Raw genomic sequence first — 56314 nt, forward strand, 5'->3', positions numbered from 1 at the left:
AGCTGGGCGCCGCGGCCGGTGCCGACCAGCAGCGCGGTCGGAGTGGCCAGGCCCAGGGCGCACGGGCAGGCGATGATCAGCACGGCGACAGCCGCCGTGAAGGCGGCGGTGGGGCTGTCGGTGGCCAGCAGCCAGCTGACCAGGGTGGCCAGGGCGATCAGGACGACCGCGGGGACGAAGACCGCGGAGATCCGGTCGGCGAGCCGCTGCGCGGCGGCCTTGCCGTTCTGCGCGTCCTCGACCAGCCTGGCCATCCGGGACAGCCGGGTGTCCGCGCCGACCCCGGTTGCCTCGACCACCAGGCGCCCGCCCGCGTTGACGGTGCCGCCGGTGACGCCGTCGCCGACCCCGACCTCGACCGGGACGGACTCCCCGGTCAGCATCGAGGCGTCCACCGCGGAGCCGCCCTCGACCACCACGCCGTCGGTCGCGATCTTCTCGCCCGGCCGGACCACGAAGCGCATGCCGACGGCCAGCCGGTCCACCGGCAGGCGCTCCTCGCGCGCCCCCCGCAGCACCGTGACGTCCTTGGCGCCGAGGTCGAGCAGGGCGCGCAGCGCGGCGCCTGCCCGGCGCTTGGAGCGGGCCTCCAGGTGGCGGCCGAGCAGGATCAGCACGGTGACGGCGGCGGCGGTCTCCAGGTAGAGCGTGGAGGAGGCGTCGGTGTCGGCGACGGAGAGCGAGAAGTCGTGGTGCATGCCGGGCATGCCGGCGTGGCCCCAGAACAGCGCCCAGAACGACCAGCCGAAGGCGGCCAGGGTGCCGAGCGAGACCAGGGTGTCCATGGTGGCGGCGCCGTGCTTGAGGTTGGTCCAGGCGGCGCGGTGGAACGGCAGGCCGCCGTACACCACGACCGGGCCGGTGAGCGCGAAGGCGAGCCACTGCCAGTTGGTGAACTGCAGGGCGGGGACCATCGACAGCATGACCACCGGCAGGCTGAGGACGGCGCTGGTCAGCAGCCGGTCGAGCTGGGGGTACCCCCGGCCGGAGGCTGGGGGAAGGTCGGCGGCGGGCTGCCCGGGTGCGGCGGCCGGGCCTTCCGGTCCGGGGGCGGCGGGTGCGGGGGGCGGGGGGAGCTCGGCGGTGTAGCCGGTGCGCTCGACCGTGGCGATCAGGTCCGCCACCGTGACCCCGGGGCCGTGGACGACCCGGGCCGTCTCGGTGGCGTAGTTGACGGTCGCTTCGACGCCGTCCATCCGGTTGAGCTTCTTCTCGATCCGGGCCGCGCAGGAGGCGCAGGTCATCCCGCCGATCGACAGCTCGACCCGGTCCCGGGCCTCGACGTCCGGGGCGGAGGTGCTCATTGCGGATCAGCTCCTTGCTGGGGGCGTGCGGCGGGGCCGCTGGTCCGGCCCCGTCGCACCTCGGCGGTTCAGGCGCTTCGGCCGACCAGCTCGTAGCCGGCCTCGTCGACGGCGGCGCGGACCTGCTCGTCGTCCAACGGCGCGGCCGAGGAGACCGTCACGGTCCCGGCCTTGGCGTCGGCGGCGACCTCGGTGACCCCGGTCAGGGCGGAGAGCTCCTCGCTGATCGCCTTCTCGCAGTGGCCGCAGCTCATGCCGGAGACGGTGTAGGTGATGGTGCTGGACATCGGGGCCTCCGAGGTCTGGGCGGCCCGGGCGGGTCGGCCCGGGCTCGGACTCTTGTGAACGACTCTGCCGACACCATACCCCTATGGGGTACCTGGGGATCGGTGGGGTGCAGCACGCCGGCGGGCGGGCCCCGACAGTCGAGCGTAGGCGCCCGGGAACGGTGCGACGCCGGAGGGGTGGGCGGATGAGTGCGCGTCGTGATCGTCCCTTATGTTCGATATGTGTTTCCGATCCGCCGCGCCCAGTCACCCTCGGCTCCCGAAGCAGCCGGACTGCCCCCGGCCCGGCAGCGCCGCGCCCTGCTGGCCGCCGACCTCCAGGACGTGCCGCTCTGGCGGCGCGCCGCCCCGGCGCTGCTCGCCATGCTGCTGGTCGCGCTCGCCGACTTCCTCTCCGGCAAGGACCGCTACCTGGCACCGCTGATGACCGTCGTGCCGACCGTCGCGGCGCTGACCCTCCGGCCCCGCGAACTGCTCGCGGTCTGCGCGCTCGGACTGGTCCTGGTGTTCGGGCTCAGTCACTACGACGAGGTCGACAACATCAACGACGCGCGCTTCCTCTACGGCGCGATGGTCAGCTACCTGGTGGTGACGCTGTTCTCGGCCTGGGTCGCCCGGCTCCGGATGCGGCGCGCCGCGGCCTTCGCGGCCGTCAGCTCCGTCGCCGAGGCCGCCCAGCGGGCACTGCTGCGGCTGCCGGGGCCGGTCGTCGGGCCGCTGCGGCTGGCCGTCCGCTACGTGTCGGCGGCCGACGCCTCACGGATCGGCGGGGACCTGTACTCCGTCCTGCAGACACCGCACGGGACGCGGGTCGCGGTCGGGGACGTCCGGGGCAAGGGGCTGGCCGCGGTGCAGACCGCGGCGGTGGTGCTGGGCGCGTTCCGGGAGGCCGCGTACGACGAGGCCGGGCTGCGGGGCGTCGCGGCGCGGATCGAGGCCAGCGTCGAACGGCACGTACCGGACGGGGAGTTCACCACGGCGCTGTTCGCGGAGTTCCGCACGCCCGGGGTGATGGAGCTGCTGCAGTACGGGCACGTGCCGCCGATCAGGGTCGACGGCCAGGGCCGGGCGCACGTCCTCGAATCGCCGGACCCGTGGGTGCCGCTCGGGCTCGGCCGGCTGGCGGCGGGGGAGCCGGCCACCTGGGGGCAGCCGTTCGGACCGGACGACGTGCTGGTGCTCTGCACGGACGGGGTGATCGAGGCGCGGCACCGGACGAGCGGGGAGTTCTACCCGCTGGCGGAGCGGGTCGGGGCGCTGGTCCACGGAGCCGCGCGCTCGGAGGGCGAGCTGGAGGCGGCGGTGGGGCGGGTCTACGGGGACCTGCTGGCGCACACGGGCGGGGACCTGCGGGACGACGCGCTGCTGTTGCTGATCGCGCGGACGGACGGCTGACCGGCCTCGGCGGGTGCGGTCGGTGTTCGGGGGGCGGTCGGTGCCCAGCGGGCCGTCGGTGCCCGGCGGGCGGTCGGTGCCCAGGGGGCGGCCCGGGGCCGGGCGGCTCGGCGGTGGGGCCCGCGCTTCCGGCTGACTTCCGGTGCTCCCCGCCACCATCCGCCGCCGTCCGCCGTCCGCCGTCCGCCGGCTCCCGCTGCCCCGCGCCCTGGCCGGAGCGCGGAAAGCGGCAGGGGGCCGGCGGGCCGTCGGCGCGGGTCAGCCGGCGGCGGCGTCGGCCGTGGTGTCGGCGAGGCTGCGGAAGATGAGCGCGGTGGAGGTGGCGCCGGGGTCCTGGTGGCCGATGCTGCGTTCGCCGAGGTAGGAGGCGCGGCCCTTGCGGGCCTGGAGGGGGACGGTGTCGCGGGCGCCCTGTTCGGCGGCGTCGGCGGCCGCGGCGGCGGCTCCGGGGAGGGTGGCTCCGGCGGCGGCCGCGGCCCGGAAGGCGGCGACGGCCGGGGTCCAGGCGTCCACGATGGTCTTGTCGCCGGGTTCGGCCCTGCCCAGGAGGCGGACGGCGTCCAGTCCGGCGGAGAGCGCCTCGGCGAGGGCGGCTGGGTCGGCGGGCCCGGGCAGGGCGGCGCCGATGGCGCGGAAAGCCTTGCCGTAGAGCGGGCCGGAGGCGCCGCCGACCTTGGAGATCAGCGTCGTGCCGGTCCTGGTGAGGACGGCACCGGGGTCGGCGGGCCGGAGGCCGTCGAGCGCGGTGAGGACGGCCGTGAAGCCGCGCTGGAGGTTGCTGCCGTGGTCGCCGTCGCCGATCGCGGAGTCCAGCTCGGTGAGCCGGGACTGCTCGTTCTCGACGGCTGCGGCGATCGCGCCGATCCAGGCCTCGGCCAGCCGGGTGTCGAACGCCGCGGTGTCGGCCGGCGTGAGGCCGGACGCTGCGGTGTCGGCCGGCGCGGGGCCGGACGGCGGGGTGTCGGGGTCCATCGCGAATCCTCCTCAGGCCCGCTTGAGGGCGGGGGTGTCGACCGGGGCGTCCCAGAGGTCCAGCAGTTCGGCGTCGGCCTTGGTGAGGGTGAGCGAGAAGCCCGCCATGTCGAGGCTGGTGACGTAGTTGCCGACCAGGCTGCGGGCCACCGTGATGCCGTGCTCGGCGAGCCGGGCGGCGACCTCGCCGTAGACCACGTACAGCTCCAGCAGCGGGGTGGCACCCAGGCCGTTGAGCAGGGCGATCACCTCGTCGCCCGCGGTCAGGTGGTGGTCGGTCAGGATGGTCTCGACCACCTCCGCGGCCAGCTCGCGGGCCGGGCGGAGCTTCTCGCGCCGGCGGCCGGGCTCGCCGTGGATGCCGACGCCGACCTCGATCTCGTCCTCGGGCAGGTCGAAGCCCGGCTTGCCGGCGGCCGGGACGGTGGCGGCGGTGAGCGCGATCGCGAAGGAGCGGGAGGCGGCGTTGACCCGCTCGCCGAGGGCGGCCACCTCGTCCAGCGGGGCGCCGCGCTCGGCCAGCGCGCCGGCGGTCTTCTCGACCAGGACGGTCGCACCGGTGCCCCGCCGCCCAGCCGTCCAGGTGGAGTCCTCGACCGCGACGTCGTCGTTGACCAGGACCGTGCGGACCTCCAGGCCCTCCTCGGCGGCGAGTTCGGCGGCGAGCTCGAAGTTCATCACGTCGCCGGTCGAGGTCTTCGCGCGACTACACCAACTGGTGGGGTCGGAGAGGGGGCCCTGACCAGGGGAGATACCGTGCAGAGCATGCGCGTTCTCATATACGCCCGGCTGTCCCGGGCGGCCGACAACTCCACCTCCATTGAGCGACAGCTTGAGGCATGCCGCCGTCTCGCCGAACAGCGAGGCTGGACCATCGTTGGTGAGTACGTGGATGAGGGCGTGAGCGGGGCGACGGACCCGGAGGAGCGGCCCGGCATGTCCGCCATGCTGGCCCGACTCGGCGAGGCTGACGCCATCCTGTCGTGGAAGCTCGATCGGCTGTCCCGGTCCTTCCTGGCGTTCGCTGACCTCATGCACCGCTGTGACGCTGCCAGCATCGGTCTCATCTCGGCCACTGAGCCGCTGGACACCACGTCTCCGATGGGCCGTGCCATGGTCCAACTCATCGCGGTATTCGCTGAGTTGGAACGCACGATGATTCGTGAGCGCATCCTGAGCAGCAAGGCACACCTCAAGACGACGGATCGACACATCTCCGGCCGCGCGCCGTACGGGCTGACGATCGTTCCCGCGCCGGACGGCAAGGGCAAGGTGCTGGAGCGTGACCCCGAAGCGGTGGAAGTCATCCGGGACATCCTTGCTCGGCTGATCTCCGGTACTCCGGGTACCCGCATAGCCGCCGAGTTGCAGCGCAAGGGCGTGACCACGCCGCGTGTCCGTACGTCGCTCAAGCCGGACCCCAAGCCGTCAGCGTGGTCGTTCCAGACCATCAAGCACATCGTTTCGCACCCCTCCCTGTTGGGTCACCGGCTGGATGACCGGGGGCACGTGATGCGGGACGAGAACGGCGCGGAGCGGGTGTTCTGGGAGCCGGTTTGTGATCGGGACGTGCTGAGTACGGCGCGGGCGGCCCTGCGGTCGCGCAGCTTCGAACGGACAGCACCAGCACGGCGGCACTGGCTGTTCGGTGTGGCCATATGCGGAGAGTGCGAACGGCCGCTCACGCAGAACGCCAGGGCGGGGAAGAAGAACGCCGAAGCCGGGTACGACACGCGCCCGGTGTTGCGCTGCATTGGGACAAAGGCCGATCCCTGCAAGGGAGTTCTTATAGCTGAACACAAGCTCTCCGAGTTCGCGGCGGATGAGTTCCTTCGCGTGGCCGGGAAGTGGCAAGCCAAGGAACCCGTCTTCGTCCCCGGCAACGACGTGTCCGAGGAACTGGCGGCCGTGGAGCGCTCCATCTCGAACCTTCGTGACGACCGTGACGCGGGTCTGTTCGATGACGACGAAGACGACTACCGGGAGCGTATGGCGGCGCTGGTCGCCCGGCGGAAGGCGCTGCGGGACCAGCCGGTGACCGAACCCCACTGGGAGGAGCGCCCGATGGGATGCACGGTCGCTGAGTACTGGGAACGCCTCACGCCAGAGGCCCGGGGAGGGTTGCTTCGTGACATGGACTTGCGCGTGGTCGTCAACTCGGCGAATCGTCGGCGGAACATAGCCACTGCGGACCGGGCTCGACTCGCCCACCTTGAAACGCTGGGCTGGCCTGACGGCGTGTAGGCACCCCTGTAGGCCCGCTCAGTCCCCGTCTGGCCCCCGTGGTCCGGCGGGGCTTCTTCATGCCCGCAGACGGGCCGCACAGGGCTTCTGGTTGAGCATTGCGCGGGCCGCACAGCACCCATGCACTCGACTTCCCGGCGAACAGCCCTCAGCGATGTAGGTATGTAGGTTCAACCCTGTTTCCAGCAATGCATATAGAAACCTATAGGGAAACCCGGAACAGCCCGGGAACCTGCATACCTACATCACTGGTGACCCTCGGTATCGGCTCGATTGCGAGGGGTGGCATGGTGCCGCGCTCCCGTGATGACGAATGACGATGCCGAAGCCCGTTTCGGTTTTACAGCAGGGTAATTTTTTATTTGGCCCTCTCTATTCACCTATAGTGCTTCTGGCCTGCTGCTTCTTGTCTCCAGTGAGTCACTAGGATAGTGCTGTCAGTCCTTGATGGTTCACTTCTGGCTCACCTCTGGAAAGACAGCGGGGTGGAATGACGTGAACATTTTCAAGGAGTCCAGTTGGGAAAGTACGTGGATGACGCGCTCGCGCTCCGGGTCTGGGAGGCTGCCGCCGCTGTGGCCTCGCTCCCGGGTGTGCCAGTGGTGCCGTTCGTGTGGGACGGGGGCCGGTGGGTGACTCAGGGCGGCGAGTACCGCGACCTGCCTCTGATCCGCCGAGGCATGGGTGAGTGGCTGCTTGCCGTGGCGGTCGAGATGGATGCGGCTAGTAGCTCTGCCGCCCGGCGGACGAAGCTGCGCGATCGGCTTTCCGGGCTTTATGAGGCGATGCCGGATGCCCGGACGGAAGAGGAAGAGACCCGCCTGACCACGGAGATAGGCGAGGTTCGCCGACTGCTGGACATCGAGGATGCTCGGGCGCGCATCACTGTTGATTACGCGACTGCCCAGCGCGCCCGCGACGTTGCGGAGGAGATACGGTCTGCCTCGGTTGGCCGTGCGAATCAACTCCTTTCGCAGGCTTCGCAGTTCGACGCTTTTCGCGCTGTGATGAAGGACCCGGCCGAGTGGGTCGCAGCGCTGGGTACTGCGCCCCGGAACGAGCATGTGCGCACTTCCGCCGTGTGGGAGGCGTTCAGCCTGGCTGAGCCTGCCCTTGCTCGGTCGCTGGGCATTAAGACGGGTAAGCGTCTGCTGTTCGCTGCGATGGACAGGCGGTTTGGTGCCCGCCGGAAGCTGTCCGGCTACGAGGGTTGGCGGGGTGTCGCGCTGACGGCCCCTGGGAGGCCACAGGCGGCCGTCTGAGCGTCTGTGAGCCCCTGAATGGCAGAGGACCACCTACCAGATCTTGTAGGTGGTCCTCTGTGGCTTGCTGCGCTCTACTCGGCATCCAGGTGCCGGTACAGGGTCGCCCTGCTGATCCCGAGCGCCTTGGCGATGCTGGTGACGCTCTCCCCCTTGGCGCGCCGTGCGCGGGCTATGGTCAGCTTGTCGTCGCTGATGACGGTAGGCCGTCCGCCGACGCGTCCCTGAGCCTTGGCGGCTTCCAGTCCGGCGCGGGTCCGGTCCTTGATCAACGAACGCTCGAACTCGGCCATGGCGCCGACGACTTGGAGCATGAGGCGCCCGTCCGGCGTGTTCGGGTCGATGCTCGCCAGTGCGCCGGTAAGGACCTTGAAGCCGATGCCGCGCGCCGACAGCGCGTCCACCATGGTCACGAGATCGATGAGCGACCGGGCGAAGCGGTCAAGCTTCCACACGCACAGGGTGTCGCCGGGGCGAAGGTAGTCCAGCACGGCGGCAAGCTCGGGTCGGTCGGTGTTCTTGCCGCTGGCCTTGTCGGTGAAGATCCGGGAGCAGCCGGCTTCGGTCAGGGCGTCGTGCTGGAGCTGTGCTTCCTGGTCATCGGTGGAGACCCGGGCGTAGCCGATCATGTGGCCGGTGCTCTTCGTCATGTCTCAATGGTCTCATAACCCGTCTCAAAACACCAAGCCCTGAGAGATGGTTCTGAGACGGGTTTTGAACACCGGATCGGCCCCGAATCGGCGCTGTCGGCAAGTGTCTCAATAACCATCGTTTGTTAGACGGCCAGCGGCGGTGACCGTCTGTCACGCGGCTCGACCCCAGGGGGGCACTCCCCGCCCGTTCCACTGGCGACCGGCAGGGAGGGAAAACTCTCGTATGGCTGATCGGGGCGTTTGCGCGGGGTCGGTGTGACGGTAGCCCGGTGGCGCCGTCGACAGCTCATGAGGCTGGGGTGTAGCCGCTGCGGAAGTTCGGCGCCGTGTCGCTCGGCGATCCCGGTCCCAGCTCGAAAGACGCACCCTGGGTGTGATGCCGTTTTCATGCCCCCAAGCGATCAACTAGCCACTCTCGCAGTGGAGTCCGCACCGGGAGGCTTGGAGAAAGGACTCCCAAAGACGCCGCTAGGCACGGTTAGCGCGTTCTTACCGGTTGTGCGGGAGGTGTGACTCCCCGTGCGGACGTATGGGGGTACCGGGGGGGTAGGTCAATCTCTAGGCGCATCGGCGTTGGGGACCCGGCCCCCAGTGCTGCGCACACGGCCGCAGGTTGGCGACCCCGTTTCGGTGGCTGGTGTGACTCCCAGCGCGGACGTATGGGGGTACCGGGGGGTGGGTCAATCTCTGGGTGCTGGGCACTCCCGGACCCGGCCCCCATGCTCGCGCACGCCGCCGCGAATTGGAGGGCGGGGGGTATGCCGCTACTGGGGCGTATGCCGAGGCGCAGCGGGAAGCCCCCCGTACTGTTCCTCTGCCCTGCTGAGGGGCGTGGGTGGCGCGGGGGGCTCCTGTGTTCCTGCGGGGGCGGATGCCCGGGGGCTCACACGTTCCCGAACTCGCCAGCCTTCACGCCCGCCACGAAGGCGGCGAACGCGTCGGCAGAGAAGGTCAGGGCCGGGCCGTAGGGGTCCTTGGAGTCACGGACGGGGACAGCGCCCAGACGCCCAATTTCACTCGGTGCCCACTCGACGCACTCCCCGCCGCTCTGGCTGTAAGACGACTTCACCCAACCGGCGTTGGTAAGGTCGATGCTCATTGAAGTCCCTTTCGGACAGTGCTGATCCTGGCGAGCGAAGCCACGGTCGATGGTGACTCCACCTGTAGCTGATCGTAGTCTCTCGCCCATGCCGCGCAGGTGGTTGAGTTCCGTTCCAGGTGCCCACGGGCGTGGGCCTCGCTGTAGCCGACCATGGACCGGTCTGGGAGCGTCAGCAGCACGACGGGGAAGATGAAGGGCACCATCTCGCCCAGGCTCAGCGGTGCGACTTGCACGGTGATGTTCGGGCGCTCAGCGAGCGTGCTCACGTGGTCCAGTTGCCGCGCCATCACGAGAGGGCCGCCGACGAGTCGCGTCACGCAGCTTTCGTCCATGACTGTGTGGATGATCGGCGGGTTCGGCCGCTCCAGTACCCGGTGCTGCCGGGCGACTAGGAAGGCAACACGCTCGTCCGCTTGGTCCTGGGTGATGCTGCCGCGTCGAACTGCTGCGGCTGCGAGGGCTGCCGCGTACTCGGGGGTCTGGAAGAGTCCTGGGATCACGCCAGTCTGGAAGGACTGGAGCTTCCGGCAGCGGGCTTCACAGTCGGCGAACTCCTCGAACCCTTCCAGTAGGGCGGCGCCGGTGATGCGTCGGAGCAGCTCAACGAATACCCCGCCGGTCTCGAACACTTCATCGGCTTTTAGTGCCAACTTGGAAGTTGGTGTCTCCTTCCCTCTTTCGATCAGAGAGATCCATGTGTCTGAGTAGCCCAGGAGTCCGCCTAGCTTCTCCTGTGTCCAGCCACGCGCCCGCCGTAACCTGCGGAGTTCTGCGCCGAAACGTGCCACCGGCGATGACGTGGAGTCGGGTTCTGGTGTCAACGTGGGCATCGGAGATTTTTACCTGCCGATCTACTACGGGTTGGAGCACTGGCCGTCAGTCCCAGCGCTGCCGATCCTAGTTACGAACCGAGCGCGGAGAGGAGCGGCGGTGGCGACGAGCAGAAAGCCCCCCAGGACGCTGTATCAGCCCAGGGTGGGGGAGGTTGTCCGGGACTTGGCCCACAAGGGCGCTGAGGGTGTCTACATGGGCACGGTGGCGGGCAGGGTCTACCTCCGGCCCCCGGGTGGCGGGGTGGAGTGGGAGACCTACCCCAGCGAGATCGAACCGCTTGGGAACGCGCCGGAGCGGGAGAGGGTGGCCGATGGCGCAGCCTGACACCCTCCCGAAGTGCCTTGTATGCGAGGCTTTCGACAAGATCGACCGCGCGTTCGCGGAGTCGCCCCAACTTCCGGATCAGTCGGTGTTGCGGGAGATCGAACTTCGCCGCCTGGACCACGAACTCACCTGCGCGCACAGCCCGAACGGGGGTGCGCCCGTTGAACGTCGCGATTGCGACCCCACGCGGTGAGAACCCGGACGACGGCAACGGATGCCCGTCCTGCGCGTGGATGATGTCGGCGGCGGAGCAGTACCCGGCCGATGTCTTCCCGACCATCGCGCGCAGCGTGGAGCTGAACCTCGCTCGCCATCTCGCGTCGGGTGAGTGTCTGGCGGAGCCGGACGACGACCAGGAGCCGGAGCCGGTCGTGTCCGCGCTGGAACCCGTCCCCGAGTCGCCGACCATGGCCCGTCTGAGGGAGCAGTCCCGCAAGGCCGACGCCCGCTCCCGCCACCCCTCCACCCGCCGACAGAACTGGAGCCAGTAATGCCGTCCGGCCCCGACCACAAACTGCCCACGCACAGCGGATGCGCCCCCGCGCTGGCCAAGCTCCAGCACGACGACTCGTTCGACGTGATCGCCTATGCCGAATGTCGCGACGGATCCGGCGTGTGCGCGTGGGACAGCGGCGACCCGGCGTTGTTGGACGAGTTGGCGGTCGACATCGCAGAGCACTGCCGTGAGACGGGCCACGCGAGGTTTCTGCGGACCGTGACGCATCACGTGACGGTGGAGTCCAGCGACCCGCCCACATAAGGAACAGCGCGACAGGCCCCGTCCGTGCGTACCCCCCGGCGCATGGGCGGGGCTTCATGCTGCTCTGGGCTGTTCGTTGGTGTAGTGGTCTGATTTACTCGGTGTAGTTCTTCACGACGAAGACGACGCCGGCGCCGTTCTCCACGGCCTTGGCGGCGGCCAGCATCTGGTCCGGGACGGGCGAGGTGAACACCTCGCCGGGGCAGGCGGCGTCGAGCATGCCGGGGCCGACGAAGCCGCCGTGCAGCGGCTCGTGGCCGGAGCCGCCGCCGGAGATCAGCACGACCTTGGGCCCGGCCGGGCGGGCGGCCCGGGAGATCACCCGGTTGGGGATGTCCACCGTCAGCTCCGGGTGGGCGGCGGCGACTCCGGCCAGCGCGTCCTCCAGGACGCCCTCCGGGGTGTTGATCAGCTTCTTCAACGCTCTTCGCTCCCTTGGTGACCTCGGTGACCTCGGTGGGGACGCTGCGGCCGCGGACGCCGGTGGGCCCGTCGTGCGGGGCGGGGCCCCGGACCGACGCTACGCCAGACGGGGGCGGCGGGCACGGGGTGCGACACGCGCGATTCCGGTCACTCTCCCGGAGCAGTGGGACCGCGCCGTAGGGTCGTCGGCATGAGCGGAAACGTGGGCATCGTCCTGGTCTCGCACAGCGCCCGGCTCGCGGAGGGGCTGCGCGAACTGCTCGGCGAACTCGCCCCGGACGGCGTGCGGGTGGTGGTGGCCGGCGGGACGGAGGACGGCGGGCTCGGCACCAGCTACGAGCTGATCGCCGGGGCGATCGCGCGGGCGGACGGCGGGGCGGGCGTGGTCGTGCTGCCGGACCTCGGCAGCTCGGTGCTCACCGCCGTCACCGTGCTGGATGACGAGCCGCGGCCGGGCGTGCGGCTGGCGGACGCGCCGTTCGTGGAGGGCGCGGTGGCCGCCGCCGTCACCGCCTCGACCGGGGCTGGGCTGGCCGAGGTGGTCGCGGCGGCCGAGGACGCGCGGGGATTCCGGAAGCTGTAGGACTCACTTGGCGTCGGCGTAGCAGTCCACCACCGCCGTGGTGAGCGGGAACCGGACCGGGGTGTCGCCGAACACCAGCCGGCGGGCCTCGTCGGCGGCCTCCGTGACGGCGGCGGCCACCTCGTCGGCGAGGTTCGCCGGGGTGTGCACGATCACCTCGTCGTGCTGGAAGAACACCAGGTGCGGGCGGTCCGCCGGGCCGGCCGACGGCAGTTCGGCCAGCCGCCGGCGCAGGGCTGCCAGCAGGGCGAGGGCCCAGTCGGCGGCGCTGGCCTGGATGACGAAGTTGCGGGTGAAGCGGCCGCGGGCGCGGGCCGTGCGGCCGCCGGCCTCGCCCGCCGCGTCGGCCTCGGTGAGGTCGAGGAAGTCGGCGGTGGCGGGCGGGCAGACCCGGCCGAGCCGGGAGGCGACCACGCCGCCGTCCTCGCCGGTGCGGGCGGCGGCCTCGACGTAGCCCATCGCGGCCGGGTAGCGGCGGCGCAGAGTGTTCAGCAGCGGGCCGATGTCGCCGCTGGTCTGCCCGTACATGGCGCCGAGGAGGCCGAGCTTCGCCTTCTCCCGGTCGCCGTGGAAGGCGGTCGCGGCGAGCGCCTCGTAGAGGTCCCCGCCGGCCGCGGTGCGGGCCAGCCCGGCGTCCCGGGAGAGCGCGGCGAGCACCCGGGGCTCCAGCTGGGCGGCGTCGGCGACCACCAGCAGCCAGCCCGGGTCGGCGACCACGGCCCGGCGCAGGATGCGCGGGATCTGCAGGGCGCCGCCGCCGCGGCTGGCCCAGCGGCCGGAGACCACGCCGCCGACGACGTACTCGGGCCGGAAGCGGCCGCCGCGGGCCCAGGCGTCCTGCCAGGCCCAGCCGTGCGCGACGTGGATCCGGGCGAGCTCCTTGTAGCGGATGAGCAGTTCGGCGGCCGGGTGGTCGACGCCCTTGAGCTCCCAGGAGCGGGTGGAGCCCAGCTGGATCCCGGCGTCGGCGAAGGCGCGCAGCACCTGGGTGTGCGAGTCCGGGTTGAACGGCTTCGCGCCGAGGGCCTGCTGGAGTTCGACGGAGAGGTCGGCGAGCAACCGGGGCTGGGTGCCGGGGACGGCGGGGCGGGGGCCGAGCAGTTCGGTGAGCAGCCGGTCGTGGACGTCGGCGCGCCAGGGCAGGCCGTCCTGCGCGATCTCGGCGGCCACCAGGGCGCCGGCCGACTCGGCGGCGACCAGCAGCCGGAACCGCTGCCGGGCGGCCGGGTCGGCGATCGCGGCGATCCGCCGCTGCTGTTCGGCGTGGACGGCGACCACGGCCTCCAGCGGGTCGGCGCCGGGGGGCAGTTGCAGCCGGTCGGGGGCGAACAGGGTGTCCTGGCCGTTGTCGGCGTCGGCCGGGCCGGGCTCGGGCAGGTCCGCCGGGACGGGCAGGCCCCGCAGCCGGGCCCAGGCGGCGCCGAGCGAGCGCGGGGCGCCGAACCGGCCCTCGTGCGCGAGCAGCAGCGCCTCGACCAGCCGCAGGTCGTGGCAGCGGGCGAGCCGGTCGGGCAGGCGCGCCAGCAGCGGGGCGTACGCGGAGTCGGTGGTGGCCCAGACCCAGCGCGGCGCGGGCGGAGCGCCGCTCCCGGCGGCCTCGCGGGCGGCGACCGCGGCGGCGAGGTCGGGGACGGTTTCGGGCGGGCCGAGCGGGGCGCCCGCGTCGTCCAGCGGCTGGAGTCGGCCGCCGGGGCCGTGCGGGTCGGGCGCGAGGGCCGTCCTGGGTGCCACGGGGGCTGCTCCTCTCCGGCGCGCGGCGGGGCGTGCGGGTACGGGCACGGATGTGCGGGCTTACGGGTGTCCTGCGCTGACGTTAACGCGTGGGTACGACAACGGGTGAGGGCCGCATAGGCAGGGTGGGTGACACCGCGTATGGTCGGCGAAATGACCGAGAACCCGTTTTTCCGGCCCAGCACGCTGGACTACGAGCTGCCCCCCTTCGCGGAGATCCGGGAGGAGCACTACCTGCCCGCCTACGAGCGCGGGACGGCCGAGCAGCTGGCCGAGATCGCGGCGATCACCGCCGACCGGAACCCGCCGACCTTCGAGAACACCCTGGTGGCCCTGGAGCGTTCCGGGGACCTGCTGCACCGGGTGGACGCGGTGTTCCGCAACCAGTCGTCCTCCGACACCACCGACCTGCTGGACGAGGTGGACGCCAAGGTCAGCCCGCTGCTCGCGGCCCACCACGACGCGATCCACCTGGACCGCGCGCTGTTCGCCCGGATCGAGGCGTTGTACGGGACCCGCGACGAGCTCGGCCTGGACCCGGAGTCGCTGCGGCTGCTGGAGCGCCGGTACACGAGCTTCGTGCGCTCCGGCGCCCGGCTGGGCGAGGCCGAGCAGGACCGGCTGCGCGGGCTGAACGCCGAACTCGCCGCCCTGGGAACGACGTTCCAGCAGAACGTGAACGCCGCGACCCGCGCCGCCGCGCTCGTCCTGGACTCCGCCGAGGAACTGGCCGGCCTGTCCGAGGGAGCGATCGCCGGTGCGGCGGAGAACGCCCGGGTGCTCGGTCACGAGGGCAAGTACGTGCTGAGCCTGCAGAACACCTCCACCCAGCCCGAGCTGGCGCAGCTCACCGACCGCTCGGTGCGCGAGCGGCTGCTCGCCGCCTCGCTCGGCCGCGGGAGCGGGGACAACGGGCCGATCGCGATCAGGATGGCCGGGCTGCGGGCCGAGCGGGCGGCGCTGCTGGGGCACGCCAGCCACGCCGCGTACGTGGTGGCGGACGAGACGGCCGGCACGGTCGGGGCGGTCTCCGCCCTGCTGGCCCGCCTGGTCGGGCCGGCCGTGGCCAACGCCCGCCGGGAGGCGGCCGAGCTGGCCGGTGCGGCCGCCGTGGACGGGATCGAGGAGATCGCCGCGCACGACTGGGCGTACTACTCGGAGAAGGTCCGGCAGCGCTCCTTCCAGGTGGACGCGGCGGCGCTGCGCCCGTACTTCGAGCTGGAGCGGGTGCTGCGCGACGGCGTCTTCTTCGCGGCGAACCTGGCGTACGGACTGAGCTTCACCGAGCGGCCGGACCTGACGGCCCACCACCCGGACGCGCGGGTCTTCGAGGTGTTCGAGGAGGACGGCACCCGACTGGGCCTGTTCATCGGTGACTTCCACGCCCGGGCGTCCAAGCGCGGCGGCGCCTGGATGGACTCGCTGGTCGTCCAGTCCGGGCTGACCGGGCAGCGGCCGGTGGTGCTGAACAACCTCAACATCCCGCGCCCGGCGCCCGGCGAGCCGGTGCTGATGTCCTGGGACGAGGTGCGCACGCTGTTCCACGAGTTCGGGCACGCGCTGCACGGCCTGTTCTCGGACGTGCGGTACCCGCTGTTCTCCGGCACCGCGGTGCCGCGGGACTTCGTGGAGTTCCCGTCACAGGTCAACGAGATGTGGATGGTCCGGCCGGAGGTGCTGGCCAACTACGCCCGCCACCACGAGACCGGGGAGCCGCTGGCGACCGAGCTGGTCGAGCGGATGACGGCGGCCGAGGGCTTCGGGCAGGGCTTCCGGACGGTGGAGTACCTGGCAGCCACGCTGCTGGACTGGGCCTGGCACACCGTGCCGCAGGGCGAGGAGATCGCGGACGCCGAGGAGTTCGAGGCACGGGCGCTCGCGGCGGCCGGCGTCGCGGTGGACGCGGTGCCGCCGCGCTACCGCACGACGTACTTCCAGCACGTGTTCGCCAGCGGCTACAGCGCGGCGTACTACGCCTACATCTGGTCGGAGGTGCTGGACGCCGACACCGTGCAGTGGTTCGAGGGCAACGGGCGGTCGGTGCGGGAGAGCGGCGAGCTGTTCCGGCGCGAGCTGCTGGCCCGCGGATTCGCCCGGGACCCGCTGGAGTCCTTCCGCGCGGTGGTCGGCCGGGCGCCGGAGACCGGGCCGCTGCTGGCCCGCCGCGGGCTGCTGTAGCCGCCGGTCACCACCCGGGGCCGCCGCGGCGGGGTGTCAGCGCGCCGTGAGGGTGACCTCCACGGGGGTGCCCGGGCGGGTGTGCGGGAGCCGGATCCGTACGGTTCCCGCACGCCCGGCCGCGGGCTGCTCGACCTCGACGCGGGCACCGGCGGGGGAGACCGCGACGCCCGCGCCGTGCGGGAACGCGTCCGGCGGCAGGACGAGTTCGCTGTCCTGCCCGGTGCCGTCGGAGCTCCAGCGGACGGTGCCGCCGTCGGTGCGGACGCCGCTGCCGGCCACGGCGGCCGGGAACGGGCCGAAGGCGGGCTCGTCGCCGGGGGCGGGCCGCCCGGCCGGGTCGAGCGCGCAGTAGCCGCCGGTGCCCCGGCACCAGTACCACATCGTCCAGCCCTCGGCGAAGCCGTCCATCGCGGCGACCTGCCGGCGGACCAGCTCGCGGTTGCCCGGCGTGCGGGAGTTCGGCGGTCCCCACTCGCCGACCAGGACCGGCAGGCGGTGGGCGGCGGGGTAGGCGGTGATCGCGGCGGAGTACTGCTCGACGAAGCCGTCGGACGGGTCCCAGTCGGCGCCGTTCTCGACCGCGGTGTCGTAGAAGTGCGGGGCGTAGCCGAGCCGGGGCGCGCCGGGGCGCGGGTCGGTGAATCCGGGCAGCTGCGTCGGCACGCCCTGGCCGACCAGGACCGTCGGCTCCACGAACAGCCAGGCGCGGTCGTCGGCCCGGCGCACGGCGGAGATCAGCCGGCGGTACATGTCGGCGAGTCGGCCCCGCTCCAGGGCGGCGGAGGCGGCGGCCAGCACGGCCGGGTCGCTCGGGTCGCCGTCCACCGGGCCGAACGGCTCGTTGAACAGGTCGTAGCCCAACAGCGAGCGGTGGCCGCGCAGTTCGCGGGCCAGCCGGGTGTAGAAGTCGGCCTGCCAGGCGCGCAGGTCGGGGTCGTCGTAGAGGTGGCGGAAGGCGGCCTGGACGGCGGGCTGGAAGTAGCCGGCGAACCAGTCGTCCGGGTCGGGGGTGAAGGGCAGGCCGTCGTCCCGGGTGGCCCAGACCGGGATGCCGTTGGTGCCGCCGCCGAACTTCGGCCCGTAGACGTCCTGGTGGAAGTCGACCAGGACGAGCAGGCCGAGGCGGTCGGCCCGGTCGAGGAGTTGCCGCAGGCGGTTCAGCTCGGCAGCTTCGAGGCGGCCGCGCCGGGGTTCCAACCTGGTCCAGGAGACCGGCAGTCGGACGAGCGTGTAGCCCCGGGCGGCGACGGCGTCGAGGTCGGCAGGGGTGGCCTCGGCGTACTTGTCGAGGTTGAAGCCGCGCAGCCCGAGCCGGCGGCCCCGGGCGTCGGTGAGGGCGGTGCGGCCGTCCGGGGCGGTGGCCGTGCCGGTGGGGAAGCGGTCCCGGTGGCCGCCGGGGGCCTGGGCCGGGGCGCCCTGGGCCGGGGCGGCGGTGAGGACGGCGGTGGCGGCGAGCAGCAGGGCAACGGCGGTGCGGCGCAGGCGCATCGGGACCTCGCACGGCGGGGGGACGGGGGCCCGATGATGCCCGGCCTGTCGTGTGCCGCACAAGGGTCGTGCGCACAAGGGTCGTGCGCGGAAGTGGAGTTCGGCCGGTGGGCGGTCAGTCCGCGGCGGGCTCGACCGGCGCGGCCGGGAGGACGGCGGTCGGCAGGTCCGCGGCGGCGGCCAGGCGCCCCCAGAGCAGGTCGGCCAGGGCCTGCACCATCCGGGTCCGCGAGCAGGGCCTGGTCTCCAGCCACCAGTCCCCGGCGGCCAGCACCATGCCGGTGATGCCGCGGCCCCAGGCCTCGGCGAGCAGGTCGCGGTCGGCGCCGAGGTCGACCTGGTTCTGCACGGCCCGGGTGATCTCCTCGGCGATCTGCCGCAGGGCGGGGGCGAGCGCGTTGCCGGCGCCGCTCGGGTCGCCCGGCTCGGGGTGGGTGAGCAGCCGGTAGACCTGCGGGCGGGCCTCGATCCCGGCGAGGTAGGTGTCCAGCACGTGCTCGACCCGGTCGCGGCGCTCCAGCGGTTCGGCGAGGGCGGCCCGGACGGCGGCGAGCAGGCCGCCGGTGTGGCGCTCGGTGAGTGCTCCGATCAGGCCGTTCCGGTCGCCGAAGTGCCGGTAGAGGATCGGCTTGGTGATGCCGGCCTCGGCGGCGATGGCGTTCATGCTGGCGCCCGGTCCCTCGCGCTGGATGACCCGGTCGGCGGCGTTGAGCAGTTGCTCGCGGCGGGGCTCTCGGGACATGCGCTGCTCCTCGGAGTCGGGGGACTGACCCGGCGTCGGTACCCGGCACGGGCGTTGACACCGGTTACCAATCAGTAGCAGACTCCGACGATGTTACCCGAGGTAACACCCCGGTCGGCCGCACACGTCTTCGGAGGCAAGCACCCATGAGCAGCACGTTCTCGCTGGACCCGGGCGCGGACCAGCTCGCCGTACGCGACTGGCTGCACGGCTTCGCCGCCGACGTGATGCGCCCGGCCGCGGCCGAGTGGGACGAGCGCGAGGAGACCCCCTGGCCGATCATCCAGGAGGCCGCCAAACTGGGCATCTACTCGCTCGACTTCTACGCCCAGCAGTACTTCGACCCCTCCGGCGTCGGCATCCCGATCGCCATGGAGGAGCTGTTCTGGGGCGACGCCGGCATCGGGCTGTCCATCGTCGGCACCACGCTGGCCGCCGTCGCGGTGCTCGCCAACGGCACCGACGAACAGATCGGCACCTGGACCCCGCAGATGTTCGGCACCCCCGACGACCTCAAGGTGGCCGCGTTCTGCTCCTCCGAGCCGGACGCCGGCTCCGACGTCTCCGCGCTGCGCACCCGGGCCGTGTACGACCAGGCCAAGGACGAGTGGGTGCTCAATGGCACCAAGACCTGGGCCACCAACGGCGGGATCGCCGCCGTCCACGTCGTGGTCGCCACCGTCGACCCGGAGCTCGGCGCCAAGGGACAGGCCTCCTTCGTCGTCCCGCCCGGCACGCCCGGACTGACCCAGGGCCAGAAGTTCAAGAAGCACGGCATCCGGGCCTCGCACACCGCCGAGGTGGTGCTGGACGGCGTCCGGGTGCCCGGCAGCTGCCTGCTCGGCGGCAAGGAGAAGCTGGACGAGCGGCTGGCCCGGGCCCGCGAGGGCGTCAAGCGCCCGGGCGGCAAGGGCAACGCGGCGATGGCCACCTTCGAGGCCTCCCGCCCCGCCGTCGGCGCGCAGGCGATCGGCATCGCCCGGGCCGCGTACGAGGTGGCGCTGGACTACGCGAAGACGCGCGAGCAGTTCGGCCGTCCGATCATCGACAACCAGGGCGTGGCCTTCCAGCTCGCCGACATGAAGACCCGGATCGACGCGGCCCGGCTGCTGGTGTGGCGGGCGTCCTGGATGGCGGTCACCAACCAGCCGTTCACCGCGGCCGAGGGCTCGATGTCCAAGCTGTACGCGGGCGAGACGGCCAAGTACGTCACCGCGCAGGCGATGCAGATCCTCGGCGGCAACGGCTTCACCCGGGAGTACCCGGTGGAGCGGATGCACCGGGACAGCGCGATCTACTCGATCTTCGAGGGGACCAGCGAGATCCAGCGGCTGGTGATCGCCCGGGCGATCTCGGGGGTGCCGATCCGCTGAGCGGCGCACCGGTCGTTCCGTTGGGCGGCGCACCGGCCGTTCCGCGCCGAACCCTTGGGGGCCCGGGGCGGAACGGCCTTCGGCCGGACAGGACCTGGGAGTCCGATGAGGATTTTGGAAACGCGCCAGGCTTGCACCAGTTCGACCCGATTGACATTTACTGGCAATCCGGAGTGAATCGGGCATCCGGAGCACGATCTTCAGGACACTCCTAGCGGGCGGCCCAGAAGGCGAGCCCGGCGGTGAGCGCGCCCACCACCGCGCCGACGACCGTCTGGGCGACGGTGTGGTCCCGCAGCACCACCCGGGACCACCCGACGAGCGGGACCAGCGGGGAGAGCAGCAGCCAGAGCGGGCCGAGCGCGACGGCCAGGCAGACCACCGCGCCGGCGGTCACCGCGGTGTGCACCGAGACCTTCCACCAGGCGGTGATCACCAGGATCGGGATCAGTGAGGCGAACATCGCCAGCACCAGGGCGGTCAGGTCGGCCGGGGCGTCCAGCCGGATCATCACCGCGAAGCTGAGCAGCACCGAACCCATGATGAGCGGAAGGACGGTCAGCCGGCGTTGCCGGTGGCCGACGTGACGGTCCTCCACCGTGCCCTTGCGGACGCCGCGCCGGATGAACACGGTGGGGATGACGGCCGCGAACAGGGCCGCGAAGGCCGCCCAGCCGATGCCCGGCCAGCCGTAGCGCAGGCCGCCCAGCAGCGGGAGCAGGGCGATGATCACGTTCTTCGGCTCGACGCCGTCGGTGATGCGGCGGGCCCAGATCGTCCGGGGGCCGGGGGTGGTCGGGGCCTCGGTCGTCATCGGGGTGTCGCTCCGGAATCGGGAGAAGTGGTCGGGTGGTGTGGCCGGGCGGAGGGCCGGGCGGAGCGGTCGGGTGGCGGTTCGACGCCGGCCGGACGATCGTACGGGTGCCGCCCCGTCTCCGGGCCGGCGGTCCCGGGTCCCCGGCCGGCAGGACGGCCGCTGCCGGGAACGGGCTGCTCAGAAGAGCGCCGGGCGGCCCTCCAGGAAGGCGGCGAGGCCCTCGTGGACGTCCGGGGCTTCGCGGGAACGGCGCTCCCAGGGGGCCAGTGCCTCGGCTGCCCGCTCGGGCGGGACGGCCAGGGCGGCCTTCACGGCGCCGATGGTCTGCGGCGAACGCTGGGTCAGCACGCGGGCGAAGTCCAGCGCGGCGGCGTCCAGTTCGGCGTCCGGCAGGACGCGCTCCGCGAGGCCCAGCGGCAGGGCGTCCCGGCCCGCCACCAACTCGCCGGAGAACAGCAGGTACTTGGCGCGGGCGGGGCCGACCAGCCGGGCCAGCCGCAGGGTCGGCACTGCCGGGTAGACCACCCCGAGCTTGGCCGGGGTGATGCCCAGCCGGGCGTCCTCGGCGACGAACCGCAGGTCGCAGGCGACGGCCAGCTGGCAGCCGCCGCCCACGCAGGCGCCGTGCACCACCGCGATCGTCGGGTGCGGGAACGCCGCCAGCGCCTCCTCGGCGGCGACGTTGACCGCGTGGTAGGCGTCCGCGCGCTTCGGGTCGCCGTACACCTCGGCGAGTTCGCCGATGTCCGCGCCCGCGCTGAAGGTGTTGCCGGCGCCGGTCAGCAGCAGGGCGCGCACGTCCGTGCGGGCCGCGAGCTGCTCCAGCGCCTCGGGCAGCGCCGCCCAGATCGCCAGCGTCACCGCGTTGCGGCGGTGCGGGCGGGCGAACTCCAGCACCGCGACGCCGTCCTCGCCGACGTACGCGTGGAGGCCCTCCGCCTGGGCGGGCAGGGCGGAGCGGTCCCGTGTGAGCAGCGGCTGGTCCATGCGCACCTCCGGTCGGTCGTGGTGCGCCCACTCTCTCAGGCGGTGCCGGCGCCGTAGTCCCCGAGGCCCCGTTCGACCATGGCGAAGGCGCGGTGGGCCGCGTCGAGCGCGGCGGGCAGGGCGTCCTCGGCGCGCTCGCCGGTCAGCATCCGGCGCTGGTTGTCGGCGGTCAGGGTCAGCTGGGCCGCCAGCAGTTGGGCGGCGGCGACCTTGGCGGTGAACTCGTCGTGGTCCGGGTCCTGCGCGAGCAGTTCGGCGGCCAGCAGGGTCTGGGACTTCCGGTCGAAGCCAGCGGTGGCGCGCACGAGCAGGGTCGGGGTCTGGTGGATCACCCGGACCACGTCGAGGACGACCCGGTCGTCGGACAGGCCGGTCGAGGGGTCGAACACCGCCAGCGCGGCGAGGTAGTGCGCGCGCAGCGCCTGCACTGCGGAGCTGCCCGGGGCGCGTTCGCGCACCACCCGGGCCGGCTCGTCGATGTGCTGCTCCATCGGGCCCATGACCAGGTCTTCCTTGGTGGGGAAGTAGTTGAAGACGGTCATCTTGGACACGTCGGCGGCGGCTGCGATCTCGGCCACTGACACCTGGTCGAAGCCCCGTTCGGCGAACAGCGTGACGGCGGTGCGCCAGAGCCGGATGCCGGTCTGGATCTTCTTGCGCTCACGCAGGGGGAGCGCGTCGAGGTCGAAGCCGTGATCGAGGCCGCGTTCGAAGCCGGAGGGGGATGCCATGGGGTGACTGTACCAGGATCAAGGATTGACCAAGATTATCAATATGCCTGGATGAAATGTGTCCAGGGCTTAAGAATTGACCCGGTCCAAAAATGGTGTCAGGGTGGTGCCGTTCCGCCGGGCCGACCCGGTCCGGACCGAACTCCACCGACCCTGGGGGGACCTGACGATGGCACCGACCACCCTGATGACACCGGCCCGGCGCGGGCTGGGCATGCTGATCTGCCTGGTCACGATCGTGCTGGCGGTGCTCGACATGAACATCGTGTCGGCGGCCAGCGTGCCGATCGTCCGCGAGCTCGACCCCGTCCACGGCGTCGACCGATTGCCCTGGCTGGTCAGCGCCTTCGCCCTGGCCGCCACCGCACTGCTGCCGCTGTACGGCAAGCTCTGCGACCTGTACGGAGCCAAGCGCGTACTGCTCGGTTCGGTCGGCGCCTTCCTGCTCGGCTCGGCGCTCTGCGGGGCCGCCCAGAGCATGGAGCAGCTGATCGCCTTCCGGGCCGTCCAGGGCATCGGCGGCGGCGGACTGATGAGCGTCACCATGGTGGTGATGGCCCACCTCAGGGACCCGGAGCAGGAGGGCGGCGGCAAGAGCGGGGCGGCGGGCGGCATCGTCGCCGGCCTCGGCATGGCCGTCGGCCCGCTGATCGGGGCGCTGTTCACCGATCACCTCAGCTGGCGCTGGATCTTCTACGTCAACCTGCCGCTCGGCCTGCTGGTCCTGGTCGGCGCCGCCCTGGTGCTCAAGCTGCCGGCGTCGGCCGGCCGGGGCAGCCTGGACTTCCTCGGCGCGGCCCTCGCCGCGGCCTTCACCACCGGGCTGCTGCTGATCACCGAGTGGGGCGGCAAGGACCACGCCTGGACCTCCCCGGTGATCCTCGGGCTCGGCGCCGCGACCCTGGCCGCCGTCGTGCTCTTCCTGTGGCGTCAGGCCACCGCCGCGGAACCGGTGCTGCCGCTGTCGCTGTTCCGGATCCGTGCGGTGCGGCTGGGCTTCGCGATCCAGGGCCTGGTCGGGGTGGCCATGACCGGCTCGATCGTCTACGTGATGATCTACCTGCAGATCGCCCGCGGCGTCGAGCCGACCGCGGCGAGCCTCTACCTGATCCCGATGGCGGCCGGGATGACCGCGGTCGGCCTGCTGGTCGGCAGGCTGACCGCCCGCGGCCACGTGCCGCGGACCTTCCTGGTGGCCGGGGCCGGCCTCGCGGCGCTCGCCCTGGCACTGCTCGGCCTCACCGGGCCGACCACCCCGCTGTGGGTGGTGCTGGCCGAACTCGCCCTGCTGGGCTGCGGGCTGGGCCAGCTGATCGGCCAGCTGGTCATGCTGGTGCAGGGGGCCGCACCCGCCCACCAGCTCGGCGTCGCGACCACCGGGGTGCGCTTCTTCCAGACCCTCGGCAGCGCGCTCGGCGCGACGCTGTTCGGCACCGTGCTGACCCGGGTCTACCAGGCGGGCGAGCCCGGACGGACGCTCGGCGCGCTCCGCACGCTCACCGGCGCCGCCCGTGAGCACGCTCTGGTCGGTTTCACGGACGCGGTGGACGTGGTGTTCCTTTCAGCCGGCGGGCTGCTGGCGGTGGCCATGCTGCTGGCGCTGCGGCTGCGGTCGGCCGGGAGCGCGGGCGGCGCGTCGGAGACCGAGCGCTCCGAAGGGGAGCGGCCGGTGCTCGCGGCCTGAAGGGCCTGAAGGGCCTGAACGGCCGGGGAGCGGGGCGGCGGCGGCCCGAGCGGTCGTCAGGGCTCGGAGCGACGAGGGGCCCGGTGGACTGCGGGGAAGTCCACCGGGCCGTCGCCGTGTGCCAGGTCCAGGCCCGGGCGGTGCCGGGGGCTCAGGCCCGGGCGGACCACTCGTGGGCCAGGATCGCCCAGATCTCCTTGTCGAGGCGGACGCCGTTGTGCAGGTACCACTCGCGCAGCACGCCGTCCCGCTTCATACCGACCCGCTCGGCGACGGCGCGGCTGCGGGCGTTGACCGAGGTGCACCACCACTCGGCGCGGTGCAGGCCGCGGGTGACGAAGGCGTAGTCGAGCAGCTTCCGGACGGCGGCGGTGATGAGCCCGCCGCCCTCGCCGGCCGGCTCGGTCCAGGCGCCGATCTCGCAGACGCCGGACGTGGTGTCGAAGCCGACGAACATCACGCCGCCGACCAGGGTGCCGTCCCGCCAGATGCCGAAGATCCGCTTCTGGTCGGCGGCCTGGCCGTCGGCGTAGCGCTGCAGGGTGGCGCGGGCCGATTCCGGGTCGGTGGAGAAGGTGGCCCACGGGATCCACGGGTCGGTGTGGGCGCGGGCCCGGTCGATGTGGGCCAGGAACTCCGGGGCCTGCCACGGCTCCAGCGGGCGCAGTTCGGCGGTGTCGGTGAGCGGTACGGCAAACACGGGCGGGCCTTTCACGGGTGGTGCGCGGCTGGTCGGAATCATTCATAACAAACGTTTGGTATGTACGATAGCCCCCATGACACCGGCCCGTGGAGACCATGACGCCCGCCGCTCGGACGTGTCCGAGGGGGTGTGGCGGGTGCTTTCCGCCCGGGGCTTCGAGGGACTGACCCTGCGCGCGGTGGCCGCCGAGCTGGGTGCCTCCACCGGACTGTTGACGCACTACTTCCCGAACAAGCGGGCACTGCTGCGGCACGCCCTGGAGGAGCTGGACCGGCGCTCGGGCGAACGGCCCCGGCGCACCGCGCCCGCCGACGGCAGCCCGCCGCCGCCCGCCGGACTGCCCCGGCTGCGGGCGGCGCTGCTGGACGTGCTGCCGCTGGACGAGGACGCCGCGGCGGGCAACCGGATCTGGGTCGGCTCCTGGGACCACGCCCTGGCCGATCCGGAACTGACGGACGCCCACGGGGGCCGCTACGCCCGCTCGCGGGTGGCGCTCACGGAGCTCGTCGCGGACGCCCAGCGGCTCGGGGAGCTCCCGGCGGGGGCCGATCCGGCCGAAGTCGCCGCCGGGGCGCAGGCCTTCGTGCTCGGGCTGGTGGTGCAGGCGCTGTTCGCCCCGGAGGAGTTCCCGCCGTCGCGGCAGATCGCCCTGCTGGACGCCCATCTGGCGGGGCTGGCGGGCTGACCGGTCGTCGGCGGGCCGGCGGAATGCTCCCGGGTGGGGGATTCGCCCGGGATTTCCGCCGTTCGCGGAGCCTGGCGGGATTGTCCGGGCCGGGCGATTGCCATCGGGGCGATTCCAGGAGCGGCGCGGCAATGGCGGCCGGGGGTTTCCGCAGCGGGCATGACACGGATTGTCACGGGTTATGCGCGGTGGGTGCCGGACATTACCGGGCGGACCCGGCCGGCTACGCATGGTCGCGAATGGCGTGGCGGCCTGCGGGAATTGCAGGGTGGTGCCCCCAGCAGGATTCGAACCTGCGACCTACCGCTTAGAAGGCGGGTGCTCTATCCGCTGAGCTATGGGGGCGGGACGGGCGACACCCTCGGTGGGCGTGACCGTGGCCGGGACCGGGCGGCTAGCGCCTGGGCGCGCGCTGTCCGCCCCGTGCCCGAGGGGTGGGGGTGGGGGTCGGTGGGCCCTCGCCCTGTCGGGGACAGGATAAGGGTGTCCAGTTCCTCGGCCGGGTGTGACGACACCGTCGCTGGTGTGTCGGTTTGGTGGAGCGGTCCGATAATCGCAGGTGAACGCCGTGAGTGCAGCGGTCTGGGAGTCTTCGGCGCCGGACGTTGTGCACTCGTTACGGGGCTGCCTCCTCACCCGTTATGGATTCGACACGGAGAATGTGCCGCCGGCGGCGAGGGTGGGGGGCGGTAATCGCGGCCGCACCGGTCGGATGACGTGCGCGGACGGTCGTCGGCGGGCGTTCCGGCGCGCGTCGGCCCCCGGCGTCGATCAGCGGGTTTGTTGTCATGGCCGCGAAGAGACGGGGGCGAAGCGCCCCCCGGAGGCTGAAATTCACCCCTGCGAGTGACAACTGTTCCACAGGGCCGAGTTATCCACAGGATTTAGGAAGTCACTGGCCCGAATTTCTCCCGAGGTGCACGCTCCGGATGCACCGGTCGATTCCGTACGGTGCATCGGCGAGAACGGAGAGTGCGCTGTGAACGAGATGCATGTGACGGTGCTCGGCAATGTCGCGACGGAGGTGAGCTATGCGGAAACCTCCGGCGGGGTGCCGACGGCCACCTTCCGGATCGGCTGCACCGAGCGGCGGTACGACCGGCAGCGCCAGTGCTGGGTGGACGGTGGGACGCAGTGGGTGACGGTGACGGCCCGGCGGGCGCTGGCGGTGAACCTGATCGGCTCGCTGGCCAAGGGTGATCCGGTGCTGGTGAGTGGTCGGCTGAGAGTGCGGGAGTGGGTGGACGGGGAGGCGAGGCGCAGCCGGGCGGAGATCGACGCCCGATCGGTCGGACACGACCTCACCCGTGGTACCTCGGCGTTCCGTTGGGCGGCCGGGGTGCGCGGGGAGCCGGCGGTAGGTGCGAGGTCGGCCGGGGCGGACGCCGGGGCGGAGCCCGGAGCCGAGGTGGTGCCGGAGTGGATCGTGAGCGCACTGGAGGCGCGCAGGGCGGCCGCGGCGGCGCCGGCGGTGACGGTGGGGGTCGCTCCGGGGTCCGGCCCGCGGGCGTTGCCGCCGGGCCTGCGGTCGGTGACGGGTGGGCAGGAGGAGGTGTCCGAGGGGGATCGGGAAGGTGTCGGGCCGGATGCGCCGAACTGACGGGTCGGTGACCTTCCCTGTCGACAAATATGTTGATCGAGAAGGTCGTTGTGCCCGCACGGGCAATCCCGGCGGATAACGGAAAGTGGCCGGAGATTTTCTGGTCGACCGTCAGCTTGTGTGGAATCTGGGGGGATTGATAACGATCCAGATACGGAATCGTCCTGATTTCGCATGGGGGTTTCGGGACCTCTGGGGGTCAATAGGATTCGTCTGGTTCATACCCGCAGCAGTGCCACAGGGGGCACGCGCGGCACGGCAAGTCGGCGGGCTGCCCTTCGGAGCGGCCCGGCCCGGAGGGATCCCAGATGTTCAAGAGGCAGGGGCGGAGTCTGTCCCGGATAACCACTGTCATGCTCACGACCAGCGTGGCGTTGGGCGGAGGCCTGTTCGTCGCCGGTGCGGCAGTCGCGGCGGACACCCCGGGTTCGGGCGTGACCGCAGTGGTGCAGCCCACGATGCTCGGCGAGAAGATCGACGTCGACGGTGAGGGCACGGTCGACGGCGGCCTGTTCACCCTCAAGACCGCCGACGGCGAGCTGCAGACCTACTGCATCGACTTCGGCTTCCCGGTCGACATCCGGAAGAAGATTCAGTACCAGGAGTCCGACTGGGCCTCCAGCTCCCTCGGCGACAAGAACAAGGTCGAGGCCGCCGCCAAGATCCGTTGGATCCTGGAGAACTCGTACCCGCAGGTCAAGGACCTCACGGCGCTCGCCAAGGCCGCCGGTGCGGGCAGCCTGACCCCCGAGGACGCCGCCGCGGGCACCCAGGCCGCGATCTGGAAGTACTCGGACAACAAGAACGCCACCCCGCGCAGCCCCGAAGCCAAGAAGCTCCGGGACTACCTGACCGGCGCCGCCAACAAGGGCATCGCCGCCGAGCCCAAGCCCTCGCTGAGCCTCAGCCCGGACTCGGTCTCCGGCAAGTCCGGCGCCAAGCTCGGCCCGTTCACCCTCAACTCCAGCGCCTCCGAGGTGAAGCTGGCCGTCAGCGGCGACGCCGCCGACAAGGTCAAGCTGCTGGACAAGGACAACAAGCCGGTCGGCGGCTCGGTCGCCGGTCCGATCGCCAAGGACACCCAGCTGTTCCTGGACGTGCCGGCCGGCACCCCGGACGGCTCGGTCACGGTGAACGCCAGCGCCTCCACCGTGGTCCCCAGCGGCCGTGTCTTCCTCAGCAAGGGCTACACCCGTGAGGACCACAGCCAGACCATGATCCTGGCCGGCTCCACCAAGCTGAACGTCGCGGACGCGGCCAAAGCCACCTGGAAGCAGGGCAAGGGCGCGCTGATCGACAGCACCGCCAAGGTCGAGTGCGCCAACAACGGCGTGCGCGTCTCCGTCACCAACGGTGGCGACGAGGCCGGTACCGTCACGGTCGGCAAGCAGCAGGTGACCGTCCAGCCGGGCAAGACCGAGAGCGTGCTCGTCAAGGTCGCCGAGAAGACCGGTTACAAGATCACCGTCTCCGGCCCGAACGGCTACACCCGCGACTTCGAGGGCGTCCTGGACTGCCAGACCGGCACGGGCACCCCGACCGGCACGCCGACCGGCACCCCGTCGGGCACCCCGGCTCCGACCGGCACCCCCTCGGGCACCCCGAGCACCGGCGCCGGCCACCCGTCCCCGGCTCCGACCAGCACCGCCCCGGGCACCGGTGGCCTGGCCCAGACCGGTGCCAATGACTCGACCCCGATCCTCGCCGCCGTCGCCGGTGGCCTGGTCGTGGCCGGTGGCGCCGCAGTCTTCGTCCTGCGTCGCCGCGGCCGCCACGGTCGCACCACCGCCTGACCCGGCTCTGCGGGCCCCGGGGGCGCTGACCCTCTGAAGCCCTGACGCAGAGCCCGGCCCGGCCCCCCGCAATCGCTGCGGGGGGCCGGGCCTCTGCGTTTCACGGGGCCGGGTTTCCGCGTTCCGCGGGCTCCGACCTCCGTGATCGCCCGGGACCGGGCCCGGGCGTTCGAGGGGGAGGCGGCCGGCGCGGGCCCCGGCACGCGCCGGCGGGGCCGGGGATACCCCGGAGGGGCACCACGGCGGTTCGGGACCCGCGGCCGGGTGCGGCACAATGGAACGCTGAAACCCGAATTACTCCCGACGACGCCGGAGCGATCTCACGTGGCGGAATACATCTACACGATGCGCAAGGTGCGCAAGGCTCACGGAGACAAGGTCATCCTTGACGACGTGACGCTCAGCTTCCTCCCCGGAGCGAAGATCGGCGTCGTGGGCCCCAACGGCGCCGGTAAGTCCACCGTGCTGAAGATGATGGCCGGCCTGGAGCAGCCCTCCAACGGCGACGCCTTCCTCTCGCCCGGCTTCACCGTCGGCATGCTGCTCCAGGAGCCGCCGCTCGACGAGTCCAAGACCGTTCTGGAGAACGTCGAGGACGGCGTCAAGGAGATCAAGGGGAAGCTCAACCGCTTCAACGAGATCGCCGAGCTGATGGCGACCGACTACTCGGACGCGCTGCTGGACGAGATGGGCAAGCTCCAGGAGGACCTGGACCACGCCGAGGCCTGGGACCTGGACGCCCAGCTGGAGCAGGCCATGGACGCCCTGGGCTGCCCGCCCGGCGACTGGCCGGTCACCAAGCTCTCCGGTGGCGAGAAGCGCCGCGTCGCGCTCTGCAAGCTGCTGCTGGAGGCCCCCGACCTGCTGCTGCTCGACGAGCCCACCAACCACCTGGACGCCGAGTCGGTGAACTGGCTGGAGCAGCACCTGGAGAAGTACAAGGGCACCGTCGTCGCCGTCACCCACGACCGGTACTTCCTGGACAACGTCGCCGAGTGGATCCTCGAGCTCGACCGCGGCCGCGCCTACCCGTACGAGGGCAACTACTCGACCTACCTGGAGACCAAGCAGTCGCGTCTCAAGGTCGAGGGGCAGAAGGACGCGAAGCGCGCCAAGCGCCTCAAGGAAGAGCTGGAGTGGGTCCGCTCCAACGCCAAGGGCCGCCAGGCGAAGTCCAAGGCGCGTCTGGCCCGCTACGAGGAGATGGCGGCCGAGGCCGACAAGATGCGGAAGCTGGACTTCGAGGAGATCCAGATCCCGCCGGGCCCGCGTCTGGGCAGCGTCGTCATCGAGGTCGAGAACCTCAACAAGGCCTTCGGCGAGAAGGTCCTGATCGACGACCTCAGCTTCACCCTGCCGCGCAACGGCATCGTCGGCATCATCGGCCCGAACGGCGCCGGCAAGACCACCCTGTTCAAGATGCTCCAGGACATGGAGACCCCGGACAGCGGCACGGTCAAGGTCGGCGAGACGGTCAAGATCAGCTACGTCGACCAGTCCCGCTCCAACATCGACCCGAAGAAGACCCTCTGGGAGGTCGTCTCCGACGGTCTGGACTGGATCAACGTCGGCCAGGTCGAGATGCCGTCCCGCGCCTACGTGTCGGCCTTCGGCTTCAAGGGCCCGGACCAGCAGAAGCCGGCCGGTGTGCTCTCCGGCGGTGAGCGCAACCGCCTGAACCTGGCGCTCACCCTCAAGCAGGGCGGCAACCTGCTGCTCCTCGACGAGCCCACCAACGACCTCGACGTCGAGACGCTCTCCTCGCTGGAGAACGCCCTGCTGGAGTTCCCCGGCTGCGCCGTGGTCATCTCCCACGACCGTTGGTTCCTGGACCGGGTGGCCACCCACATCCTCGCCTACGAGGGCGAGAGCAAGTGGTTCTGGTTCGAGGGCAACTTCGAGTCCTACGAGAAGAACAAGATCGAGCGGCTCGGCGCCGACGCCGCCCGTCCGCACCGGGCCACGTACAAGAAGCTGACCCGAGGCTGACACCCAGCTGTCACGACGGCCCGGCAGACTGCCCTCCGGGGCGGCCTGCCGGGCCGCGGCCCATCGCCACCGTCCGTCGTCCGCGAGGAGACGGCGGCGGCGGGCGACCGGAACCGAGGAGAACACCCGTGGCTCGCCACATCTACGCCTGCCCGCTGCGCTGGTCCGACATGGACGCCTTCGGGCACGTCAACAACGTGGTCTTCCTGCGTTACCTGGAGGAGGCCCGGATCGACTTCATGTTCACCCAGGCCGCCGCGGCCGGCGCCGGGGAGTTCGCGGGCGGTTCGGTGGTGGCGCGCCACGAGATCGACTACAAGCGCCCGCTGGTGCACCGGCCGGAGCCGGTCACCGTCGAGACCTGGGTGACGAAGATCGGTGGCGCCGCGCTGACCGTCTCGTACGAGGTCAAGGACGTCGCGGAGGACGGCACCGAGACCGTGTACGTCCGGGCGTCCACCGTGGTCGTGCCCTACGACCTGGCCGAGGGCCGGCCGCGCCGGATCTCGCCCGTGGAGCGGGAGTTCCTCGGCCGTTTCATGGAGGAGCCCGCCGAGGCGAGGACCGCCGCGGTGCCCGCCGCGGCGAAGGCCGCCGCCGTGCCCGCCGCCGTCTGACCGCCGCTGCCACCGTCGCCGACCGACCGCCACGTGATGATTCGAGCTGAGCTGCGTTGACCGTCACCGCCCGCCTCGCCCTGACCGACGCCGGGGAGGCCGCCGACCTCTCCGCCTTCCTGCTGCGCCTGCTGCGCTTCGACAAGGCGGCCGCGGTGCGCCTGCAGGCGGTGGGGCCGGGCGGCGGGGACGGTGTGCTGGCGGTCTTCGGGCGGCTGCCGCTGGGCGGTTCGGGCGCGCTGGCGATCCGGACCGCGCGGCTGGGCGGCCTCGACGAGGCGGTGGACCTGACCGTCTCGGCGGGCCGACTGCTGGACGGCGTGGACGACGAGGAGGGCACCGTCGCGCTGCCCGCGCCGGTGACCGGCCCGGCCTGGGCCGGACTGCTGCCGCCGCGCACCGGCTGGCGCCCGGCCGGGGCCCCGCCGGCGGCCGAGGTGTACCCGGAACTCATGGCCGGGGTGCGGGAGTTCCGCGAGCGCAGCGAGGCCGTGCCGGCGCACCACCGGACCCGTGCGGTGCTGGACGCGCTGGCCGACGAGATCTGGTCCCGGCCGGTGTCCGTGCTGCCGGAGCTGCCGCTGCGGGCGGTGCACGCCGCGCACGTGATGGGCTTCCTGAAGCCCGGTGCCCCGCTCTCCGTGCACCGGGCGGGGGGCTGGCTGCGGCTGAGCGCCCCGGCGGGCTCGGTGGCGGTGCGCACCGTGGCCGCGCCGGGCGCGGGGCTGGGGCTCAGCCCGGTCGGGTAGCACGTCCGGTCCGGCAGCACGCCCGATCGGCCGACGCGGCCGGGGCCGGCAGGATCCGCGGACGGCAGGATCCAGGGCGGGCAGGATCCGCGGACGGCAGGATCCGGGGCCGGTGCGGCCCGGGAGGGCCGCCGCTCCGCTCAGCCCTCGGTGTTGATCATCGAGGAGGCGGCGTACGTCAGGTAGTCCAGCAACTGCCGCTCGTGGTCGGCCTCCAGCTCCAGGCCCGCGACGGCCGCCCGCATGTGCTTCAGCCAGGCGTCGTGGGCCGCGCGGTCGACCTTGAACGGCGCGTGCCGCATCCGCAGCCGGGGGTGGCCCCGCCGGTCACTGTAGGTGCGCGGGCCGCCCCAGTACTGCATCAGGAACAGCGCCATGCGCTCCTCGGCCGGGCCGAGGTCGTCCTCGGGGTACATCGGCCGCAGCAGTTCGTCCTCGGCGATGCCCTCGTAGAACAGGTGGGCCAGACGTCGGAAGGTCGGCTCACCGCCGACCTGGTCGAAGAAGGTCTCCTCGCTCAACGTGCCCCGCCGGATCTCTCTCACCCGACCATGGTCGCAGACGCCGACGGGGTCGTACACCAGGACCAAGGGCGCGGGTCCGGAGGCGTACGACCCCGTCGGGATCGACCGTCGGTGCGGGACCGTCAGACGTCCTCCCACTTGAACAGCTTCCAGGCGACCCCGGTCAGCGCCGCCGCGAAGAGCAGCAGGCCGCCCATGGTCGGCAGGGCGTCCATGACGCCGCCGCCGCGGGTCAGCACCGACTGGGCGGACTCGACCAGGTAGTGCAGCGGCATGACCTTGGAGACGGTCTGCAGCCAGCCCGGGGCGCCGTCCAGCGGGAAGAACGAGCCGGACAGGAAGGACATCGGCAGCACGATGACCTGGGAGATGCCGTTGGCGGCCTCCTCGGTCTTGGCGACCGAGCCGGCCAGCAGGCCGATCGACATGAAGGCGAGCGTCGCGCAGGCCACCAGCGGGATGATCAGCCACCAGTCGCCGGAGAGCTTGAGCCCGAAGAAGCTCGTGGCGACGACCAGGAAGACGGCGCTCTGCAGGAGCGCGGTCAGCAACGAGACCACGATCCGGGAGCTGACCACCGTTCCCGCGTTGATCGGGGCCAGTCGCAGCCGGCGCAGCACCTTGGTCTTGCGCCAGTTGACCAGCGTCAGCGCGGCGCCGAACACCGCGCCGGTGGCGACGGCCCAGCCGAGCAGGCCGGGGGTGAGGAACTGGATCGGCTTGAGCGACTTGTCCTCGACCTGCTGGGCGTCCAGCACGTAGGCCGGCGGCTGGCCGGTGGCCGCCTGGTTGGCGCTCTGGACCACCGAGTTGAGGATGCCCTGGAGCGCGCCGGCGCGGACCGTGTCGGCGGCGCTGTAGCGCAGCTCGACCTTGCCGTCCGGGCCCTGCGTGATCATCGCGTCGAAGTCGCCCTTGCGGACCTTCTCCAGCGTGGCCGCCTCGTCATCGGTCCTGGTGATGGTGAGGACCTCGTTCAGCCCGGACCGGGCGTCGCCCTGCATCGAGTCGAACAGCTTCACCGCGCCGATCTGCGCCACCTTGGCGTGCGGGCTGCCGGCGCCCTTGGTCACGGTGCCGAAGAAGACCAGGAACACCAGCGGGAAGAGCAGGATGAAGAAGGTCGCGGTGCGGTCGCGCTTCATGCCGAGCAGCATCGCGCGGGACAGGCTCCAGAACGCGCTGACCCGCTCCCGCTCGCCGGTGGCGCCGGCCGGACCGCCCCGCTGGGCGGGGACCTTCGGCTCGGTGGGGGTGGTGGCGGTCATGCGCGGAACTCCCGTCCGGTCAGCTGGAGGAAGACGTCCTCCAGGGTGGCGCCGCGCACTTCGAGGCCGCGCAGCGCGTTCTGCTCGGCCAGGACGCTGAGCACCGGGCCCGGAAGGCGGGTGGAGACGGAGAGCGAGACGGTGTCGTCCTCCAGGGTGGCGATGTCGGCGCCGCCCGCGGTCAGCAGCTCGCGGGCCCGGTCGACCGGCAGCTGGCCGGAGGCCACGCTGATCCGGACGGTGTCGTCGATCTCGCGGATCAGCGCCGCCGGGGCGCCGGTGTGCAGGATCTTCCCGTGGTCCATGATCGAGACCCGGTCGCAGAGCACCTCGGCCTCGTCCAGGTAGTGCGTGGTGAGCACGACCGTGCGGCCCTCGGCGTTGATGTCGCGCAGGAGGTCCCAGAGGTTGCGCCGGGCCTGCGGGTCCAGACCGGTGGTGGGCTCGTCCAGGAAGACGAGCTCAGGGTCGTGGGCGAGCGCGCAGGCGATCGACAGGCGCTGGGCCTGGCCGCCGGACATCTGGTCGGTCAGGGCCTCGGACTTGTCGGCGAGACCGACCCGCTCCAGCATCGCGTCGGCCCGCTTGGGGCCGACCCCGTAGAACGACGCGAAGGTGCGGATGGTCTCCCGGGCCGTCAGTTTCCGGAAGAAGGCGGAGGCTTGGAACTGCACGCCGATTCGCGGCAGCAGCTTCGGATTGCGCGGCCAGGGAGCCATCCCCAGCAGCTCGACCCGGCCCTCGTCCGGTTTCCGGACGCCTTCCAGGATCTCCATGGTGGTGGTCTTCCCGGCGCCGTTGGGGCCCAGGATCCCGTAGAACTCGCCGGCCTCGACGGTGAGGGACACCCCGTCGACGGCCTGCACATCCCCGTACCGCTGACGGATGCCGTCGGCGGATATAGCTGCAGTCATGTGCCCTGAGAATAGGGGTTCCGGGGCGTCCTGTGCACGCCGTGGACCGGGATTTGGGGATCCTTTGAGGAACCGGGAAGAAAGGCCGGGCCGGGCGAAATGTTGAATTCCGCCCGGCCCGGCCGGAGTTGTCGCTGACGCACGCTCAGGGATGTGTCAGGCGCGGTGCACCGTGATGGTCGTCCAGGCGCCGATGTGGATCCGGTCGCCGTCGTTCAGCGGCACCGCGGTGTGCGGGGCGACCGGCTCCGCGCCGCCGTTCATGGTGGTGCCGTTGGTCGAGTCCTGGTCCACCAGCACCCAGCTGCCGTCCGCCTGCTCGGCGAGCAGCGCGTGCTGGTGCGAGGCGCCCGGGTCCTCCGGGGGAACGGACAGGTCGATCTCCGGCACGGTGCCCCGGTGCTGGCTGCGCCGGCCGATCCGCAGCTGGCCGCGGCCGGTCAGCGGGATGCGGCGCTCGGGGCAGTACGGCGGGAAGAACAGGCCGGCCGCCTCGGGGCCGCTGCGGGCCATCATGTCGGTGAAGTAGTCCCGGTCGGCCGCGACCACGGCGATCCAGGTGGTCCGTACCGGCTCGGCCGGGGCGGCCTCGTGCTGGGGGTGCTGCGGCTGCGGCGGGGCGAGGTGGAAGGACGTGCCGAAGTCGCCGCCGCGGTTGTTCGGGCCGGGGCCGGCCGGCTGGGCGTACACCGGGCCGGAGTCCTCGCGGACCGGGGCCTCGGGGAACGCGGCCTCCGGCGCGGTCCCCTGCTGCCCGCCGACGGGCGGGTGGCCGTAGGTGTGCGGCTGCACCGGGGCCTGCGACTGCTGCGGGACGGGCGGGGCGACGGCCTGCCGGCCGGGGGCCTGCTCGTGCGACGCCTGCTCGTGCGGTGCCTGGCCGTACGGGGACTGCGGCTGCTGCGGGGCGCCGCCGTACGCCGCCGGGATGTTCAGCGGGGGCGGCTGGGCCGGGCCGGGCGCGGGCGCGCCGGCGGCCGGGGCCTGGCGGTGCGAGGGCGTGGAGAGCTCGTAGTCGTAGCCGCACTCCTCGCAGAACCGGCCGGTCTGCGGGCTGCGGCAGATCGGGCAGACGGTCAGGCCCTCGGTGAGGCCCTGCGCCGCCGCGTGGCCGGCGGGCGGGTAGGCCCCGGGCGGCGGGTAGGCGCCGGGGGGAGGGTAGGCGCCCGGCGGGGGCGTCGGGCCCGCGGGCGGGAAGGGAGCGGGCGGCGGCGGGGGCACGGCCCCGGGCGGCGCGGTCGGGGGAACCGGCGGCGGGCCGTACGACGCACCGCCGTGCTCCGGGTGCCCGGCGGGTGCGCCGGGCGCGCCCGGGTAGCCCCCGTGGGCGCCCGGTGCCGGGGCCGGCGGGGTCATCGGGAAGCCGCAGAAGTCGCACCAGTCCTCGGCCTGCGACTCGTGGCCCCTCGGGCAGATCGGCATCAGGTCCCCCTCGTTTCGGGCCGGCTCGGTGCGGCGCCGCGCCGGGGTGCCGGCCCGGTCACGTCTTCAGCGGTCACTTCTTCACACGTACCGTCTTGGTGGACCGGGTCTCGAGGGTCATCGAGTCGGCCTCGCTCACGTTCTTACGGAACCGAACCGTACCCTCCTTCGGGTCCACCACGTCCACCACCTTCTGCAGCAGCTTGAACGTGCCTTCGTTCCCGGTCGCGTGCGCGATCCGGACGGCGGCGCCCAGCTTGGCAGTGGCGCGGTCGACGTCGCCGGCGCGGTGGGCCTCCAGGCCCTCCTGGATGGAGGAGGCGAGCTCGGCCTGCCCGGTGTAGTGGGCGACCTGCGGGCTGATCCGGGTGGAGGAGGCCAGGTCGTCGGTCCAGACCGCCTTGACCAGGCCCTGGCTGAGCACCTCGGGGGTGCCGCTGCCGACCTGCGGGGGCAGCACCAGGCTGATCCGGGCGGCGAGCATCTCGCTGCCGATCACGGCGGCCGGGACCTGCACGCAGACGTGGTAGTCGCGGCTCTCGTCGCCCCAGGAGCCGGTGGGGTAGTCGCCGGCCCGGGGCCCGGCCTCGGTTCGGCGGGCGGTCAGGTCCTCGACGGCGGGGGCGACCTGCTTGACGAACTTCACGGTGGCGTTGGCCGGGGTCCAGATCCGCAGCGCGACGTCGGCGACCTGCTTGCCCATCGCGCCGGCCATCATCGAGCGGAAGTCCTCGGCGAGGCCGGAGGGCTCGGCGACGATGTCGACGGTGCCGAGCAGTGCCGAGGAGATCGTGCGCAGTTCGTCGATCCGCCAGTCGGTGCCCACGCCTCGGCAGTCGGCGGTGAAGTGGCCGGTGACCCGTTCGATGGTGCGGGCCAGGTCCTCCGCCGACTCGTGCTCGTTGTTGCCGTCGGTGAGCAGGATGGTGTGCCGGATGGCGATGTCGCGGCGGGTCAGGAAGAGCTTGTCGGCCTTGGCCAGCCAGGTGCCCATCGCGGTGCCGCCGGCCGCGGTGAGGCGGCGCAGCGACTCCTTGGCCTGCTCGCGGGTGGCGGCGGAGGCGGTGGCGAGGGTGCCGTCGCCGGGGTAGATGTCGCGGGCCTCGTGGGTGCCGGCGACCACGGCGAAGGCGGTGCCGTCGCGCAGCGCGTCGATGGCGGCGGCGGTGGCCTCCCGGGCGCCGTTGATCTTGCTCTTGGGGTAGTCCATCGACCCCGAGCAGTCCACCAGGACCACCACGGCGGTGGCCGCCTCGGCCCCGGCCGGCCCGGCGTCGGCGATCCCGAGCGGGCGGCCGCCGGAGGTGCCTCCGCCGGTCGAGGTGACGGTGACGATGGCGTTGACCTCGCGGGCGCCGTCGGCCAGGTACTCGTTCTGGAAGATCTCCACGTCGAACCTGGGCAGGTTCGGCTTCGCCAGTGTTGCCATGGGGCGGTCGGCTCCCGTCGGGTGAGGGGGTGGATGCGATCAGGACGCGGGGCGGTCCGCCGGCCGGGCCGGCGGACCGTGGCGCCGTGCCGGCGGTCGGACGGCGGGTCAGGCCGTCGGCGGGTGCGGCGGCAGCGGCGGGACGGGCGGCGCGGCGGGCGGTGCCGGCGGGACCGCCGGCGGTGCGGGCGGTACCGGCGGTGCCGGGGGCAGCGGGGCGGCGGGGGAGCCGATCACCGGGATGTCCGGCAGGGTCGGGTCGTGGTCCTCGTCGTCCTCCGGGACCGGGCGCGCGGCCGGCCCCGGGCGCTCCAGCACCGGCAGGTCCAGCGCCGTGGGGGTCGGGTCGGCCTCCTCGACGGGCACGGCGGGCGGGTCGATCGGCAGCACCGCGACGGTGATGTTGTCGTGGCCGCCGGCGGCGACCGCGAACTTCACCAGGGTCTGGGCCGTCGCCAGCGGTTCGGCGCGGGCGTCCGGGCGCACGTAGTAGGCCAGGTCGGTGGCCGCCTCGGCGTAGTTCCACAGCCCGTCGGTGCAGATCAGCACCACGCCGGGGACGTGCGGGGTGAAGTCGAGGGTGTGCGGCACGACCTCCTCGGCGTCGGCGCCGAGCCAGCCGGTGATCGCGTGCGCGCGCGGGTCGGCGTAGGCCTCGGCCTCGCTCATCAGCCCGGCCTCGACCATCCGGGCCGCCCAGGAGTCGTCCTGGGTGAGCCGGAAGGGCTCGGCGGCGGCGCGGTCGTCCGGGATCCAGTACGCGCGGGTGTCGCCGACCCAGCCGATGGTGACCCGGCTGCCCACCGCTATCGCGCTGACGAAGGTGCAGGCGGGCGCGTTGAGGTCGGGCCGGGTGGGGCCGGCGCCGTCGGTCGCCAGGTCGGCGACGGCCTTGGCGGCGTCGGCGACGGCCGAACGCATCGCCTCGTTCGGGTCCCGGCCGGCCTCCAGCGAGGTCAGCAGCGACTCGGAGGCGGCGTCGACGGCGGTCGCCGAGGCCTCGTCCGGGCGGTCGGAGGAGGAGACGCCGTCGCACACCACGGCGACCACGACCGGTTCGCCGCCGGGCAGCGAGCTCGCGGCGACGGTGAAGCTGTCCTCGTTGCGGTGGTGGCGCACGCCGCGGTCGCTGACCCCGGCGACGCCCGCGAGCGCCTTCTCCATGTGGTCGCGCGGGCGCGGCTGGGCGCCGCCGCAGCCCTCGCAGTAGCCGTCCGCGGTGACCTGCGGCTGCCCGCAGTGCACGCAGACCGGTCCGCGTTGCTGCGGTACGGCCTCACCCCGGGCGGCGGCCCAGCCCGCGGGCATCGCGCCCGGGGCGGCCCGGCCGTCCCGACCGGCCCCGCAGGAGCCGCAGTAGGCGTCCTCACGGTCCATCGGCTCGGAACAGCTCGGGCACTCGGTCTGCTGCGGCATCGGCTACACCCACGTCCTGGGACGGGCACGGTTGGCCCGCTCCACCATCTCGATCCTGATCTCCGCCCGGTCGGCCAACCGGGCGAGTACCCGGTAGGACTGTTCCAGGGCGAAGCGCAGTTCCCGCTCCTGTGCGGGACGTCCCAGTACCACCAGGTCGGCAGCCGGCCCGGCCCCGGCCGACCCGGCGCCGATCCAGCCGAGGGCCGCGCCGAGCACCTCGACCGAGAGCTCCTCGCGGCGGCGGTCGTCCAGCCGCAGCGCGGTCAGCTGCGCGGAGCTCGCGCCGAGGTCACCGGCCAGTTCGTCGGTGGCGGGGCGCTCGCGCAGCCGGGCCCGGACGGCGGCGATCCGGGCGGCGGTGTACTGGCTGGAGGTGGCCGGGACGGACTCCAGGACGCGGACCGCACCGGAGCGGTCGTCCTCGGCGAGCCGGACCCGCGCCAGCCCGAAGGCGGCGCTCAGGTAGGCCTGGTCGGTGGCCCACACCAGCCGGTAGAACTCGGCCGCGTCGCCGCTGTCGCCGAGCAGTTCGGCGCAGATGGCGAGGGCCAGCTTGGGCGCGGCCTCACCGGGGAAGGCGTCGTAGACCGCGTCGAAGGCCTCGGCGCCGGCCCGCAGGGCCGTGTCCCGTCCGTCCGCCTCGGGGTGCTCGGGGTCCGCCGCCCGGGGCGGGCCGGCCGGTTCGTCGCCGGCGCGGTCCGGGCAGGCCCCGACCAGGGCGGTCAGGCCGCGGTACCAGACCACCCGCCAGTCGTCCGGGTGGTCCCGCTCCAGCTCGTCGAGGCGGGTCGCGGCGTCGCGGTGGCGGCCGAGTTCGAGCAGGGCGCGCAGTTCGCGCAGCCGGCTCTCCACCGAGACGACGGGCGCGCCCGCCAGGGCGACGAGCGCCTCCTCGGGGTCGGGGGAGAGCAGGGTGGCGAGGAAGCCGGCGTTGGGGTCGCCCGGATCCACCCGGGGGATGGGCAGGGCGAGGGCGGCGCCGGCCGGGTCCAGGCCGGCCACCCGGAGCTGCCCGGCCTGTTCGGTGGGCAGCACCAACTCGGTGTCCACGACGCGAAGTTCGGGGCCGAAGAGGGTGGAGGGTGCCGGGTAGGGGCGGTCGTTCTGGAGGGCCAGGATCTCCCGCAGCACGCCGGTCAGCTGGTCGGCCATCTCCTCGGCGGAGGAGAAGCGGCGGGCCGGGTCCGGGTCGGTGGCGCGCACCAGCAGGCGGTAGTAGGACTCGTACCGGGCGAAGACCTCGACGTCCTCCGGCCCGGGCAGTGAGTCGCGGTGGGTGCCGCTGTAGCCCTGGAAGTCGAAGGTGAGCACCGCGAGGGTGCGGGCCACGGTGTACAGGTCGGAGGCGGGGGAGGGGCCGTCGGTGGCGATCTCCGGGGCCTGGTAGCCGATGGTGCCGTAGATCGGGCCGTCGTCGTCGTGGCGGCGGACGGCGCCCATGTCGATGATCTTGAGCGTGTCACCGCTCTGGATCGCGTTGTCGATCTTGAAGTCGCAGTACACCAGGCCCCGGCCGTGCAGGTAGCCCAGGGCGGGCAGCGCCTCCAGGGCGTACGCGATCGCCTGCTCGACCGGCAGCGGCTCGCGCCGGCCGTCCGGGGTGCGGCGGTCGTTGGCGATGTCCTTGAGCGACTTGCCGCCGACGTACTCCATGACGATGTAGCCGTCGGTGGCACCGGTGCGCAGGTCCGGGTGCTCGGCGAAGTTGATGATCCGGACGATGTTCGGGTGGTCCACCTCGGCCAGGAAACGCCGCTCGGCGACGGCCGCGGCCAGCGCGTCCTCGTCCCCGGTGTCCAGCAGGCCCTTGAGGACCACCCACTTGTCGTCGAGCCGCCGGTCCACCGCCAGGTAGATCCAGCCGAGCCCGCCGTGCGCCAGACAGCCCACCACCTCGTACTGCCCGCCGACCAGGTCCCCCCGGCGCAGCTTGGGCGTGAACGAGTACGGCGTGCCGCACTTGGTGCAGAAGCCGTCCGGGCGGCCCGGGCGGCCGTTCTTCTCCCGGCCCACCGGGGCCTCGCACTTGGAGCAGAACCGCTTGCGCTCGGGCACCTCGGGGTCGGCCAGCACCGCTCCGGCCGGATCGGCCGTCTCGACGGTCGGCACGGTGACCAGGCCGGCGCCCAGCCGGTTGCGGGTGCCCGCGCTGCTGCTGCCCCGGGTGGAACGCACCGAGACCGAGCGGCTGCTGCCGGTGCGGGTCGAGCGGTGCGAGCGGGAACGGCCGGACATCGAGCGGGCCGAGCCGCTGCGGGTCGAGCGGACCGAGCCGCTGCGCCCGGAGGCCGCGGAGGAGACCCGGGCGGACGGGATGTAGGGCTGGGTGACGCCGGTGTCGGGGCCGGGCGGGGTGAGGCCGCACTCGTCGCAGTAGCCGTCCGTGTCGACGGTGCCGGAGCAGTCGCGCGGGCAGGCCGACCCGGGGCCGACGGCACCGGCCCCCGCCGGCGCTCCCGTCGCCGGCCCGGCGGCTGCTCCTGCTGCCGTTCCCGCCGCGGACGCCCCGGCCGTCGCGGTGGTCCCGCCCGCCGGGGCCAGCCCGCACTCGTCGCAGTAGCCGTCGGCGTCGATCCGGCCGCTGCCGGAACAGTCAGGCCGTACGCACGTCTCGCCCATCAATCTCAGCCCCCCTGAACCTGTCCGTCGACCGGCGACTGGCCGGCCGTCTCCTGAGCCTGCGCGGCCTCGGTCTGGGCCGGCCGCAGGGACTGCTGGAACCGGGCCACCGCGGCGGCCGCCGCCCGCAGGTCGCACGGCGCGCTCCACAGCAGCCAGCGCGCCTTCTCGTACCGTTCGATCACTTCCGGGTCCTCGGAGACCCCCAGCCGGGCCGCCATCGCCTTGTAGGCGTCCAGCCGGCCGCGCAGCTCGGCGCGGACGGCCAGCGGCTGGGTCACCTCGGTGAGGGACTGCCGGGCCCGGCCCAGCTCCTTGGCGGCGGCGTCCTCCAGCGCGTCCAGCAGCGGCGCCAGCCGGCCCCACTGCCCGGCCTGGCGCAGGTCCAGCGCCGCGACGATCCGCTCGCGCAGCGCCGAGGCCGGGCCGGGCACCGCCGGGACGTCGCTGGCCGCTATCTTCGCCAGCACCTCGCCGCGCGCCCGGCGGGCCTCGGCCAGGGTGGCGTCGGCCCGCTGGAGCAGTTCGCCGACGCCCTGCAGCCGCTCCTCGGCCTCGTCGCGCAGCCGCAGCAGGTCCTCCAGCTCCAGCCGGACGCCGTCCAGCGCCCGCCCGGCCCGGTCGAACCGCTCGGTGTCGACCACCCCGGCGGGGCCGGCGAAGGCCGAACCCTCCGGGACCGTGCCGCGCTGGGCGGGCACCCGGGCCGGGCGCCACAGCGCCAGCGGGTCCCCGTGCACCTCGGTGCGCAGTTCGGTGAGGTCCTTCTCGATCGCCACCAGGTCGTCGGCCAGCGGGTGGCCCCCGGCCCGCACGCCGAGCGACCCGGCCAGCGTCCGCACCCGGTGGAGCTCGGCCAGCAGCAGGTCGATCCGGGCCGGCAACGCGGACCAGACCGCGTCGGCGGCGCTGACCACCTCCAGCACGGTCGCGTACCAGGAGTTCATCCGGGTCATCAGCGCGTCCAGGCTGATCCGCTCGACCAGCTTGGCGGGCGCGCCGAGCAGTTGCGGACCGTCCGGCACCGCACCGCCCGGAACGGTCACCGCGTCACCGGTCAACAGCTCGCTCAGCTCGGCGAGTTCGGGCCCGCCTGGCTTGGCCTTGCGGGCCCGCACGGCGCGCGCCGAGGCCAACGCCTCGGAGTAGCGGTCGAACAGCGCCCAGAGCAGCGGCAGACCCTTCCCGGCGACCGACCAGCGCTCCAGGGTGCGCCCGCACAGCTCGGCGCCGTCCAGCAGCCGCAGGCCCGGGTGGTCCTGCAGGGCGAGCAGCGCCGACTCGACCGCGTCCCGCTCCGCGCCGAGGCGCGCCAGCGCGCGGTCCACCTCCTCCCGGCTCAGTACCGGGCCAGCCGATGCCGCCACCGCGGTGTCCTTCCTTCCTCGCGTGCGATCCCGACGCGTACGACGGGCGATCCCACGACAACCCCCCTGTCCACCACGGGTCTCCCCGCGGTGATCGTCCCGAACCCTAGCCGGTGACCGTTCGGGCGGAACGGGCGCGGGGCGTCAAGACGGTGTCAACGCCCCGGGCCCGTGCCGCCCGAACGGTGCCCCGGCGCGGTCGTTCGGGTGGTCGTCCGTGCGCCCCCGGTCGGCCTCCGGGCCCGCCTCCCGGTCCGCCTCCTGTTCCCCTTCCCGGGCCGTGTCACCGTGCGTTCCCCGGCGGCGTTCCCGGGCGCGTCCCCCGGTTCGGACCCGGCTCTTTCCCGCGTTCCGTCCTCAGCGCGTGCCGGGCCAGTAGTGGTCGGCGTCGTTGAGCATGTACGGCTTGAGCCAGTGCTCGTACGAACGGGCCCAGTCGCCGCGCGCGTAGTAGTCGGCCAGCACCTGGTTGACCCGGGCGGTCAGGTCCGGGCTCTCCTTCAGCATGGCGACGCCGATCACCTCCGGCTGCGCCTCGCCGTCCACGATCCGCACCGTCTGGTCCTGGGCGGCCTGACCGGCCGCCAGGCCGTTGTCGGTCATGACGGCGTCCGCCTTGCCGAGCTGCAGCAGCACCAGGCAGTCCAGCTGGTTCCCGACGGTGACGACCTGTCCGGCGGTCTTCATGCCGTTGACCACGGTCTGGGCCGTGGAGCCGTCGGCGACGCAGACCGTCCGGCCCTTGACCGCGTCGTCGATGGTCTTCGCCGGGGAGGCCTTGGGCACCAGGACGCGCTGGGTGATGTTGAAGTACGGCTTGGAGAAGGCGACGTCCTCCATCCGCTTGCAGTTGATCGTCATGGTGCGGACGACCAGGTCGACCCGGCCCTTCTTGATCGCGTCGATCCGGTCGGCCGTCGCCACCGGCTTGAGCACCACCTTGTCCGGGTCGCCGATGATCGCCGCGCCGATCGCCCGGGCCAGGTCGACGTCGAAGCCCTCGATCTGGCCGGTGTTCGGGTTGCGGGCGCCCCAGCGGTAGCTGTTCTGGTCGACGCCGATCACCAGGCTGCGCTTGGCCTTGATGGCCTTCACGGCCGGCCCGTCCTCGGTGCTCGGCGGCACGCTCTTGGTGACGTCGCAGGTGTCGGCGGGGCCCTCCTCCTGCTGCGCCGCCCGGGGCGCGGCGCCGGCGGCGGTCGTGGTCGTCGGCGCGGCGCCGACCGGGCCGCCCCCGGCGAGCACCGCGGCGCCGGCCGCCAGCAGTGCCAGGGCGGCGAAGGGCCTGGTCCGTACGGTTCTCGTGCGCATCTGTCCGTTTCCCCCTTGCCCGTTACCGGTACTCGGCCAGTCGTCGGCCCAGGCCCCGCAGCGCGGCGGCCGCGGCCACCAGCCCGAGCAGCGCGGCCGCGGCGGCGGCGGTGCGCAGGTCCCCGCCGGTGCCCTTCGCGGACTGCTCGAACCGGCCCTGCTCGATGTCGGCGGCCCGGGCGAGCGCCCGGTCGGTGGCGTTGAAGGCCGCGTCGGCGGTGTGTGCGTCGGCCGCGGCCGCCACGGTCGCATCCAGGGCGCCCTGGTAGTTCGCGTCGTCGACCTCCAGCTTCCGGGCCTCGTTGTGCCGGTCGTGCCACTCGTCGAACTGCTGCACCGCGTCCCGGACGTCCTGCTGGGCGGCCGCGGGCGCGAGCCGGACGGCCTCCGGGAGCGAACCGGTGCGCCGTTCCAGCGGATCGCCCTTGACCGCGGCCCCGTCCAGGTGTTCGGTGGCCTTCGTCCACTGGTCGGCGTACTTGGTGGTGGAGCCGCGGGCGACCAGGTGCAGGTTCTCCGAGAGCCGGGCGGTCAGCACGTCGACCCGGGCGTAGTTGAGCGACCGCAGCGGGGTCGCGCCCTCGCTGTCGCTGCGCTTCAGTGCCGCGTCGGTGGTCAGCCCGGCGACGGTGAGCCACAGTGCCCCGGCCAGCACGGCGGCGGTGGCGCCCAGCAGGCCGACGTTGAACACCCGGTTGGTGCGGCGGAACAGCGTCAGCTGCACCCAGCCCAGTGCCGCCAGGGTGATCAGCGCCAGGCCGTACGCCCCCCACGGCACCGACTTGGCCGCCGCGTAGTCGTTCGCCAGCTCGTCGTTCTCGGTGGCGGCCAGCTCCGCGGCCGCCGGCAGCAGGACGGTCTGCATCTGCTCGGAGGCGTACCGCAGATAGGCGCCGCCGAGCGGGATACCCTGCCGGTTGTCGGCTCGGGCCGTCTCCACCAGGCCCGCGTACACCGGGAGTTGCTGGTTCAGCCGGGCGAGCGAGTCCTGTGCGGGAGAGGTCGCGGTGGTCCTGGCGGCGGCCTGGGCGACCAGCTCGGCGGCCGTGGCGAGGTCGTGCTCGTAGCGGTCCCGGACGTCCTTGGGCTCGGCACCGGCCAGCAGGAAACCGGTCGCGGCCGTGGTGGCGGCGTCGGCCAGGTTGCGGTGGATCTCGGCGGCGTCCCGACTGAGCGGCTGACTGTACGAGACCACCCGGTCGGCGGCCTGCGCCCTGGTCTCCAACTGCCAGGCGGTGAGCCCGCCGAACGCCACCGTCGCCACCGCGAGCACCACCCCGGCCAGCCGCAGCCGGCCGGGCGCCGTCCGGGTGGCCTGCGCGAGCCGGGCGCGGACGCCGGTGGGGGCGAGCGCCCCGGAGCGCCGGGCCGGCACCACGCCCGGGACGGCCGCCGGGGGCGGGCCGGGCTTCACGAGCACCGGCGCGCCGCCCCCCGCGGCCGGTGGTCCCGACGGCCGGTCCGGCCGTGCCGGGTTCGCGGCGCCCGGAGCGCCGTTGCCTACTGGTGTCGCCACCCGCCTCATCCTCCCCTGGGGCCGGACCCGTTCCCCGGGGCCCGGCCGATGGCAGCAGTATGGCCGCGACTCCCCCCGGCCACACCTGACTTGCGCCGATCTTGAGCATGTCGTGCACGGTTCCCGCACGCCCCCGCACGGGTCGCACGCGCGTCCCGGGCCGCCCGCTCGCCCGTCCGCCGCTCCGCCGCCGCCCGGGTCGCGGTCCGGTCGCGGTCCGGTGGTCGTCCGTGGCGCCGTCCGTGCCGTGATCCACGGCGTCGCCCGTGCGGAGAGGTGGCGAACCGTCCGACGCTGGCCGCACCCTACGCGGTTCCCCCGACAGACGGAGCGCGGGGCTCCGTTCGTGGGCGCGCGCTCCCGGGTGCGGCACCCCCGCGCTCCGTACGATGGACACATGCGCCTGCTTGGAACGATCTCGCCCGACCGCCCACTGCTCGTCGTCGCCGTCCGTGAGGAGGCCGCCCACCTGGACGACCGACTGCCCGTGCTGCTCACCGGGATCGGGAAGGTCAACGCCGCCGCCGCCCTGGCCGCCGTCCTCGCGCACGGGCAGAAGCCCGCCGAGGTGATCAACCTGGGCACGGCCGGCGCGCTGCGCCCCGGCTGGGAGGGCACCCACCACGTGGTCCAGGTGATCCAGCACGACCTCGACACGGCCGCCCTGCAGGCGCTCACCGGACGCCAGTACGGCGCTCCGCTGGTCATCGGCAAGGGCGACGGGCCGGTCCTGGCCACCGGCGACCTGTTCATCTCCGACCCGGCCGCCCGCGACCGGCTCGCCGAGCACGCCGACCTGGTCGACATGGAGGGCTACGCCGTCGCCACCGTCGCCCACCGGGCCGGGGTGCCGGTGCGACTGGTCAAGCACGTCAGCGACGAGGCGGGGGAGGGCGCCGTACACAGCTGGCGGGAGTCGGTCGACGACTGCGCCCGGCACCTCGCGGACTGGGTCGCGGCGCAGGGCTGGTGACGGGGGCAGCGGCCCGGGGTGGTGACGGGGCAGTGGCCCGGGGTGGTGACGCCGGCCGGTGGCCCGGGGTGGTGACGCCGGCCGGTGGCGGCGATCGGTGACGGACGTTCAAACCCCGTGTTCCGCAGCGCGGGTGATGGCTGGGGTGGCGCGGTGACAGAGAACACCGAGAACGCCGGGAGCGCCGCGGCCACCGTGCCGAGCAAGCTCACCGACACCCGCCCGCCGAGCACCAACGCGGACGAGCCCACCACCCTGCTGGCCTTCCTCGACTACCTGCGCGGGGCGGTGATCGCCAAGGTCGAGGGGCTCTCCGACGAAGACGCCCGGCGCCCCGGCGTCGCCTCCGGCACCAGCCTGTTGTGGCTGGTGCGGCACCTGACCGTGGTCGAGCACAACTGGTTCGCGTGGGCCTACCAGGGCGAGGGCGAGAAGCCGCGCGAGTCGGACGACGTCCCGCTGGACGGCGCGACCGTCGCCGGCGAGGTCGCCGCCTACCGCGACGCGATCGCCCGGTCCAACGCGGTGGCGGCGGCCGCCCCGGACCTCGACCGGCCGGGCGTGCGCTCCCTGCGGCCGGACGCCGCCGAGGGGCCGTCGCTGCGGTGGGTCCTGGTCCACATGATCGAGGAGACCGGGCGGCACGCCGGGCACGCGGACATCATCCGCGAACAGCTGGACGGCGCGGTCGGGCGCTGACCGCGGCCGGGTGGGGGTGGGCGGTCGCCCGCCCACCCCCATCCCCGTCCGTTCCGGCCCGCTCCGGGCACCTACCGGTCCCGGAAGTCCGAGAGGTCCAGCGCGGCCAGCCGCTCGGGGTCGGTGAGCACGTCGATCGCGACGATCGCGCCGTCCACGACCGTGAACGCCATGACCGACAGCGCCCGCCCGTTGTCGCCGATCACCACGGCCCCCGCGGTGCCGTTGACCAGCGCCGGGCGGGCGAACGGCGACAGCGTGCCCCACAGGACGGCCTGGCCGGCCACCGTGGCGGCGCCCGAGAGCACCACCGTGTGCCGGGCCGGCACCGCCCCGCCGTCCGAGCGCAGCACCACGTCCGGGTCGAGCACCGCGACCAGCGCGTCCAGGTCGCCGTCGCGGGCGGCAGCGAAGAAGGCGTCCACGGCCAGCCGCTGCCGCCCGAGGTCCGGGTCCGGCGCGGGCGCCTGCCCCTGCACCTTGCGGCGGGCCCGGCTGGCCAGCTGGCGGGTCGCCGCCGCCGTCCTCTCGATCAACGGGGCGATCTCGTCGAATGGCACGGCGAACAGGTCGTGCAGCACGAAGGCGACCCGCTCGGCCGGCGACAGTGACTCCATCACCACCATCAGCGCCAGCCCCACCGAATCCGCGAGCATCACCTCCTGCTCGGGGTCCGCCACGCCCTCGCGCCGCAGCAGCGGGTCCGGGATGCGCGGCGGCCCCGGCTCGCCGCCCGGCCCGGCTGGCTCCAGCGGCTCCTCGCGGCGCAGCGCGCGGGTGCGCAGCAGGTTCAGGCAGACCCGCGAGACCACCGTGGTCAGCCAGCCGGCGAGGTTCGCCACCTCCGAGGTGTCGGTGCGGTCGTACCGCAGCCACGCCTCCTGCAGGGCGTCCTCGGCCTCGCTGACCGACCCGAGCATCCGGTACGCGACCGCGCGCAGGTGCGGGCGCTGCTCCTCGAAGAGCACGGTCCGGGCAGACCTCTCGTCCACGTTCTCGTCCACCGCGTCGTCCACGTGTCACGTTCCTTCGTCGCCGGGGGCAGGGCAGCAGGAGCCACCCAACAACGGCTGCGGCAGGGAGATCAACTCCCCGCCTGGGACGCATCGGAGACGACCGTGACGAACGACCCGGCGAACGGTGGGCCCGCGGCGGGCGGCCCGGTGCTCGTCACCGGTGGCACCGGCACCCTCGGCCGCCGGGTCGTGCGTGCGTGCGCGGGGGCTGTCGGCGGTGCGTCTGTGCGTCCGGGCGGCCCGGGGCTGTCGGCGGTGCGCCGTAGGGTGGCCGCCATGTCCCTCCTCGACGCGATCCGCGCCAACGACACCGCGGCCGACTACCTGACCTGTACGGGTGAGTTCGACCCCTCCCTGCGCTACGAGCACGTGGAGGAGGTGGTGCTCGCCTCCGGTGAGGCCCTGGAGCCGGTCGCCAAGGACGGTGGGGGCGGCACCTACTTCCTGTGCGGCGAGGGCGGCGAGGAACGGCCCGTCCTGTACGCCGACTCCGAGGGCGGCGCCGCCCTGCTGGCCGTCGGGGTGCCGGAGCTGGTCCGGCTGCTGCTGGCCGTGCCGTGGTGGCGGGACTGTCGGCGGCTGACGGTGGAGGAGAGCGCGGAGGCCGCCGAGGACTACCTGGAGGAGGAGCCCGGGCACTACGCCGACCGGGACGCTGCCGCCGCCGCGCTCGGCCTCGAAGTCCCGTCCGAGGCCGAGGCGCTGGCGCGGCTGCGGGAGGTCGCGTTCGGCCTCGGGGCGTCGTACGTGCTGCTCAACGCCGAGGAGGGCAACGCGTACGAGCCGCTGCTCAGGGCCTGACGCCCTCAGGCCTTGGCCGCCACCAGTACCTGCTCCGTCGTCACCACCTTGGCGAACCGCATCGCGTGCAGCACCGTGCCCGTGGCGCGGGCGAGTTCGGCCGCGGTGAGCGTGGTGCCGTCGGGGCCGGTCATGTCGAAGGTGTGCATGGCGTCGGTCGGGAAGATCGCGTCGTAGCCGAGGTTGCCGGCCATCCGGGCGGTGGTCTCGTTGCACACGTTGGTGATGATCCCGGTGACGACGAGCTGGCGGGCGCCGCGTTCCTGCAGCCAGGCGTGCAGGTCCGGGGTGCCGTAGAAGGCACTGTTGACGGTCTTGGTGATGTGCAGGTCCGGGCTGACCCCGGCGACGAAGTCCTTCAGCGCGTACCCCGGGGTGCCCTCGACCAGCGGACCGGCCCCGGAGGCGTGCTGCACGGTGACGACCGGGCGGCCGGTGGCCTGCCAGGCGGCGATCAGCTCGGCCATCCGCTGCTCGGCCTGCGGGTTGTCGCGGGGTCCCCAGTACTCGTGGTCGTCGAAGCCCTTCTGGACGTCGATGAGCAGCAGGACCGCGTCGGGGTCGAGGGTGAGCGGGGCGTCGAAGGCGTCGGTGTTCGTCATGTGTCCATCGTGCTCGGGTGGGTGCCGAGGCCGTGAGAGGCAGAGATGCCACCCATCGATAGGTTTCTGCCATCGGTCTGCCGTAGGGTCCTGCCATGCGAACCGTGGGTTGTCTGATCTTCGACGGCGTCCGGACCTTCGACTATGCGGTGATCGGCGAGGTCTGGGCGAACCGGACCACCCGGCCCGGACTGCCCGCTTTCGACCTGCGGGTCTGCGGCCCCGACGGCACCCGGGTACGGCTGGGCGGCGGACTGGAACGCGTCCCCGACCACGGACTGGCCGCGCTCGCCGACTGCGACCTGGTCGTCGTCCCGGGCGTCGAGGACCCGGGCACCGACCACGACCCCGCCCTCCTCGCCGCCCTGCGGACCGCCCGCGATCGGGGCGTCCCCATCGCCTCGCTCTGCGCCGGCGCCTTCGTCCTCGCCGAAGCCGGCCTGCTCGACGGCCGCGAAGCCACCACCCACTGGGCCCTCGCCCCCGAACTCGCCCGCCGCTTCCCCGCGGTGACGGTCCGCCCCGAGGTGCTCTTCACCGGCGGCGACGGCCTGTGGACCTCGGCCGGCGTCGCGGCCGGCATCGACCTCTGCCTCCACCTCGTCCGTACCGCGCACGGCCAGCAGGCCGCCGCGGCCATCGCCCGCTCCATGGTGACCGCCCCCTTCCGGGCGGGCGGCCAGGCCCAGTTCATCCCCACTCCGGTCCCGGCCCCCAGCGCCGACGACCCGCTCTCCCGCGTCCGCGCCGAGGTCCTCGCCTCCCTCGACACCCCCTGGACCGTCCCGCGCATGGCCGCCGCCGCCCTGATGTCCGAACGCACCTTCGCCCGCCGCTTCACCGCCACCACCGGCACCACCCCCACCCGCTGGCTCCTCGACCAGCGCGTCCTCACCGCCCAGCGCCTCCTGGAGGAGACCGACCTCCCCGTCGACACCGTCGCCACCCGCTGCGGCTTCACCTCCGCCGTCTCCCTCCGCCCGGTCTTCACCGCGAGGGTCGGCGTCGCCCCCCGCGAGTACCGCCGGGCGTTCCGCGGGCGGGAGGAGGGTTAGGGAGCGCTCGTCGCCGACGGCCGGGGCGAGGGCGATTCGGACAGGGGGCAGGCAGGGGGTGCGCACCGAGAGGGACCTCCGGTCGTGCCCCTCGGTGCTGTCGACGTCGACCACGTACCGGCTGCCGGGGTGGCGTGCCGAGAATGCGGCGACGTGCGGCGCTTTCCCGGAATTGGACGATCGTCTTGCACGTTTGTGTTGCACATTCGTCTCAATCGGGCGTACGGTAGTCCCGTCGACCGCTACGCGAGGGGGAACCGGGAATGAACGACGCCATCCGCAAGGAACTGACCGTCGACGGCCGCCGACTGTCCTACCTGGACTTCGGCGGGCCGGGGCGGCCGCTGCTGGCGCTGCACGGGCACCTGTCGGAGGGGGCGGTGTGGGGGCGGCTGGCGGCCGAACTCGCCGGGGAGTGGCGGGTGATCGCACCGGACCAGCGGGGGCAGGGGGAGTCGGACCGGGCCGGGGACTACTCGCGGGAGGGGTACCTCGCGGACGTCGGGGCGCTGCTGGACCACCTGGGGCTGGAGCGGGTGGTGCTGCTGGGGCACTCGCTCGGCGGGATCAACGCCTACCAGTTCGCGGCCCGGCACCCCGAACGGGTCGAGGCGCTCGTCGACGTCGAGGCACCGGTGGTGTTCGGCCTGGAGGGGCCGCACCCGCTGGCGTTCCTGCTGGGCCTGCCCTATGACGCGCCCACCCGGGACGGGCTGATCGCCGCCCTCGGGCCCGCCGCGCCGTTCTTCGCGGACCGGCTGCGGGAGAACGCCGACGGCAGTTGGCGGCTGCCGTTCCACCCGGAGGACATGTACGAGTCGGAGGAGCTCGTCCACGGCGACCACTGGGCGGACTGGACGGCGAGCAGTTGCCCCGCGCTGCTCGTGCGCGGCACCGACGGCGTGATCCCGGCCGGGCAGGCGGCGGAGATCGTCGCCCGCCGGCCCGGGACGGTCGCGGTGGAGCTGGCCGGCGACCACCTGTTGCCGGTCACCGCCGCCGGCGAACTGGCCGGTGCGGTGCGGGAGTTCCTGGCGACGCTGTGACAGCCCGGCGCCCGTGTCGGCCGGGGCGGGGCCGGCGGGCGGAGCGGGGTGGCGGCCCTCAGCGCCGCCACCCCTCTTGCCTTCTCGGCACCGGGGTGGCACTTCATTGAGCCAAACCCCACGGTGGGGTGAACTCCGGTGGGGGTTCGGCGGGGGTTGTGCGGTGGTCCTACGGCGGTCCTAGAGCGCGGCGAGTTCGCCGGTCAGGTCGTCGAGGCCGAGGGATCCCTGCGCGAGCGCCTTCATGTGCCAGGTCTTGAGGTCGAAGGCGGCGCCCTGGCGGCGGCGGGCGGCTTCGCGGCCCTGGAGCCAGGCGCGTTCGCCGAGCTTGTAGCCGATGGCCTGGCCGGGCCAGCCGAGGTAGCGGACGATCTCGCTGTCGCGCAGTTCGGCGGGGCTGCCGTTGTAGGTGGCCATGAACTCGGTGGCGAGTTCCGGGGTCCAGCGTTCGCCGGGGTGGAAGCCCGAGTCGGCGGGGACGGCCAGGTCGAGGTGCATGCCGATGTCGATGATCACGCGGATGGTGCGCAGCATCTGTTCGTCGAGGAAGCCGAGGCGGTGGGCGGGGTCGTCGAGGAAGCCCAGCTCGTCCATGAGGCGTTCGGAGTACAGCGCCCAGCCCTCGACGTTGGCGCTGACCATGCCCAGGGTGGTCTGGTAGCGGCTGAGCCGGTCGGCGAGGGCGACCCATCGGGCGAGTTGCAGGTGGTGGCCGGGGACGCCCTCGTGGTACCAGATGCTGACGAGCTGCCAGGTGGGGAAGGAGTCCCGCCCGAGGGTGGGGAAGTAGGTGCGGCCGGGCCGGCTGAAGTCCAGGCTGGGGCTGGAGTAGTACGGCGAGGCCGCGCTCCCGGCCGGGGCGATCCTGGACTCCACGCGGCGCAGCGGGCCGGTGATGTCGAAGTGGGTGCCGTCGAGGGCGGTGATCGCCCCGTCCATGAGCTGCTGCAGCCAGTCGCGGACCGCTTCCTCGCCCTCGACCGCGTGCCCGTTCCGTTCCAGGTGGTGCATCGCCTCCAGGGCTCCGGCACCGGGCAGGACGCGGTCGGCTTCGGTGCGCATCTCGGCGGCGGTGCGGTGGAACTCCTCCCAGGCCCACGCGTAGGCCTCGTCCAGGTCGGGTTCGGCGCCGGTGTGGTGGCGTACGGCGATCCGGTAGCGGTCGCGGCCTGCGGCGTCGGGGGTGCCGAGGGTGGCCGGCGCGTAGGTGTCGCGCAGCCAGTCGCGGAACCCGGCGACGGCGGCGGTGGCCCGGACGGCGACGGCGTCCAGTTCGCCCCGCAGCCGTTCGGGGCCGGGGGAGACGAAGTCGGTGAACCACCCGGCGGTTCCGGCGTCCTCGCCGGTCCACGCGGTCAGCTGGTCGATGACGGCGGACGCCTGGCGGGGCGCGGCGAGCAGGCGCCGGGACATCCCCTCGGTGAGGGTCGCGCGGTACCCGTCGAGCGCGGCGGGCAGGTTGCGCATCCGGCCGGCCACCGCGGCCCAGTCGTCGTCGGTGGCGGTCGGCATGTAGGTGAAGATGTCCCGGACCTGGTGGACGTGCCCGCTGATGTTGCGCAGCTGGCGGTAGTTCTCGCCGGAGTCGTGCACGGCGAGTTCGGCGGTCAGGCGTTCGCGGAGCAGCCTGGCGCAGGTGCGGTCGGCGGGGTCGGTGGCGGTGCCGGCCGCGGTGGTGAGCCCGGCCGTGGCGGCGTCGAGTGCGGTGAGGGTGCGGCGGGCGATGTCGGCGCGTGCGTCGAGTCCTTCCGGGGAGAGGTCCGGTTGCCGGTCGTCGCCCGGGTGCAGGCCCAACCAGGCTGCGTCCAGGGGGTCGTGGGCGGCCACGTGGTCGAGGTGGCGGTCGGCGATGGTGCGAGCGGTGATCGTTTCATCTGCCATGGCGCCATGATGGCGTACCCGTCGGGGCTTGCCGACGGGTACGGCCGTCATGGGCGGTCGTCAGCCCGTGTGGGAGTCGCGCAGCAGTTTCTTGTCGGGCTTGCCGACGGCCGTCAGCGGGATCGTGGGCAGGAGGTGCAGGGCTTCCGGCGCGTACATCCGGCCCTTGTGGGCGGTGACGAACGCGCGGACGTCGTCGAGTTCGGGCCGCTGCCCCGGTGCGGGGACGACGGCGACGTGGACGTGTTCCGCCTCCTGGGCGTCGCGCACGCCGTAGACCGCGCACTGGGCGATCGCCGGGTGGGTGAGCAGCACTTCCTCCACCTCGGCGGGGTAGACGTGCCCGCCGACCACGATGATCTTGTCCTTGAGGCGGTCGGCCAGGTAGAGGTAGCCGTCCTCGTCGAGGTAGCCGATGTCCCCGGTGTTCAGCCAACCGTCGCGCAGGACCTCGGCGGTGAGGTCGGGCCGTTTCCAGTACCCGGCCATCACCGTGGTCGAGCGGATGTGGATCTCGCCCTGCTCGCCGGTCGGCAGTCCGGTGCCGTCGGCGGCGCGGATCGCCACCTCCACGCCCGGGAGGGGCTTGCCGACGGAGAGCCGGCCGCCGTGGCCGATCCGGTCGTGCTCGTGCGGGGGGAGCACGGCGATGTTCTGCGCCTCGGACTGCCCGTAGCCGCTCACCAGGATCGGCCCGAACACCTTGATCGCCTCGCGGATCCGGCTCGGCGAGGCGGCGCAGCCCCCGTAGGAGACCCGGCGCAGGCTGGTCAGGTCGGTGCGGCCGATCGCCGGGTGGTCCAGCAACCGGTAGAGCAGCGGCGGCAGGACCCACAGGTCGGTGATGCGTTCGCGTTCGACGGCCGCCAGCACCTCGCCCGGGTCGAAGGAGCGCTGGATGACCACGGTGCCGCCGCTGTGGAACGTCAGGTCGGCGAGCACCCCGGCGAGGTGCGCGAGCGAGGTGGCGGCGAGGAGGCGGGGCGGGACGTCGTCGCTGCCGCGGCCGTACGCCACGTCGAAGGCGCTCCGGTACGGGCCGTGCAGGCTGCGGATGCCCTTGGGGATGCCGGTGGTGCCGCCGGTGTGGCGGATGCCGAGGTCGTCGTCCGGGCCGATCCGGACGGCCGGCGGCTCGGCGGGCCGGCGGGCGGAGGCGGCGACGACGTCCTCGCCGATCGGCTCGCCCCCCGCCGCTCCGTTCCCCGCCGCCCCGTTCCCCGCCGCTTCGGGGCCCGGGCCGAGGGTGAGGACGGTCGGGACGTCGACAAGCGGCAGCAACTCGGCGGCCGTGGCGTACCGTTCGGCGTCCACGAGCAGGATGCCGGTGTCCACGCTCGTCGTGATCTCGGCCAGCACCGGCGCGCTCATGCCGTCGTACAGGTTCACCACCCGGGCCCCCGCGAGCCCCGCCGCGTAGCGGGCGCTCAGCGCCTCGGCGGTGTTGCCCGTCAGCAGGGTCACGGTGGTGCCGCGGGCCGCGCCCCGGGCGAGGAGCTCGTGCGCGAGGCGGTACGTGGCGGCGGTGAAGTCGCCGGCGGTGATCACGTCGCCGTCGGCGGTGGTGATCGCCCGCCGGCCGGGATCGGCGCCGAGGGAGCGGAGGATCAGGGCCGGGGCGCTGACGAACTCCGGCTCTTCGGTGGCTACTTGGTGTGTTTCGTTCGCAACCATGGGCACAGACTAGCCCCGTGCTTCGTATCCGATCGGGAGTTTTCGCCCGGCCGGGTCAGAACGCCGAGGGGAGTGGAACGCGAGCTCGGTGAAGGCGGCCCAGTGCTCGTCCGGGGCGGTGACGATCACGTAGCCCCGCTGCGAGGGGAGCCGGGGCAGCAGCGCGCTGCGGCAAGCCGTGGCCGTGGTGGACCTCGACGGCGCTGGGGGCGCGGTCGAGGCGGAGTTCGCCGGCGGTGGTGACGGTGTCGGGCGGCGCGAGCATTGCTTGGGGGTCGATGCGGCCCGAGTCGGCGAGGACGCTGGCGAGTTGGGACTGCGGGGTGGTGAGGGAGCCGATCAGCTTGTGCGGGCTGTCGTCGCGGTACCCGGCGCTCTCCCAACGGACAGGCGGGGACGGCAGGTTGGAGTCAGTGTCGCGCGCCGGCCGGGAATGGGCGGTCGACCCGGCCGGTTGGTCGTGTCGACGGACGGCACGGTGTGTGCAAGGCCGTCCGGTGGCCGCAGGGCGGGAATCGACGGAGGTAGGGGCTCGTGGAACTGGGTGTGTTCGGACTGAATGCCAAGGCGACGGTGGGGCCGGCGGACACGGCGCGGCTGGCCCGTCGGGCGGAGGAACTGGGCTACCGGTCCTGGTGGGTGGGGGACCACGTGGTGCTGCCCAGCCCCCGGGTGCCCGACTCGCCGATGGAACCCACCGACCCGATCCTCGACCCCCTGGTGCACCTGTCCTACGTGGCCGCGCTGACCGAGCGGATCGAGCTG

Annotated in this window: 49 protein-coding genes, 1 tRNA gene and 2 pseudogenes (1 of these 52 cut by a window edge); 22 read left to right on the top strand and 30 right to left on the bottom strand. The window is 73.1% G+C overall.

The genetic code is table 11. From position 1 onward, the window contains the following. On the bottom strand, positions 1-1304 hold a 1304-nt coding region (locus tag AB0D10_RS31460; protein WP_360262356.1), incomplete at its 3' end, for a heavy metal translocating P-type ATPase. 68 nt (positions 1305-1372) lie between these two features. Further along, positions 1373-1591 carry a cation transporter gene (locus AB0D10_RS31465; RefSeq protein ID WP_360262357.1) on the bottom strand — a complete coding sequence of 73 codons (219 nt, stop codon included), beginning with the start codon at positions 1589-1591 and terminating at the stop codon, positions 1373-1375. A 222-nt stretch (positions 1592-1813) separates the two neighbouring features. Here AB0D10_RS31465 and AB0D10_RS31470 point away from each other — a divergent pair, with 222 nt between their 5' ends. Continuing rightward, positions 1814-2986 carry a PP2C family protein-serine/threonine phosphatase gene (locus tag AB0D10_RS31470; protein ID WP_360262358.1) on the top strand — a complete coding sequence of 391 codons (1173 nt, stop codon included), beginning with the start codon at positions 1814-1816 and terminating at the stop codon, positions 2984-2986. 258 nt (positions 2987-3244) lie between these two features. Here AB0D10_RS31470 and dhaL read toward each other — a convergent pair whose 3' ends face one another. Then, positions 3245-3958 carry a dihydroxyacetone kinase subunit DhaL gene (gene dhaL, locus AB0D10_RS31475; RefSeq protein ID WP_360262359.1) on the bottom strand — a complete coding sequence of 238 codons (714 nt, stop codon included), beginning with the start codon at positions 3956-3958 and terminating at the stop codon, positions 3245-3247. 12 nt (positions 3959-3970) lie between these two features. Then, positions 3971-4648, bottom strand: a pseudogene (locus AB0D10_RS31480) (dihydroxyacetone kinase subunit DhaK); the annotation flags it as partial. A gap of 75 nt (positions 4649-4723) precedes the next feature. Here AB0D10_RS31480 and AB0D10_RS31485 point away from each other — a divergent pair. Then, positions 4724-6202 (top strand): recombinase family protein, encoded by a 1479-nt coding sequence (locus tag AB0D10_RS31485; RefSeq protein WP_360262360.1) that lies wholly within the window; start codon positions 4724-4726, stop codon positions 6200-6202. A gap of 518 nt (positions 6203-6720) precedes the next feature. Then, positions 6721-7464, top strand: a complete 744-nt coding sequence (locus tag AB0D10_RS31490; RefSeq protein ID WP_360262361.1) for a hypothetical protein — start codon at positions 6721-6723, stop codon at positions 7462-7464. A 74-nt stretch (positions 7465-7538) separates the two neighbouring features. On the opposite strand, the gene AB0D10_RS31495 is transcribed toward AB0D10_RS31490, so the two are convergent. The 3 genes from AB0D10_RS31495 to AB0D10_RS31505 form a co-directional block, all read right to left on the bottom strand. After that, a complete protein-coding gene (locus tag AB0D10_RS31495) occupies positions 7539-8114 on the bottom strand; it encodes a recombinase family protein (RefSeq protein WP_360262362.1) in 576 nt (191 codons plus the stop codon). A gap of 886 nt (positions 8115-9000) precedes the next feature. Next, positions 9001-9216 carry a DUF397 domain-containing protein gene (locus AB0D10_RS31500; protein WP_360262363.1) on the bottom strand — a complete coding sequence of 72 codons (216 nt, stop codon included), beginning with the start codon at positions 9214-9216 and terminating at the stop codon, positions 9001-9003. Further along, complete coding sequence (locus tag AB0D10_RS31505; RefSeq protein ID WP_360262364.1) at positions 9213-10049, bottom strand: helix-turn-helix transcriptional regulator; 837 nt, start codon at positions 10047-10049, stop codon at positions 9213-9215. Before AB0D10_RS31505 ends, AB0D10_RS31500 begins: the two co-directional genes overlap by 4 nt. Positions 10050-10149: 100 nt before the next feature. Here AB0D10_RS31505 and AB0D10_RS31510 point away from each other — a divergent pair, with 100 nt between their 5' ends. From AB0D10_RS31510 to AB0D10_RS31520, 3 genes are all read left to right on the top strand, one after another. After that, complete coding sequence (locus AB0D10_RS31510; protein ID WP_360262365.1) at positions 10150-10377, top strand: hypothetical protein; 228 nt, start codon at positions 10150-10152, stop codon at positions 10375-10377. Between the two features lie 161 nt (positions 10378-10538). Continuing rightward, entirely contained in the window at positions 10539-10868 is a 330-nt protein-coding gene (locus AB0D10_RS31515; protein WP_360262366.1) for a hypothetical protein, read from the top strand. Next, positions 10868-11137, top strand: a complete 270-nt coding sequence (locus AB0D10_RS31520; protein ID WP_360262367.1) for a hypothetical protein — start codon at positions 10868-10870, stop codon at positions 11135-11137. The genes AB0D10_RS31515 and AB0D10_RS31520 overlap by 1 nt, the downstream gene beginning before the upstream one ends. A 103-nt stretch (positions 11138-11240) precedes the next feature. On the opposite strand, the pseudogene AB0D10_RS31525 reads toward AB0D10_RS31520, so the two are convergent. After that, positions 11241-11558 (bottom strand): annotated as a pseudogene (locus AB0D10_RS31525) (dihydroxyacetone kinase subunit DhaK); the annotation flags it as partial. Positions 11559-11750: 192 nt separating this feature from the next. Between AB0D10_RS31525 and dhaM the strand changes: the two are divergent. After that, a complete protein-coding gene (gene dhaM, locus AB0D10_RS31530) occupies positions 11751-12143 on the top strand; it encodes a dihydroxyacetone kinase phosphoryl donor subunit DhaM (protein WP_360262368.1) in 393 nt (130 codons plus the stop codon). Positions 12144-12146: 3 nt separating this feature from the next. Here the strand turns inward: dhaM and AB0D10_RS31535 are convergent, their stop codons facing one another. Continuing rightward, positions 12147-13874 (bottom strand): bifunctional 3'-5' exonuclease/DNA polymerase, encoded by a 1728-nt coding sequence (locus AB0D10_RS31535; RefSeq protein WP_360262369.1) that lies wholly within the window; start codon positions 13872-13874, stop codon positions 12147-12149. 153 nt (positions 13875-14027) lie between these two features. Between AB0D10_RS31535 and AB0D10_RS31540 the strand changes: the two genes are divergently transcribed. After that, positions 14028-16052 (top strand): M3 family metallopeptidase, encoded by a 2025-nt coding sequence (locus AB0D10_RS31540; RefSeq protein WP_360262370.1) that lies wholly within the window; start codon positions 14028-14030, stop codon positions 16050-16052. 36 nt (positions 16053-16088) lie between these two features. Here AB0D10_RS31540 and AB0D10_RS31545 read toward each other — a convergent pair whose 3' ends face one another. Together AB0D10_RS31545 and AB0D10_RS31550 are read right to left on the bottom strand one after the other, a co-directional pair. Further along, positions 16089-17543 carry a cellulase family glycosylhydrolase gene (locus tag AB0D10_RS31545; RefSeq protein WP_360262371.1) on the bottom strand — a complete coding sequence of 485 codons (1455 nt, stop codon included), beginning with the start codon at positions 17541-17543 and terminating at the stop codon, positions 16089-16091. A 115-nt stretch (positions 17544-17658) separates the two neighbouring features. Further along, entirely contained in the window at positions 17659-18285 is a 627-nt protein-coding gene (locus AB0D10_RS31550; RefSeq protein WP_360262372.1) for a TetR family transcriptional regulator, read from the bottom strand. 146 nt (positions 18286-18431) lie between these two features. Here AB0D10_RS31550 and AB0D10_RS31555 point away from each other — a divergent pair, with 146 nt between their 5' ends. Then, positions 18432-19658 carry an acyl-CoA dehydrogenase family protein gene (locus AB0D10_RS31555; protein ID WP_360262373.1) on the top strand — a complete coding sequence of 409 codons (1227 nt, stop codon included), beginning with the start codon at positions 18432-18434 and terminating at the stop codon, positions 19656-19658. A gap of 211 nt (positions 19659-19869) precedes the next feature. On the opposite strand, the gene AB0D10_RS31560 is transcribed toward AB0D10_RS31555, so the two are convergent. The 3 genes from AB0D10_RS31560 to AB0D10_RS31570 all read right to left on the bottom strand — a co-directional run bounded on the left by AB0D10_RS31560 (position 19870) and on the right by AB0D10_RS31570 (position 22193). Then, positions 19870-20472 (bottom strand): hypothetical protein, encoded by a 603-nt coding sequence (locus AB0D10_RS31560; protein WP_360262374.1) that lies wholly within the window; start codon positions 20470-20472, stop codon positions 19870-19872. A 180-nt stretch (positions 20473-20652) separates the two neighbouring features. Further along, complete coding sequence (locus AB0D10_RS31565; RefSeq protein WP_360262375.1) at positions 20653-21462, bottom strand: enoyl-CoA hydratase/isomerase family protein; 810 nt, start codon at positions 21460-21462, stop codon at positions 20653-20655. A 35-nt stretch (positions 21463-21497) separates the two neighbouring features. Next, positions 21498-22193: a TetR family transcriptional regulator gene (locus tag AB0D10_RS31570; RefSeq protein WP_360262376.1), complete on the bottom strand. Its 696-nt coding sequence runs from the start codon at positions 22191-22193 to the stop codon at positions 21498-21500. Between the two features lie 169 nt (positions 22194-22362). Between AB0D10_RS31570 and AB0D10_RS31575 the strand changes: the two genes are divergently transcribed. Then, on the top strand, positions 22363-23877 hold the full coding sequence (locus AB0D10_RS31575) for an MFS transporter (protein WP_360262377.1): 1515 nt from the start codon (positions 22363-22365) through the stop codon (positions 23875-23877). A gap of 151 nt (positions 23878-24028) precedes the next feature. On the opposite strand, the gene AB0D10_RS31580 is transcribed toward AB0D10_RS31575, so the two are convergent. Next, positions 24029-24577 carry a GNAT family protein gene (locus AB0D10_RS31580; protein WP_360262378.1) on the bottom strand — a complete coding sequence of 183 codons (549 nt, stop codon included), beginning with the start codon at positions 24575-24577 and terminating at the stop codon, positions 24029-24031. A 76-nt stretch (positions 24578-24653) separates the two neighbouring features. Between AB0D10_RS31580 and AB0D10_RS31585 the strand changes: the two genes are divergently transcribed. Then, positions 24654-25265, top strand: a complete 612-nt coding sequence (locus tag AB0D10_RS31585; protein ID WP_360262379.1) for a TetR/AcrR family transcriptional regulator — start codon at positions 24654-24656, stop codon at positions 25263-25265. A gap of 269 nt (positions 25266-25534) precedes the next feature. Here the strand turns inward: AB0D10_RS31585 and AB0D10_RS31590 are convergent. After that, positions 25535-25610, bottom strand: a tRNA-Arg gene (locus AB0D10_RS31590). Positions 25611-26253: 643 nt separating this feature from the next. On the opposite strand from AB0D10_RS31590, the gene AB0D10_RS31595 reads away from it, so the two are divergent. The 5 genes from AB0D10_RS31595 to AB0D10_RS31615 all read left to right on the top strand — a co-directional run bounded on the left by AB0D10_RS31595 (position 26254) and on the right by AB0D10_RS31615 (position 32013). Next, positions 26254-26865, top strand: a complete 612-nt coding sequence (locus AB0D10_RS31595) for a single-stranded DNA-binding protein (RefSeq protein ID WP_360262429.1) — start codon at positions 26254-26256, stop codon at positions 26863-26865. A 353-nt stretch (positions 26866-27218) separates the two neighbouring features. After that, entirely contained in the window at positions 27219-28658 is a 1440-nt protein-coding gene (locus tag AB0D10_RS31600; RefSeq protein WP_360262380.1) for a Cys-Gln thioester bond-forming surface protein, read from the top strand. Positions 28659-28982: 324 nt separating this feature from the next. Beyond that, positions 28983-30647, top strand: a complete 1665-nt coding sequence (gene ettA / locus AB0D10_RS31605; RefSeq protein ID WP_360262381.1) for an energy-dependent translational throttle protein EttA — start codon at positions 28983-28985, stop codon at positions 30645-30647. Between the two features lie 128 nt (positions 30648-30775). Then, positions 30776-31264 (top strand): thioesterase family protein, encoded by a 489-nt coding sequence (locus AB0D10_RS31610; protein ID WP_360262382.1) that lies wholly within the window; start codon positions 30776-30778, stop codon positions 31262-31264. A 56-nt stretch (positions 31265-31320) separates the two neighbouring features. Then, positions 31321-32013 (top strand): hypothetical protein, encoded by a 693-nt coding sequence (locus AB0D10_RS31615; protein ID WP_360262383.1) that lies wholly within the window; start codon positions 31321-31323, stop codon positions 32011-32013. Between the two features lie 140 nt (positions 32014-32153). Here the strand turns inward: AB0D10_RS31615 and AB0D10_RS31620 are convergent, their stop codons facing one another. The 10 genes from AB0D10_RS31620 to AB0D10_RS31665 form a co-directional block, all read right to left on the bottom strand. Next, the gene (locus AB0D10_RS31620) at positions 32154-32558 is read right to left on the bottom strand and encodes a globin (RefSeq protein ID WP_360262384.1); all 405 of its coding nucleotides are present in this window, start codon (positions 32556-32558) and stop codon (positions 32154-32156) included. Positions 32559-32659: 101 nt separating this feature from the next. After that, complete coding sequence (locus AB0D10_RS31625) at positions 32660-33805, bottom strand: ABC transporter permease (RefSeq protein ID WP_360262385.1); 1146 nt, start codon at positions 33803-33805, stop codon at positions 32660-32662. Next, positions 33802-34719: an ABC transporter ATP-binding protein gene (locus AB0D10_RS31630; protein ID WP_360262386.1), complete on the bottom strand. Its 918-nt coding sequence runs from the start codon at positions 34717-34719 to the stop codon at positions 33802-33804. The genes AB0D10_RS31625 and AB0D10_RS31630 overlap by 4 nt, the downstream gene beginning before the upstream one ends. A gap of 156 nt (positions 34720-34875) precedes the next feature. Then, positions 34876-36141, bottom strand: coding sequence for an FHA domain-containing protein (locus AB0D10_RS31635; RefSeq protein WP_360262387.1), 1266 nt, complete (start codon positions 36139-36141; stop codon positions 34876-34878). 73 nt (positions 36142-36214) lie between these two features. Next, entirely contained in the window at positions 36215-37570 is a 1356-nt protein-coding gene (locus tag AB0D10_RS31640; RefSeq protein WP_360262388.1) for a VWA domain-containing protein, read from the bottom strand. 108 nt (positions 37571-37678) lie between these two features. Then, positions 37679-38986: a PP2C family serine/threonine-protein phosphatase gene (locus AB0D10_RS31645; protein ID WP_360262389.1), complete on the bottom strand. Its 1308-nt coding sequence runs from the start codon at positions 38984-38986 to the stop codon at positions 37679-37681. Between the two features lie 3 nt (positions 38987-38989). Further along, positions 38990-41608, bottom strand: coding sequence for a tetratricopeptide repeat protein (locus AB0D10_RS31650; protein WP_360262390.1), 2619 nt, complete (start codon positions 41606-41608; stop codon positions 38990-38992). A gap of 5 nt (positions 41609-41613) precedes the next feature. Continuing rightward, positions 41614-42975: a hypothetical protein gene (locus AB0D10_RS31655; RefSeq protein WP_360262391.1), complete on the bottom strand. Its 1362-nt coding sequence runs from the start codon at positions 42973-42975 to the stop codon at positions 41614-41616. A 357-nt stretch (positions 42976-43332) separates the two neighbouring features. After that, positions 43333-44286: a glutamate ABC transporter substrate-binding protein gene (locus AB0D10_RS31660; RefSeq protein WP_360262392.1), complete on the bottom strand. Its 954-nt coding sequence runs from the start codon at positions 44284-44286 to the stop codon at positions 43333-43335. Between the two features lie 22 nt (positions 44287-44308). Next, a complete protein-coding gene (locus AB0D10_RS31665) occupies positions 44309-45706 on the bottom strand; it encodes a hypothetical protein (protein WP_360262393.1) in 1398 nt (465 codons plus the stop codon). Positions 45707-46199: 493 nt separating this feature from the next. On the opposite strand from AB0D10_RS31665, the gene AB0D10_RS31670 reads away from it, so the two are divergent. After that, entirely contained in the window at positions 46200-46775 is a 576-nt protein-coding gene (locus AB0D10_RS31670) for a nucleosidase (protein WP_360262394.1), read from the top strand. 153 nt (positions 46776-46928) lie between these two features. Next, a complete protein-coding gene (locus tag AB0D10_RS31675) occupies positions 46929-47474 on the top strand; it encodes a DinB family protein (protein ID WP_360262395.1) in 546 nt (181 codons plus the stop codon). A 71-nt stretch (positions 47475-47545) separates the two neighbouring features. Here AB0D10_RS31675 and AB0D10_RS31680 read toward each other — a convergent pair whose 3' ends face one another. Further along, positions 47546-48490 carry a sigma-70 family RNA polymerase sigma factor gene (locus AB0D10_RS31680; RefSeq protein WP_360262396.1) on the bottom strand — a complete coding sequence of 315 codons (945 nt, stop codon included), beginning with the start codon at positions 48488-48490 and terminating at the stop codon, positions 47546-47548. 276 nt (positions 48491-48766) lie between these two features. On the opposite strand from AB0D10_RS31680, the gene AB0D10_RS31685 reads away from it, so the two are divergent. Continuing rightward, entirely contained in the window at positions 48767-49291 is a 525-nt protein-coding gene (locus AB0D10_RS31685) for a hypothetical protein (protein ID WP_360262397.1), read from the top strand. A 5-nt stretch (positions 49292-49296) separates the two neighbouring features. Here AB0D10_RS31685 and AB0D10_RS31690 read toward each other — a convergent pair whose 3' ends face one another. Further along, on the bottom strand, positions 49297-49893 hold the full coding sequence (locus tag AB0D10_RS31690; RefSeq protein WP_360262398.1) for a cysteine hydrolase family protein: 597 nt from the start codon (positions 49891-49893) through the stop codon (positions 49297-49299). Positions 49894-49988: 95 nt separating this feature from the next. Here AB0D10_RS31690 and AB0D10_RS31695 point away from each other — a divergent pair, with 95 nt between their 5' ends. Next, entirely contained in the window at positions 49989-50948 is a 960-nt protein-coding gene (locus tag AB0D10_RS31695; protein ID WP_360262399.1) for a helix-turn-helix domain-containing protein, read from the top strand. 263 nt (positions 50949-51211) lie between these two features. Next, positions 51212-51994 (top strand): alpha/beta hydrolase, encoded by a 783-nt coding sequence (locus tag AB0D10_RS31700; protein WP_360262400.1) that lies wholly within the window; start codon positions 51212-51214, stop codon positions 51992-51994. Between the two features lie 180 nt (positions 51995-52174). On the opposite strand, the gene AB0D10_RS31705 is transcribed toward AB0D10_RS31700, so the two are convergent. Then, the gene (locus AB0D10_RS31705; protein ID WP_360262401.1) at positions 52175-53875 is read right to left on the bottom strand and encodes a DUF885 domain-containing protein; all 1701 of its coding nucleotides are present in this window, start codon (positions 53873-53875) and stop codon (positions 52175-52177) included. Between the two features lie 60 nt (positions 53876-53935). Beyond that, on the bottom strand, positions 53936-55549 hold the full coding sequence (locus AB0D10_RS31710) for an AMP-binding protein (protein WP_360262402.1): 1614 nt from the start codon (positions 55547-55549) through the stop codon (positions 53936-53938). A gap of 546 nt (positions 55550-56095) precedes the next feature. On the opposite strand from AB0D10_RS31710, the gene AB0D10_RS31715 reads away from it, so the two are divergent. Beyond that, positions 56096-56314: the 5' end (the start) of an LLM class F420-dependent oxidoreductase gene (locus tag AB0D10_RS31715; RefSeq protein WP_360262403.1), read on the top strand. The gene runs 618 nt beyond the window's last position; only the first 219 of its 837 coding nucleotides appear in the window; its start codon is at positions 56096-56098; its stop codon lies off the right edge, out of view.

Origin of the sequence: Kitasatospora sp. NPDC048545 (genome assembly GCF_040651155.1) — a bacterium.
GTDB lineage: Bacteria > Actinomycetota > Actinomycetes > Streptomycetales > Streptomycetaceae > Kitasatospora.

Excerpts from the sequence above, each read along its gene's own strand:
- AB0D10_RS31465 (WP_360262357.1), bottom strand. The coding sequence starts at position 1,591 with ATGTCCAGCACCATCACCTACACCGTCTCCGGCATGAGCTGCGGCCAC.
- dhaL (WP_360262359.1), bottom strand. The coding sequence starts at position 3,958 with ATGGACCCCGACACCCCGCCGTCCGGCCCCGCGCCGGCCGACACCGCA.
- AB0D10_RS31485 (WP_360262360.1), top strand. The coding sequence starts at position 4,724 with ATGCGCGTTCTCATATACGCCCGGCTGTCCCGGGCGGCCGACAACTCC.
- AB0D10_RS31495 (WP_360262362.1), bottom strand. The coding sequence starts at position 8,114 with ATGACGAAGAGCACCGGCCACATGATCGGCTACGCCCGGGTCTCCACC.
- AB0D10_RS31500 (WP_360262363.1), bottom strand. The coding sequence starts at position 9,216 with ATGAGCATCGACCTTACCAACGCCGGTTGGGTGAAGTCGTCTTACAGC.
- AB0D10_RS31505 (WP_360262364.1), bottom strand. The coding sequence starts at position 10,049 with ATGCCCACGTTGACACCAGAACCCGACTCCACGTCATCGCCGGTGGCA.
- AB0D10_RS31520 (WP_360262367.1), top strand. The coding sequence starts at position 10,868 with ATGCCGTCCGGCCCCGACCACAAACTGCCCACGCACAGCGGATGCGCC.
- dhaM (WP_360262368.1), top strand. The coding sequence starts at position 11,751 with ATGAGCGGAAACGTGGGCATCGTCCTGGTCTCGCACAGCGCCCGGCTC.
- AB0D10_RS31540 (WP_360262370.1), top strand. The coding sequence starts at position 14,028 with ATGACCGAGAACCCGTTTTTCCGGCCCAGCACGCTGGACTACGAGCTG.
- AB0D10_RS31545 (WP_360262371.1), bottom strand. The coding sequence starts at position 17,543 with ATGCGCCTGCGCCGCACCGCCGTTGCCCTGCTGCTCGCCGCCACCGCC.
- AB0D10_RS31550 (WP_360262372.1), bottom strand. The coding sequence starts at position 18,285 with ATGTCCCGAGAGCCCCGCCGCGAGCAACTGCTCAACGCCGCCGACCGG.
- AB0D10_RS31555 (WP_360262373.1), top strand. The coding sequence starts at position 18,432 with ATGAGCAGCACGTTCTCGCTGGACCCGGGCGCGGACCAGCTCGCCGTA.
- AB0D10_RS31560 (WP_360262374.1), bottom strand. The coding sequence starts at position 20,472 with ATGACGACCGAGGCCCCGACCACCCCCGGCCCCCGGACGATCTGGGCC.
- AB0D10_RS31565 (WP_360262375.1), bottom strand. The coding sequence starts at position 21,462 with ATGGACCAGCCGCTGCTCACACGGGACCGCTCCGCCCTGCCCGCCCAG.
- AB0D10_RS31570 (WP_360262376.1), bottom strand. The coding sequence starts at position 22,193 with ATGGCATCCCCCTCCGGCTTCGAACGCGGCCTCGATCACGGCTTCGAC.
- AB0D10_RS31575 (WP_360262377.1), top strand. The coding sequence starts at position 22,363 with ATGGCACCGACCACCCTGATGACACCGGCCCGGCGCGGGCTGGGCATG.
- AB0D10_RS31585 (WP_360262379.1), top strand. The coding sequence starts at position 24,654 with ATGACACCGGCCCGTGGAGACCATGACGCCCGCCGCTCGGACGTGTCC.
- AB0D10_RS31595 (WP_360262429.1), top strand. The coding sequence starts at position 26,254 with ATGCATGTGACGGTGCTCGGCAATGTCGCGACGGAGGTGAGCTATGCG.
- AB0D10_RS31600 (WP_360262380.1), top strand. The coding sequence starts at position 27,219 with ATGCTCACGACCAGCGTGGCGTTGGGCGGAGGCCTGTTCGTCGCCGGT.
- AB0D10_RS31625 (WP_360262385.1), bottom strand. The coding sequence starts at position 33,805 with ATGACCGCCACCACCCCCACCGAGCCGAAGGTCCCCGCCCAGCGGGGC.
- AB0D10_RS31630 (WP_360262386.1), bottom strand. The coding sequence starts at position 34,719 with ATGACTGCAGCTATATCCGCCGACGGCATCCGTCAGCGGTACGGGGAT.
- AB0D10_RS31635 (WP_360262387.1), bottom strand. The coding sequence starts at position 36,141 with ATGCCGATCTGCCCGAGGGGCCACGAGTCGCAGGCCGAGGACTGGTGC.
- AB0D10_RS31640 (WP_360262388.1), bottom strand. The coding sequence starts at position 37,570 with ATGGCAACACTGGCGAAGCCGAACCTGCCCAGGTTCGACGTGGAGATC.
- AB0D10_RS31645 (WP_360262389.1), bottom strand. The coding sequence starts at position 38,986 with ATGCCGCAGCAGACCGAGTGCCCGAGCTGTTCCGAGCCGATGGACCGT.
- AB0D10_RS31650 (WP_360262390.1), bottom strand. The coding sequence starts at position 41,608 with ATGGGCGAGACGTGCGTACGGCCTGACTGTTCCGGCAGCGGCCGGATC.
- AB0D10_RS31660 (WP_360262392.1), bottom strand. The coding sequence starts at position 44,286 with ATGCGCACGAGAACCGTACGGACCAGGCCCTTCGCCGCCCTGGCACTG.
- AB0D10_RS31670 (WP_360262394.1), top strand. The coding sequence starts at position 46,200 with ATGCGCCTGCTTGGAACGATCTCGCCCGACCGCCCACTGCTCGTCGTC.
- AB0D10_RS31685 (WP_360262397.1), top strand. The coding sequence starts at position 48,767 with ATGTCCCTCCTCGACGCGATCCGCGCCAACGACACCGCGGCCGACTAC.
- AB0D10_RS31690 (WP_360262398.1), bottom strand. The coding sequence starts at position 49,893 with ATGACGAACACCGACGCCTTCGACGCCCCGCTCACCCTCGACCCCGAC.
- AB0D10_RS31695 (WP_360262399.1), top strand. The coding sequence starts at position 49,989 with ATGCGAACCGTGGGTTGTCTGATCTTCGACGGCGTCCGGACCTTCGAC.
- AB0D10_RS31700 (WP_360262400.1), top strand. The coding sequence starts at position 51,212 with ATGAACGACGCCATCCGCAAGGAACTGACCGTCGACGGCCGCCGACTG.
- AB0D10_RS31705 (WP_360262401.1), bottom strand. The coding sequence starts at position 53,875 with ATGGCAGATGAAACGATCACCGCTCGCACCATCGCCGACCGCCACCTC.
- AB0D10_RS31710 (WP_360262402.1), bottom strand. The coding sequence starts at position 55,549 with ATGGTTGCGAACGAAACACACCAAGTAGCCACCGAAGAGCCGGAGTTC.